50 protein-coding genes, 1 pseudogene and 1 riboswitch are annotated in these 56433 nt (G+C 72.9%); of the genes and pseudogenes, 19 read left to right on the top strand and 32 right to left on the bottom strand.

Going from position 1 to position 56433, the window contains the following annotated elements:
* Positions 1-109: 109 nt before the first annotated feature.
* Complete coding sequence (locus tag BG452_RS19175; protein WP_188305558.1) at positions 110-613, top strand: hypothetical protein; 504 nt, start codon at positions 110-112, stop codon at positions 611-613.
* Here the strand turns inward: BG452_RS19175 and BG452_RS19170 are convergent.
* From BG452_RS19170 to tsaD, 5 genes are all read right to left on the bottom strand, one after another.
* Complete coding sequence (locus BG452_RS19170; protein WP_188305557.1) at positions 602-1612, bottom strand: JmjC domain-containing protein; 1011 nt, start codon at positions 1610-1612, stop codon at positions 602-604. The two genes, BG452_RS19175 and BG452_RS19170, sit on opposite strands and share 12 nt — an antisense overlap.
* 32 nt (positions 1613-1644) lie before the next feature.
* Complete coding sequence (locus BG452_RS19165) at positions 1645-2688, bottom strand: cytochrome P450 (RefSeq protein WP_188305556.1); 1044 nt, start codon at positions 2686-2688, stop codon at positions 1645-1647.
* 94 nt (positions 2689-2782) lie between these two features.
* Positions 2783-3052 carry a hypothetical protein gene (locus BG452_RS19160; RefSeq protein ID WP_188305555.1) on the bottom strand — a complete coding sequence of 90 codons (270 nt, stop codon included), beginning with the start codon at positions 3050-3052 and terminating at the stop codon, positions 2783-2785.
* Positions 3053-3272: 220 nt separating this feature from the next.
* A complete protein-coding gene (locus tag BG452_RS19155; RefSeq protein WP_317621127.1) occupies positions 3273-5360 on the bottom strand; it encodes a M9 family metallopeptidase in 2088 nt (695 codons plus the stop codon).
* A 363-nt stretch (positions 5361-5723) separates the two neighbouring features.
* Positions 5724-6779: a tRNA (adenosine(37)-N6)-threonylcarbamoyltransferase complex transferase subunit TsaD gene (tsaD, locus tag BG452_RS19150; RefSeq protein ID WP_188305553.1), complete on the bottom strand. Its 1056-nt coding sequence runs from the start codon at positions 6777-6779 to the stop codon at positions 5724-5726.
* 163 nt (positions 6780-6942) lie between these two features.
* Here tsaD and BG452_RS19145 point away from each other — a divergent pair, with 163 nt between their 5' ends.
* The gene (locus BG452_RS19145) at positions 6943-7545 is read left to right on the top strand and encodes a superoxide dismutase (RefSeq protein WP_188305552.1); all 603 of its coding nucleotides are present in this window, start codon (positions 6943-6945) and stop codon (positions 7543-7545) included.
* 260 nt (positions 7546-7805) lie between these two features.
* The gene (locus BG452_RS19140; RefSeq protein WP_188305551.1) at positions 7806-8849 is read left to right on the top strand and encodes a glycosyltransferase family 2 protein; all 1044 of its coding nucleotides are present in this window, start codon (positions 7806-7808) and stop codon (positions 8847-8849) included.
* A 73-nt stretch (positions 8850-8922) separates the two neighbouring features.
* Here the strand turns inward: BG452_RS19140 and BG452_RS19135 are convergent, their stop codons facing one another.
* A complete protein-coding gene (locus tag BG452_RS19135) occupies positions 8923-9519 on the bottom strand; it encodes a TetR family transcriptional regulator (protein ID WP_188305550.1) in 597 nt (198 codons plus the stop codon).
* A gap of 122 nt (positions 9520-9641) precedes the next feature.
* On the opposite strand from BG452_RS19135, the gene BG452_RS19130 reads away from it, so the two are divergent.
* Entirely contained in the window at positions 9642-9899 is a 258-nt protein-coding gene (locus BG452_RS19130) for a hypothetical protein (protein ID WP_188305549.1), read from the top strand.
* A gap of 5 nt (positions 9900-9904) precedes the next feature.
* Here BG452_RS19130 and BG452_RS19125 read toward each other — a convergent pair whose 3' ends face one another.
* The 4 genes from BG452_RS19125 to BG452_RS47705 form a co-directional block, all read right to left on the bottom strand.
* Positions 9905-10765, bottom strand: coding sequence for a biotin-dependent carboxyltransferase family protein (locus BG452_RS19125; protein ID WP_188305548.1), 861 nt, complete (start codon positions 10763-10765; stop codon positions 9905-9907).
* Between the two features lie 107 nt (positions 10766-10872).
* A complete protein-coding gene (locus tag BG452_RS19120) occupies positions 10873-11496 on the bottom strand; it encodes a 5-oxoprolinase subunit B family protein (RefSeq protein ID WP_188305566.1) in 624 nt (207 codons plus the stop codon).
* Positions 11497-11558: 62 nt separating this feature from the next.
* The gene (locus tag BG452_RS19115) at positions 11559-12353 is read right to left on the bottom strand and encodes a LamB/YcsF family protein (protein ID WP_188305547.1); all 795 of its coding nucleotides are present in this window, start codon (positions 12351-12353) and stop codon (positions 11559-11561) included.
* Positions 12350-13159, bottom strand: coding sequence for a GntR family transcriptional regulator (locus BG452_RS47705; RefSeq protein WP_188305546.1), 810 nt, complete (start codon positions 13157-13159; stop codon positions 12350-12352). The genes BG452_RS19115 and BG452_RS47705 overlap by 4 nt, the downstream gene beginning before the upstream one ends.
* Before the next feature lie 159 nt (positions 13160-13318).
* Between BG452_RS47705 and BG452_RS19105 the strand changes: the two genes are divergently transcribed.
* Genes BG452_RS19105 through pcp form a run of 3 tightly spaced genes read left to right on the top strand, consistent with a single transcriptional unit; the run spans position 13319 to position 15683 of the window.
* Positions 13319-14038 carry a DUF969 domain-containing protein gene (locus tag BG452_RS19105; protein WP_188305545.1) on the top strand — a complete coding sequence of 240 codons (720 nt, stop codon included), beginning with the start codon at positions 13319-13321 and terminating at the stop codon, positions 14036-14038.
* A complete protein-coding gene (locus BG452_RS19100; RefSeq protein WP_188305544.1) occupies positions 14035-15003 on the top strand; it encodes a DUF979 domain-containing protein in 969 nt (322 codons plus the stop codon). The genes BG452_RS19105 and BG452_RS19100 overlap by 4 nt, the downstream gene beginning before the upstream one ends.
* 35 nt (positions 15004-15038) lie before the next feature.
* Positions 15039-15683, top strand: coding sequence for a pyroglutamyl-peptidase I (gene pcp, locus BG452_RS19095; protein WP_188305543.1), 645 nt, complete (start codon positions 15039-15041; stop codon positions 15681-15683).
* Positions 15684-15706: 23 nt separating this feature from the next.
* Here the strand turns inward: pcp and BG452_RS19090 are convergent, their stop codons facing one another.
* From BG452_RS19090 to BG452_RS19080, 3 genes are all read right to left on the bottom strand, one after another.
* Positions 15707-16204 (bottom strand): phosphoribosyltransferase, encoded by a 498-nt coding sequence (locus tag BG452_RS19090; protein ID WP_188305542.1) that lies wholly within the window; start codon positions 16202-16204, stop codon positions 15707-15709.
* A gap of 62 nt (positions 16205-16266) precedes the next feature.
* Positions 16267-17457, bottom strand: coding sequence for a methyltransferase domain-containing protein (locus BG452_RS19085; protein WP_188305541.1), 1191 nt, complete (start codon positions 17455-17457; stop codon positions 16267-16269).
* Entirely contained in the window at positions 17454-17633 is a 180-nt protein-coding gene (locus tag BG452_RS19080; RefSeq protein ID WP_188305540.1) for a hypothetical protein, read from the bottom strand. The genes BG452_RS19085 and BG452_RS19080 overlap by 4 nt, the downstream gene beginning before the upstream one ends.
* A 186-nt stretch (positions 17634-17819) precedes the next feature.
* Here BG452_RS19080 and BG452_RS19075 point away from each other — a divergent pair, with 186 nt between their 5' ends.
* Both BG452_RS19075 and BG452_RS19070 read left to right on the top strand, forming a co-directional pair.
* Positions 17820-18944 carry a helix-turn-helix domain-containing protein gene (locus tag BG452_RS19075; RefSeq protein ID WP_317621126.1) on the top strand — a complete coding sequence of 375 codons (1125 nt, stop codon included), beginning with the start codon at positions 17820-17822 and terminating at the stop codon, positions 18942-18944.
* 13 nt (positions 18945-18957) lie between these two features.
* Positions 18958-19539 (top strand): HD domain-containing protein, encoded by a 582-nt coding sequence (locus BG452_RS19070; RefSeq protein ID WP_188305538.1) that lies wholly within the window; start codon positions 18958-18960, stop codon positions 19537-19539.
* Positions 19540-19604: 65 nt separating this feature from the next.
* Here the strand turns inward: BG452_RS19070 and BG452_RS19065 are convergent, their stop codons facing one another.
* The 3 genes and pseudogenes from BG452_RS19065 to BG452_RS19055 form a co-directional block, all read right to left on the bottom strand.
* The gene (locus tag BG452_RS19065) at positions 19605-20072 is read right to left on the bottom strand and encodes a hypothetical protein (protein WP_188305565.1); all 468 of its coding nucleotides are present in this window, start codon (positions 20070-20072) and stop codon (positions 19605-19607) included.
* A 96-nt stretch (positions 20073-20168) separates the two neighbouring features.
* Positions 20169-20393: pseudogene (locus BG452_RS19060) on the bottom strand (putative quinol monooxygenase); the annotation flags it as partial.
* Positions 20394-20396: 3 nt separating this feature from the next.
* Positions 20397-21737 carry a hypothetical protein gene (locus tag BG452_RS19055; protein WP_188305537.1) on the bottom strand — a complete coding sequence of 447 codons (1341 nt, stop codon included), beginning with the start codon at positions 21735-21737 and terminating at the stop codon, positions 20397-20399.
* A 167-nt stretch (positions 21738-21904) separates the two neighbouring features.
* Here BG452_RS19055 and BG452_RS19050 point away from each other — a divergent pair, with 167 nt between their 5' ends.
* Positions 21905-22384 carry an ATP-binding protein gene (locus BG452_RS19050; RefSeq protein WP_317621125.1) on the top strand — a complete coding sequence of 160 codons (480 nt, stop codon included), beginning with the start codon at positions 21905-21907 and terminating at the stop codon, positions 22382-22384.
* Between the two features lie 150 nt (positions 22385-22534).
* On the opposite strand, the gene BG452_RS19045 is transcribed toward BG452_RS19050, so the two are convergent.
* The 6 genes from BG452_RS19045 to BG452_RS19020 all read right to left on the bottom strand — a co-directional run bounded on the left by BG452_RS19045 (position 22535) and on the right by BG452_RS19020 (position 32932).
* On the bottom strand, positions 22535-23674 hold the full coding sequence (locus BG452_RS19045) for a nucleotide disphospho-sugar-binding domain-containing protein (protein ID WP_188305536.1): 1140 nt from the start codon (positions 23672-23674) through the stop codon (positions 22535-22537).
* Between the two features lie 44 nt (positions 23675-23718).
* Positions 23719-25074 (bottom strand): acetyl-CoA carboxylase biotin carboxylase subunit family protein, encoded by a 1356-nt coding sequence (locus tag BG452_RS19040; protein WP_188305535.1) that lies wholly within the window; start codon positions 25072-25074, stop codon positions 23719-23721.
* 52 nt (positions 25075-25126) lie between these two features.
* The gene (locus BG452_RS19035) at positions 25127-27082 is read right to left on the bottom strand and encodes a PEP/pyruvate-binding domain-containing protein (protein WP_317621124.1); all 1956 of its coding nucleotides are present in this window, start codon (positions 27080-27082) and stop codon (positions 25127-25129) included.
* Between the two features lie 772 nt (positions 27083-27854).
* Positions 27855-28847, bottom strand: coding sequence for a methylmalonyl Co-A mutase-associated GTPase MeaB (gene meaB / locus BG452_RS19030; RefSeq protein ID WP_188305534.1), 993 nt, complete (start codon positions 28845-28847; stop codon positions 27855-27857).
* A gap of 12 nt (positions 28848-28859) precedes the next feature.
* Complete coding sequence (scpA, locus tag BG452_RS19025) at positions 28860-31067, bottom strand: methylmalonyl-CoA mutase (RefSeq protein WP_188305533.1); 2208 nt, start codon at positions 31065-31067, stop codon at positions 28860-28862.
* Positions 31064-32932, bottom strand: coding sequence for a methylmalonyl-CoA mutase family protein (locus BG452_RS19020; protein ID WP_188305532.1), 1869 nt, complete (start codon positions 32930-32932; stop codon positions 31064-31066). Before BG452_RS19020 ends, scpA begins: the two co-directional genes overlap by 4 nt.
* A 404-nt stretch (positions 32933-33336) precedes the next feature.
* On the opposite strand from BG452_RS19020, the gene BG452_RS19015 reads away from it, so the two are divergent.
* Positions 33337-34407 carry an NlpC/P60 family protein gene (locus BG452_RS19015; RefSeq protein ID WP_188305531.1) on the top strand — a complete coding sequence of 357 codons (1071 nt, stop codon included), beginning with the start codon at positions 33337-33339 and terminating at the stop codon, positions 34405-34407.
* A gap of 126 nt (positions 34408-34533) precedes the next feature.
* Here the strand turns inward: BG452_RS19015 and BG452_RS19010 are convergent, their stop codons facing one another.
* The 4 genes from BG452_RS19010 to BG452_RS18995 form a co-directional block, all read right to left on the bottom strand.
* The gene (locus BG452_RS19010) at positions 34534-35466 is read right to left on the bottom strand and encodes a M56 family metallopeptidase (RefSeq protein ID WP_188305530.1); all 933 of its coding nucleotides are present in this window, start codon (positions 35464-35466) and stop codon (positions 34534-34536) included.
* Positions 35463-35834, bottom strand: a complete 372-nt coding sequence (locus BG452_RS19005) for a BlaI/MecI/CopY family transcriptional regulator (RefSeq protein ID WP_188305529.1) — start codon at positions 35832-35834, stop codon at positions 35463-35465. Before BG452_RS19005 ends, BG452_RS19010 begins: the two co-directional genes overlap by 4 nt.
* Before the next feature lie 202 nt (positions 35835-36036).
* A complete protein-coding gene (locus BG452_RS19000) occupies positions 36037-38778 on the bottom strand; it encodes an FtsX-like permease family protein (protein ID WP_188305528.1) in 2742 nt (913 codons plus the stop codon).
* Positions 38775-39530 carry an ABC transporter ATP-binding protein gene (locus BG452_RS18995; protein ID WP_317621123.1) on the bottom strand — a complete coding sequence of 252 codons (756 nt, stop codon included), beginning with the start codon at positions 39528-39530 and terminating at the stop codon, positions 38775-38777. The genes BG452_RS19000 and BG452_RS18995 overlap by 4 nt, the downstream gene beginning before the upstream one ends.
* 168 nt (positions 39531-39698) lie before the next feature.
* Positions 39699-39875, top strand: a riboswitch (M-box (ykoK) riboswitch).
* Positions 39876-40244: 369 nt separating this feature from the next.
* Between BG452_RS18995 and BG452_RS18990 the strand changes: the two genes are divergently transcribed.
* From BG452_RS18990 to BG452_RS18980, 3 genes are all read left to right on the top strand, one after another.
* Positions 40245-41909: an NRAMP family divalent metal transporter gene (locus tag BG452_RS18990; RefSeq protein ID WP_223242427.1), complete on the top strand. Its 1665-nt coding sequence runs from the start codon at positions 40245-40247 to the stop codon at positions 41907-41909.
* Between the two features lie 104 nt (positions 41910-42013).
* Positions 42014-42748 carry an MgtC/SapB family protein gene (locus BG452_RS18985; RefSeq protein ID WP_188305525.1) on the top strand — a complete coding sequence of 245 codons (735 nt, stop codon included), beginning with the start codon at positions 42014-42016 and terminating at the stop codon, positions 42746-42748.
* 57 nt (positions 42749-42805) lie between these two features.
* On the top strand, positions 42806-43483 hold the full coding sequence (locus tag BG452_RS18980) for a YoaK family protein (RefSeq protein ID WP_188305524.1): 678 nt from the start codon (positions 42806-42808) through the stop codon (positions 43481-43483).
* 109 nt (positions 43484-43592) lie between these two features.
* Here the strand turns inward: BG452_RS18980 and BG452_RS18975 are convergent, their stop codons facing one another.
* On the bottom strand, positions 43593-44249 hold the full coding sequence (locus BG452_RS18975; RefSeq protein WP_188305523.1) for a DUF3592 domain-containing protein: 657 nt from the start codon (positions 44247-44249) through the stop codon (positions 43593-43595).
* 425 nt (positions 44250-44674) lie between these two features.
* Here BG452_RS18975 and BG452_RS18970 point away from each other — a divergent pair, with 425 nt between their 5' ends.
* Genes BG452_RS18970 through BG452_RS18960 form a run of 3 tightly spaced genes read left to right on the top strand, consistent with a single transcriptional unit; the run spans position 44675 to position 48113 of the window.
* Positions 44675-45199, top strand: a complete 525-nt coding sequence (locus BG452_RS18970) for a PadR family transcriptional regulator (RefSeq protein WP_188305522.1) — start codon at positions 44675-44677, stop codon at positions 45197-45199.
* Positions 45196-45882 carry an ABC transporter ATP-binding protein gene (locus BG452_RS18965; RefSeq protein WP_188305521.1) on the top strand — a complete coding sequence of 229 codons (687 nt, stop codon included), beginning with the start codon at positions 45196-45198 and terminating at the stop codon, positions 45880-45882. Before BG452_RS18970 ends, BG452_RS18965 begins: the two co-directional genes overlap by 4 nt.
* Complete coding sequence (locus BG452_RS18960) at positions 45879-48113, top strand: FtsX-like permease family protein (RefSeq protein WP_188305520.1); 2235 nt, start codon at positions 45879-45881, stop codon at positions 48111-48113. Before BG452_RS18965 ends, BG452_RS18960 begins: the two co-directional genes overlap by 4 nt.
* Before the next feature lie 54 nt (positions 48114-48167).
* Here BG452_RS18960 and BG452_RS18955 read toward each other — a convergent pair whose 3' ends face one another.
* Positions 48168-48620: a nucleotide triphosphate diphosphatase NUDT15 gene (locus BG452_RS18955; protein WP_188305519.1), complete on the bottom strand. Its 453-nt coding sequence runs from the start codon at positions 48618-48620 to the stop codon at positions 48168-48170.
* A 51-nt stretch (positions 48621-48671) separates the two neighbouring features.
* Entirely contained in the window at positions 48672-50165 is a 1494-nt protein-coding gene (locus BG452_RS18950) for an SDR family NAD(P)-dependent oxidoreductase (protein WP_411292972.1), read from the bottom strand.
* Positions 50166-50460: 295 nt separating this feature from the next.
* Between BG452_RS18950 and BG452_RS18945 the strand changes: the two genes are divergently transcribed.
* Positions 50461-51900 (top strand): GuaB1 family IMP dehydrogenase-related protein, encoded by a 1440-nt coding sequence (locus BG452_RS18945; protein ID WP_188305518.1) that lies wholly within the window; start codon positions 50461-50463, stop codon positions 51898-51900.
* Here BG452_RS18945 and BG452_RS18940 read toward each other — a convergent pair whose 3' ends face one another.
* The 3 genes from BG452_RS18940 to BG452_RS18930 form a co-directional block, all read right to left on the bottom strand.
* The gene (locus tag BG452_RS18940) at positions 51901-52839 is read right to left on the bottom strand and encodes a DUF5995 family protein (protein WP_317621121.1); all 939 of its coding nucleotides are present in this window, start codon (positions 52837-52839) and stop codon (positions 51901-51903) included.
* Positions 52840-53372: 533 nt separating this feature from the next.
* Positions 53373-53759, bottom strand: a complete 387-nt coding sequence (locus BG452_RS18935) for a DUF3224 domain-containing protein (protein ID WP_188305517.1) — start codon at positions 53757-53759, stop codon at positions 53373-53375.
* 227 nt (positions 53760-53986) lie between these two features.
* The gene (locus tag BG452_RS18930) at positions 53987-55075 is read right to left on the bottom strand and encodes a PP2C family protein-serine/threonine phosphatase (protein ID WP_188305516.1); all 1089 of its coding nucleotides are present in this window, start codon (positions 55073-55075) and stop codon (positions 53987-53989) included.
* Positions 55076-55458: 383 nt separating this feature from the next.
* Here BG452_RS18930 and BG452_RS18925 point away from each other — a divergent pair, with 383 nt between their 5' ends.
* On the top strand, positions 55459-56406 hold the full coding sequence (locus tag BG452_RS18925) for a pseudouridine synthase (protein ID WP_188305515.1): 948 nt from the start codon (positions 55459-55461) through the stop codon (positions 56404-56406).
* Positions 56407-56433: the final 27 nt, after the last annotated feature.

Genomic DNA, 56433 nt, shown 5'->3' with positions numbered 1-56433 from the left:
GACGCTCGCCGCGCCGATCACCCGCCCGGGTGCGGACCCCCCGTAGCCGCGGGCCGCCGCACCGGGGAGCCCGGGGGCGCGCGGAAAACGAGAGGAGACACCGGGCCGGATGAAGGACGATGACCTGATGGGTGTCGACGGGGAGCCCGACGAGGGCGGGGAAGAGGGCCGGCTGCTGCAAAGCCTGGTCGGCGAAGTGTGGGTCGGCGTCTACCGGTTCGGGGGCATGGGGGTGGTCGACTTCGGTGCGACGGTCTCCTGGCCGCTGGGCGACTCCGGGGAGGTGTCGACGGGCAGCCGGTTCGCGGTGCACGCCCGGTGCCCGTTCCGGATCGTCCAGTGCGGGGAGGTCTACCTGGGTTCCGACGACCTGGTGCCGGCCGGGAACGGTGACCGCCTGGCGTACGACATCGGGGCCGACGCGTTGCGCGCGTTCCTGGCGCGGGAGTCGCCCCGGGTGCTGGCGGTGGAGCGGGTACCGGAGGGCGATCTGCGGATCACCCTGGAGCACGGGCTCAGGATCGATGTGCTGCCGACGAGTTCGAAGGTCGAGGAGTCCTGGCGGTGCTTCGAACGGCTCGGCGGGCAGGTGGTGTTCCCGTCAGTGGACTGACCGGTTGCGTCCGGCGGTGCGCAGCCGGCGCCAGGTGCGGCCGACGGTTCCCCGGGCGGGGGCGTCGGGCTCCCAGCTCAGGGCCGTGCCGGCGAAGGTCTCCGACGGCGTCGTGACCGCGGGCGTCGTGACCGCGGGCGTCGGCCGGTCGTCCCGGGCGGCGCGCAGCACGTCCTCGGGGGTGACGCTGGCGAGCCGCGCCCGGACGTGGTCGAGCAGGGTGGCGCAGGCGCCGGCGATCGCGGGCTCGCCGAGCGGGCGGGTCGGCAGGCCCAGTCCTTCGGCGAGCAGCTGTTCCAGGGCGGTCCGCAGGTCCGGGAGGGAGAGGTCGCGGATGGTCAGCGAGAGGTGGCCGGAGAGTCCGCCGGCGCCGACCGCGCGGTGGGCGAAGGCGCGGGGGACGTAGAGCACGTCGCCGGGTTCGAGGACGGTGTGCAGGCGCTGCGCCGAGTGTTCGTCCTCGGGGAGTTCGCCGAGCGACCACTCGGCCGCCGCGGGCGCGTCGTGGACGTACCAGGTCTTGCGTCCGGTGACCTGGAGGACGAACACGTCGGCGTCGTCGCGGTGTACGGCGAGGCCCTGGCCGCCGGCGGGGGTGAGGAAGAAGAAGGCCTCGACGCGTCGCTCGAGTTCCTCGGAGAGCCGGGCCACCAGCTCACCGGTGGGGCCGTGCCACTGGTCGACGCGGCGCAGCAGCAGGGTCGCCCCGGTGCGGAGCAGGGCGAGGACCTTGGCGCGGTCGGCGTAGCCGTGGTGGGTGGTGCCGTTGATCGTGCGGGGGGTGGTGAAGGCCTCGGCCGGGATGACCACCTTGTCGGAGCGGACCATCTCCAGGTAGGGGGTGCGCAGCAGCCCGCCGTCGAAGGCGGCGTCCAGCGCGTCGAGGTCGAACGGCGAGACCGGCCGCCCCGGGGTGTGGACGGCGGGTTCGCGCTGCCACCGGTGGGCCGCGAAGCCGTCGAGGTCGCCGACCCAGTCGGCGAGCGTGGGGGATTCCATGGGGTGTCCAGTGATGTCGGGAGGGCGGCCGTTCAGGCGCCGACGGAGGCCTCGAACCGCACCGAGAGCAGGGAGCGCAGCGGGACGGGCGCGTCCTGCCGGGGGCCGCGGATGGTGAGTCCGTGGTCGAGGGCGACGGTCAGCAGGCGTTCGGCCAGCGGGACGACCAGGTGTTTGGCCCAGCAGCGGGCACCGTCGAAGCCGAAGGGCATGAACCCGGGGGTCTTCTCCGGGTCGGCGACCTCGGCCCAGCGCTGGGGCCGGAAGTCCAGTGGGTCCGGCCAGTAGTCCGGGTGGCGGTGCATCAGCAGCGGGAGCAGCGCGATGTTGTCCTCGGGCCCGAGGTCCGGGTGTAGTCCGGCGTACGCCTCGCCGCCGTTGCGGTAGAGCATCCAGGCGGGCGGGAGCAGCCGGAGCGTCTCCCAGAGGGCGGCGGTGAGGTCGCCCCGGGGGGTGTCGGTCGCCCGCATGAGCCACAGGGCGTTGCCGGCCAGGGCGGCCACGCCGTCGCAGAGGGTGGCGGAGGCCCGTCGGTACATGGCGATGGCCTGCTTGCGCTCCAGGGGGTCGGCGGCCCCGTGGATCAGCCCGGCCATGGCCGTCGTGGACCGGCCGTCCGCGGCCTCGGTGTTCGGCCAGACGGTGACGGTGCGGTCGACCAGGCGGGAGAGCGTGTCGGAGCGGGTGATGCCGCGCTTCGCCAGCAGGGAGAGCGGCAGCGGGTCGGAACCGAAGAGCCATCGGCGCAGGTAGGAGGTGGGTGCGTAGGGCCAGGCGCCGGCCAGTGCGCGGGCCGGGGGTGGCGGCGTCCGGATGCCCGCCATGACGTCCTGGCCGAGCGCGCGGATCGTCCGGGTCGCGCTGTCGTGGGGGATGTCGGCTCCGGCGGCGGGCTTGTAGACCGAGCGTTCCGTCTGGAGCACCGGGCGGGCCGCGACGATTTCCGCCGTCAGGGCGGCGTCGGAAACGCCGACCGTGCGGGCGTCGGCGCGGAACACCTTGGTGTCCCGGGCGAGCAGGTCCTGAATTCGCGGGGCGAAGACGACGGAATGTCCGCGGACGGTGTCCGGCGCCATTTCTTGCACGAGAATCCCGCCTCCGTGGGAATAGCGATGAAATGCGGCGCTGGTGGGGCGGAGGCAGGGCCCCCGCCCCACCGGCCGTGGTGCATCAGATGACGTGCAGGATCCACGCGTGGTTGGCGAGGTCCTCGTCACGCTTGAACTTCTTCACGATCGCCTTGATCATCTTCATGGCTTTCCCCTTTCCGGGATTTCGGGTACGGCGAATGGGTGTCGGCCGCACCGTCGGGTGGGGTTCGGCTTTCCGGTCCGGAAGGCCGAACGGCTTCAACTGAGGCAGGACCTTAACCGAAGGATCGCGTTCCTGATACCCCTTCGGCAACCGGAGTTCGATTTCTACGCGTTGTTGACGGCCCATTCTAATGGCGAATCGTTATAACCTTTTCCGGTGGGGGCTTTCCGATGGGTCATTACCAGCGCATTTTCCGAAGTCTTTACCGGGGTTCCCGGGGCGCCCGCCCGGCCCGAGGTGAGGGCCTGAACGCGCGGTGAACGGCCTGGACGCGCGGTGGACGGCCTCTGGACGCGCGAGGAGGGCCCCGCGTGGACGCGGGACCCTCCGGTGGGTGCGGGAGCGGTCAGCTGTAGGTGGTGGTGACGGTCACGCCGCCGAAGCCCTGCTGGGCGTGGAGGCTGAAGTAGACCCAGCCGGACGGCGGGTTGCTGATGGTCAGGGTCTCGCCGTTGCCGGGGTTGGTGGACTTCGCCTGGTAGGACGACGTGGTGGCCCAGGTCGGCCCGTTGTAGTACAGGTCGGCGTTGCCGGTGCCGCCGCTGGTGGTGATGGTCAGCTGCCGCACGCCGGCCGGCAGGTACAGGAAGCTGTAGCCGTAGTCGCCGGTGGTGGCGGCGACGCCGTCGCGGCGGCAGTTCTTGTCGTACTGCCGGGTGTCGGCGGCGGTGCACAGCGGGGCCTGGTCGGTGGGCGGGGTGCCGCAGTTGTCGGCGGCGCAGGCCTTGAGCCAGGTCGCGAAGTCGGCGTCGTAGCGGGTGCCGATGGTGGTCTTGAGCAGGGTGCGGGCGCCGTTCCAGTCGCCGGCGCGGTACTCGGCGAGCAGCGCGTCGACGTCCTGGGGGTGCGACTGGAGCATGTAACGCACCGCCAGGTAGCCCCAGTTGTAGACCCGGGTGGAGTCGGCGTTGTCGTAGGTGGAGTCGAAGAGGGCGCTCAGCGGGTAGGTGCCCTTGCCGGCCTGGGTGACGGCGTCGTCGTAGTGGACGCCCCGGTAGCCGTAGGAGACGTACTCGGCCAGGCCTTCGACCCACCAGATGGTCGGGGTGGTCATGCCCGCCTCGAAGTCGCCGTACATGTCGTAGCGGCCGTCGAGGTAGTGGGTGTACTCGTGGTTGAGGTTCCAGATCTGGAAGCCGGGGCGCAGCCAGTCGGCCTGGTGGGCGATGAAGCGGGCCTGGTTGCCGGGTGCGGCCGGGTTGCCCTCCTCGTACATGCCGCCGTTGTCGACGGCGATGTGGTACATCTCCCAGGCGTAGAGGCTGTAGTTGTAGTAGTCGTCGAAGACGACCACCTCCAGGGCGGTGTTGCGGTCGTCGGCGACCGGGCCGTTGTCCTTGACCACCCGGTGGAAGAACGCGTCCTGGTTGACCAGGCTGGTGCAGGTGTCGGTGTTCTGCCGGGCGGTCATGCTCTGTGAGCGGATGCGCAGGTTCGGGTTGCAGGTGTGGTCGCTCGTGAGCACCAGCGGGACGAGCTTGGCGGGTACGTCGCAGGTCCCGTAGTAGGAGCAGTTGCCGGCGTCCTTGTTCTCCGCGAACCAGAGCAGGTTCATGGTGAGCGGACCGGTGGCGCCGACCAGCGGGTAGCGGTTGACCAGGTCCTTGACGATCGGCCGGCCCTGCGCCCGGAGCCCGTCGGAGGCGACCAGGTTGCCGATCTGGATGCCGATCCTGGTCACCGGGTCGGAGCCGGTGAGCTGGGCGCTGTTGCGGGTGACGAAGGAGGCCATGGTGGTGGCGAAGGACGGGTCGGCCTGGAGGGCGGCGGTGAACTCGGGGAGCTCGAAGCCGCGTTCGATGACGGTCGCGGTGTTGCCGACGGCCGCGGCCATCGATCCGGTCCACCCGCCGGTGTAGTCGCCGAGCAGGCGCTTGACCACGCCGGTGTAGCGGGCGTTCTCCCGGGCGCTGTCGATCAGCGTGACGGCCTCGGCGAGAGTGGCGCCGTTGGCCTCGGTGACGTCCTTGCTGTGCGGGGCGGCGAAGAAGGCGTCCAGCGCGCCGCGGATCGCGCTTCGCAGGCCGGTGCCGTACGGGCCGACGGCGTCGGCGTTGTTCCACTGGACGTAGTAGCCGGCGCGCAGGAACAGCACCAACTGCCCGGCGGAGGTGGAGTTGTCGCCGGGGTAGCCGGCGGCGGTGTCGCGCAGGGCGTTGGCGACGGTGACCATCTGGGCCTCGTCGAAGGCGCCCTTGGCATCGTTGCCGGTGAGCGTGAAGAGGGTGTTGACGCAGTCGAGGCCGGCCGACTCGACCTGCTGGACCAGTGCGGCGCCGGACTTGCCGGTGAACCCGGTGGTGTCGCAGGCGGTCAGCTGCCGCGCCGTCCGGGCGGTGCCGAGGGTGCTGCCCGCCGCCGGGGCGGTGGGCTTGCCCTGGCTCTCGGCGGCGAGCGGGCGGGGGTCCCGGGGGGTGTCGGGCGACTTCGGCACCGGGATCGCGTGCGGGGCCACCGGCCTGCCCGCATGCGGTGTCGGCGTCGACGGGCGGTCGGCCGCGTGCGCCTGTGGGGTGAACAGTCCGACTGAGAGGAACAGGGCGGCGCCGAGCGCAGGGAGTCTGCGCGCGTTCGCCTTCGCTATCCGGAAGGGACGCATGGGGTGGGGGCCTCCGGGACCGTGAGGGGGCCGTGCGGTTGGGGCGCACGGACGGAGCCTGATGTGTGACATGTAAAATGGCACACTCATTCAGGTAAAGGGAAGACCCGGAGCCGGGCTTCCGGCCGACGAGACCGAACCGTGCCTTTCCCGTTCCTTTTGTCAGTCGGCCGGGTGGTGCGCCGCCTTGGCGGTCCGTCAGGCGGCGCGCCTCGCCCGGGGCGCGAGCGCCGCGAACTCCAGCGGCGCCGACGGGTCCACCGACACGTCCGCCGGCGCCGGTTCGGCCCCCGCCCGGACCAGCAGGTCGCCGATGGCCGCGACCATCGCCCCGTTGTCCGTGCACAGCCGCAGTGGCGGCACCCGCAGGGTGACGCCGGCCGCGGCGCAGCGCTGCTCGGCGAGCGCCCGGACCCGGGAGTTGGCGGCGACCCCGCCGACCACCACCAGGGTGCCGATCCCGTGGTCGGTGCAGGCCCGCACCGCCTTCTGGGTGAGCACGTCCGCGATCGCCTCCTGGAGGGCGGCGGCCGCGTCGGGGACGTGCGGCTCCGCCTGGGCCTCGACCCAGCGGGCGGCGGCGGTCTTGAGGCCGGAGAAGGAGAAGGCGTACGGGTCGTCCCGCGGCCCGGTCAGCGGGCGCGGCAGTCGGACGGCCGTCGGGTCGCCGGCCCGGGCGGCGCGGTCGACGGCGGGTCCGCCGGGGTAGGGCAGCCCGAGGATCCGGGCGACCTTGTCGAAGCACTCGCCGGCCGCGTCGTCCAGGGTGTCGCCGAGGTGGACGATCGGGTCCCGGGCGAGGTCGCGGACCAGCAGCAGCGAGGTGTGCCCGCCGGAGACGATCAGTACGACGCACGGGTCCGGCAGCGGCCCGCCGTCGAGGGTCGCGGCGGCGACGTGCCCGGCGAGGTGGTGCACCCCGTACAGCGGGACGCCGAGCGAGAAGGAGTACGCCTTGGCGGCGGCCACCCCGATCTGGAGGGCGCCGGCCAGCCCCGGGCCGGTGGTGACGGCGACGGCCCCGATGTCACCGAGGGTCAGTCCGGCCCGGTCCAGGGCCTCCCGCACCACCGGGGCCATCGCGTGGACGTGCGCCCGGGCGGCGATCTCCGGCACCACCCCGCCGTAGCGGGCGTGTTCGTCCATCGAGGAGGCCACCGCCTGCCCGAGCAGCACGCCGTCCCGGACCAGGCCCGCGCCGGTCTCGTCGCAGGAGGACTCGATGCCCAGCACCACCGGAGGCGCCCCTGTCATGGTCACTCACCCTCATCAGTCATTACATGTTCGGGTGGCCATTGTGCCCGACGGAGTGTGAGGAATAAGCAGGAGCCCATGCTTCGTTCCTGCAACTCATGCGCAATAGTGTTGTCCCGGCACGATCGTCAACGCTCAACCCGCCGAAAGGGGCCGTGTCCTGATGGGCACCTACAACCTTCCCGACCTGCCGTACGACTACTCCGCGCTCGAGCGGGCCATGTCCGCCGAGATCCTGGAGCTGCACCACTCCAAGCACCACGCCGCGTACGTCAAGGGCGCGAACGACACCCTGGAGCAGCTCGCCGAGGCGCGCGACAAGGAGCAGTTCGGCGGCCTGGTCGGCCTGCAGAAGACCTTCGCCTTCCACCTCTCCGGCCACGTGCTGCACTCGCTGTTCTGGCAGAACCTCTCCCCGGAGGGCGGCGACCGCCCCGAGGGCGAGCTGGCCGACGCCATCACCGAGCACTTCGGCAGCTTCGAGGCCTTCAAGAAGCAGCTCACCACCGCCACCACCGGTGTCCAGGGCTCCGGTTGGGGCATCCTCTCCTGGGAGCCGCTCGGGCAGCGCCTGATCGTCGAGCAGGTCTACGACCACCACGGCAACGTGGGGCAGAACACCACCCCGCTGCTGGCCTTCGACGCCTGGGAGCACGCGTACTACCTGCAGTACCGCAACGTCCGCCCGGACTACGTCACCCGTCTGTGGGACGTCGTCAACTGGCAGGACGTCTCCTCCCGCTTCGCCGCCGTGAAGAGCGTCTGAGTGTAGGCCGAGCGGGAAGGCCCCGGACCGGTCGGGCGGTCCGGGGCCATCCCCAGTGTTCCCCCGTGTTCCCGCCGCGTCTGCCCGTCACGGCCGTTGGCGCCGGGCGCACCTGCCACACCTGCCCCACCGAACCGAAGACTCGCCGCCACCCGTTGTTCGCCCGCGACGGGCGCGCGGTCGCTAGGCTCGGAGCTCCGCCGGCTACCGGCGGCCGACCGGCCGACCGGCCCGTCCGCTCCAGAGCGAAAGGTCGTTCGATGGCTCCGCGCCTGTCCGTGGTGGTCCCGATCTACAACGTCGAGCGCTACCTCGGGGAGTGCCTGGACTCGATCGCGGCCCAGACCTTCGAGGACTTCGAGTGCGTCATGGTCGACGACGGCTCGACCGACGACGGCCCCGTCCTCGCCAAGGCGTACGCCGCCCGGGACCAGCGCTTCCGGCTGGTCCAGCAGGAGAACAAGGGCCTCGGCGCCGCCCGCAACACCGGCTGGCGCCACCTCGCCCCCGGCACCGAGTACCTGACCTTCGTCGACAGCGACGACACCCTGCCGCCGCACGCCTACCAGCTGATGATCAGCACGCTCGACCAGACCGGTTCCGACTTCGCGGCCGGCAACGCGATGCGCCTGCGCACCACCGGCCTCACCCCCTCGCACGCCCACCGCCGCCCCTTCCGCGAGACCCGGCTGCGCACCCACGTCAGCGAACTGCCCGCCCTGGTCACCGACCGCACCGCCTGGAACAAGGTCTACCGGCGCTCCTTCTTCGACGCCGCCGGCATCCGCTACCCCGAGGGCCTGCTCTACGAGGACGCCCCGGTCAGCATCCCCCACCACTTCCTCGCCACCCGGGTCGACGTCCTCGCGGAACCCATCTACCACTGGCGGGTCCGCGAGGACGGCAACCTGTCCATCACCCAGAAGAAGACCGACCCGCGCGGCCTGATCGACCGGGTCCGCTCGATGGAACTCGTCCGCGAGTGGCTGCTCGCCCGCCCCGAGCCGCTCTTCACCGAGCAGTACCTGCGCGCCTACGACCGCAACTGCCTGACCGAAGAGATCCCGATGTTCTTCTGGTCCATCCCGGACGGCGACCGCAACTACTGGGAGGTCTACCAGCGGCACGTCAGCCGCCTCCTCCACGCCATCGGCCCCGAGCACGTCGCCGACCTCAACGCCCAGCTGCGGCTCAAGTACCGGCTCACCCTGACCGACGCGATGAACCGCTTCATCGCCGTCCAGCGCGTCCACCGCGCCGTCCGCCGCACCCGCCAGGCCGCCCAGGCGGCCCGCCGCCGCTGAATCCGGCCGCGTCGGCGGGCCGTGCGCGGCTGCTCAGTTGCTCAGCTGCTCAGCCGTTCAGGCGCGCAGTCGCTCAGCCGCTCGCGGGCCTCGTCAGGCGACGGACGAAGGTGACCACGGCCGCCCGGTCCGTCGCGTGGTCCGCCGTGCCGGAGAGCAGCAGGCGGACCATCTGCGGCAGCGTGAACCAGGCGTTCACCAGGCCGATCACCGCGAACATCAGCCGTGCCGGATCCACCTCACCGGCCACCTCACCGCTGCGCTGGGCGGCGGCGACGGCCGCGACCTTCTCGCGGTAGTGCGCGGTGCGCTCCGGCCCGGCCGCCAACTCCTCGGCCGCCGTGCCGCGTTGCAGGCCCTCCCAGGCCAGTAGCCGGGAGAAGTGCGGATTGGCCGAGTGGTAGTCGAAGACCCGCCCGGCGTAGTCGCCGAGGTCCAGCCCCGCCGTCGGCGCGAGCGGCACCGCCTCCGCCAGCTTGCCGAGTTCGGACGTCAGCACGGCGGAGAACAGCTGCTCCTTGTTGCCGAAGTACTGGTAGATCCGCTCCTTGTTCACCCCCGCCCGGGTCGCCACCCGGGCGATCCGGGCCCCGTCCGGGCCGAACTCGGCGAACTCCTCGACCGCGGCGTCGAGGAGGAGCTGCTGCGTGCGTGCGGTGTCCCAGGCCATGGACCCACGATATCCCAAAACTCCAACCCTACGGTTGGACATTCGCCCCCGCGCGTGCCAAACTCCAACCGAAGGGTTGGAGATTTGGACTCCGGCCACTCGCCAAGGGGAGGACCCGCGCCATGACCACCGACACCATCGCCCCAGCCGCACCCGCCGTGACGCCCGCCGCCCCGTCGGTCCACCGCCGTGCCCTGCTCACCTGGCTCGCCGTCTACCCGACCATCACCACCGCCTTCCTCCTCCTCGGCCCCTACCTCGGCAACCTGCCGCTGGCCCTGCGCACGCTGGTCATGACCGCCCTCGTCGTCCCCGTCGTCGTCTACGCCCTGATGCCGCTGCTCCTCAAGGCGGAGACCAGGCTCACCCGCCGGAAGTAGCGGACTCAGCGCCGTCGCATCGGGGTGAAGCGGACCGGGGTGCCCGGGGCGGCCTGGGCGACGGCGGGGAGGGCGGTGACGGGGACGACGCCGATGACGGGGTAGCCGCCGGTGGTGGGGTGGTCGGCGAGGAAGACCACCGGGCGGCCGTCGGGCGGGACCTGGACCGCGCCCAGGACCATGCCCTCGCTGGGGAGTTCGCCCTCGCGGGCGCGCTCCAGGGGCGGGCCGTCCAGGCGCAGGCCGATCCGGTTGCTGGTGGGGGAGACGCGGTAGCCGGAGCCGGTGAGGACGGCGAGCGAGCGGGTGGTGAACCAGTCGTCGCGCGGGCCGAACAGCACCGGCAGGAGCAGCGGGTCCGGCGGCGCGGGCGTCGGCACCACGTCCGCCCCGGCGGCCGGGCCGACCGGATCGCCGAGCGGCAGCGCGTCCCCGGGGGCCACGGGAGCGGGGCCCAGCCCCGAGAGCAGATCGGTCGAGCGGCTGCCGAGGACGGGTGCGGCGGCGATCCCACCCGCGAAGGCGACGTAGCTGCGCACACCCCGCGTCGCGGGGCCCACCTCCAACAGCGCCCCGGCGGGCAGCCGCACCGGGGCGGACCAGGCGGCGGGCCGCCCGTCGACCCGTACGGCGCAGGGTGCGCCGGTCACGGCCACCGTCACCGCGCGGTCCACGCGCACCGAGCAGCCGAGCACGGTGGTCTCCAGGGTGGCCGCCGTCGAGGGGTTGCCGACCAGGTGGTTGGCGAGCCGGTGGGCGGGCTGGTCGAGCGCGCCGGAGCGTGGCACGCCCAGGTGCGCGTGCCCGGGCCGGCCGAGGTCCTGGACGGTCGTCAGCAGGCCGGAACTGGTGATGGTGACGGTCATGTTCCCTCGATCACGCTTCCTCGGTCGGGCTCTTCGCGTCGGGTTTTCCCGGTCGGGCTTCCTCGTTCGGGCTTGGGCGGTCGGGCTTGGGCGGTCGGGCTCAGCGGTCAGGCTTCCTCGATCACGAACCGGACCCGGGTCCCCGGGCTGAACAGGGCCGCGGGTTCCCGGGACGGGTCCCACAGCACGGCGTCGGTGCGCCCGATCAGCTGCCACCCGCCCGGGGACGAGCGCGGGTAGACGCCGGTGTACGGCCCGGCGAGGGCGATCGCCCCGGCCGGGACGGCGGGGCGGGGGACGGCCCGGCGGGGCACCCGGTAGTGCTCGGGCAGGCCGGTCAGATAGCCGAAGCCGGGGGCGAAGCCGCTGAAGGCGACGCGGAACTCGGTCCCGGAGTGGATGCGCGCGACCTCGTCCTCGGCGACACCCCACAGTGCGGCGACCTCCGCCACGTCGGCACCGTCGTAGCGCACCGGGATGGTCACGGTCTGGTCGGCGCCCGCCCGTAGCGGCGGGATGCGCCAGCCGGCCAGTTCGGCGGCCAGGGCGTCGGGATCGGCCACGCCGTCGAGCAGCACGCTCCGTTCGGCGGGTACCACCTCGGTGACGGCCGGGAGTTCGGACGCCGCGCGTCGGCGCCGGAGTTCGGCGTGGAAGGCGGTCGTCTCGTCGGCGCCGTCCAGCTCGACCAGGAGCGCGTCCAGGCCGACCCGCAGGACGCGCAGGCTCATCCCGTCGGTCCTGTTCGTCCCGGCCCGCGCGATCTGCGCCGTCCGCGCCGTCCGTTCGGCGCTCACGCGAACGCCTCGACGCGGACTCCGGCCGTCCACAGGGCCGTTCGCACCCGTCGGGCCAGGTCCGCGGCCCCCGGGGTGTCGCCGTGCACACACAGGGAACGGGCCCGCAGCCGGATCCGGTCGCCGGTGCGCGCGGTGACCTCGCCGTCCCGGGCGATGGCGACCGAGCGGTGGACGACCGCGTCCGGGTCGTGGACGACGGCGTCGGGTTCGCGGCGGGGGACGAGCGTGCCGTGCGGGGTGTACGCGCGGTCGGCGAAGGCCTCGGCGACCACCGGCAGCCCGGCCCGCCCGGCCGCCTCGTGCAGCCGTGAACCGGGCAGCCCGAGGACGGGCAGGGCCCGCTCCTGCGCCCCCATGGCCAGTCGGACGCCGCGGACCACCGCCTCCGCCTGCTCCTCGTCGTGCACCGCCCGGTTGTACAGCGCGCCGTGCGGTTTGACGTACGCCACGTGTGCTCCGGCTGCCCGCGCGAACACCTGCAACGCCCCGATCTGATAGGCGACTTCGTCCGCCAGCTCGTCCGGCGGGACGTCCATCGCCCGCCGCCCGAACCCGGTGAGGTCCCGGTAGGAGACGTGCGCGCCGATCCGCACGCCCCGCTCCGCGGCCGCCTCGCACACCCGTCGCATGGTGGTCGGGTCCCCGGCGTGGAAGCCGCAGGCGACGTTGGCGCTGGTGACCACCGACAGCAGGGCGTCGTCGTCGGTGAGCGTCCAGCGGCCGAATCCCTCGCCGAGGTCGGCGTTGAGGTCGACCACCGGTACGGGAGCGCCCCCGGGCGGGGTCATCTCGCGCTGCCCGTCATCGGGCCGCCCGGCGTGGCACCGCCCGCCATCGGGCCGTTCGTCATCGGGCCGCCCGGCATCGGACCGTCCGGCGTGGCACCGCCCGCCATCGGGCCGGCCGACATCGGACCGTCCGTCATCGCACGGACGATCACGGCGCGCGCGTCGTCCAGGTACCTCGTCAGCTCCACCACGGCGTCGTCGATCTCGCCCGTCTCCAGCAGTCCGGTGAGCGTCTGGTTGCGGCGCAGGAACGGTGCGTGGAGCCCGCGCGCCGACGGGACGGCGGCGAAGGCCAGGCGCAGTTCGGCCATCAGGCGGGCCATGCACTCGTCTATCCGCCGGCTGCCGGCGATCCCCGCGACGGCCTGGTGGAAGTGCAGGTCGGCGGTGCCGACGGTGACCCAGTCGCCGACCGCCTCGGCGGCCTCCGCGCAGTTCAGGGCGGTGCGCACCGCGGCCAGGCGCTCGGGTGCGGCGCTGTGCAGGGCGCGTACGCCGGCGGTCTCCAGGGCGAGGCGCAGCGTGTAGATGTCGGCGACGTCGTCCGGTTCGAGAATCCGGACGAAGACGCCCCGGTTCAGCTCGTGTACGACCAGCCGCTGGTCGGCCAGCAGTCGGAACGCCTCGCGGAGTGTGTTGCGCGAGACGGTGAGCGCTTCTCCGAGGGCCTCCTCCGACAGCCGGGTGCCGGGGGCGAGTAGGCCCTCGGTGATGTGGTCGCGCAGCACCTCGGCCACGCGTTGGGCGGCGCTGGCGCGGTCGAGCCGGCCCCGGTCGGCCGCGAGCGCGTCGAAAACTCCGGTCACGTTCCACCTCCTGAACTCTTGTCGGATTGTTCCACAATCCCCTAGCCTCGCGGCAACCCCCGCACGGTCGTGGCCCACCCGGGCTCCGACCTCCTCCGCCCGTGGCGCCCCAGACGGTCACCCACACGGCGGAGGCCCGTCCGAAAGGCGGCCAGGAACATGATCGTTCTTGTCGGCATCCTCGTCGTGGTGGCCGGGTTCGCCACCCGGCGAAATCCGCTCCTCGTCGTCGGCGCCGCCGGCGTCCTCACCGGACTGCTGGGCGGGATGAGCCCGTTGAAGGTCCTGGAGGCCTTCGGCACGGGCTTCGCCTCCAGCCGCTCGGTGACCCTCTTCGCGATCACCCTGCCGGTGATCGGCCTGCTGGAGCGCCACGGCCTGCAGGAGCAGGCCCGCACCCTGATGAACAGGCTCGCCAAGGCCAGTGCCGGACGCGTGCTCGCGGTCTACCTGGTGGTCCGCCAGCTCACCGCCGCCTTCGGCCTCACCAGCCTCGGCGGACCGGCCCAGGCGGTGCGCCCGATGGTCGCGCCGATGGCCGAGGCCGCCGCCGAACGCCACCACGGCACCCTGACCGACAAGGCCCGGGAACGCGTGCGGTCCTTCGCCGCGAGCGCCGACAACGTCGGCCTGTTCTTCGGCGAGGACTGCTTCCTCGCCGTCGGCTCGATCCTCCTGATCACCGGCTTCGTCGACGCGACCTACCACACCGACCTGGAGCCGGTGCAACTCGCGCTGTGGGCCATCCCCACCGCCGTCTGCGCCACCCTCATCCACGGCGCCCGCCTGCTGCGCCTGGACCGCGCCCTGGCCCGCGACCTGCCCACGACAGCCGACCGGGCGACCACCGCCGACCGCATCGAGGAGACGAGCAAGTGATCAAGGTCGAGTGGCTGTACTGGCTGGTCGGAGCCGTCTTCCTCGCGATGGCAGCGCAGATGGCCGTGGACCGCGGCAACCCCAGGCGCTACGGCAGCGCCGCCTTCTGGGGCCTGCTCGGTGCCAGCTTCTGCTACGGCACGTGGGTCGCCGACAAGAGCGCGCCCGCCGCGCCGCTGGGCGTCGCCGTCCTGGCGATGATCTGTCTGGCCGGCTTCGGCTTCACCGGCCGCGGCACCTCGACCACCGCCGCCCCCGAGCGCCGGGCCGCCTCCGCCGCGCGCCTCGGTAGCCGGCTGTTCATCCCGGCACTGGCGCTGCCGCTGGTCGCGCTGGCCTGCGGAACGCTCCTCAAGGGCGTGCACCTGGGCGGCGGCCTGCTGCTGCAGACCGGCAGCGAGACGCTCCTCGGGCTCGGCATCGGCTCACTCGTCGCCCTGGGCCTGGCGCTGCTGCTCACCCGCGAGCGCAACCCCGCCGTCGCCCTCCACTCCGGCCGCGGACTGCTGGAGTCCATGGGCTGGGCACTGCTGCTGCCCCAACTCCTCGCCGTACTGGGCTCGATCTTCCAGAGCGCCGGGGTCGGCGCCCAAGTCGGCAGGATCACCACCCACTTCCTGCCGGACGGCAGCAAGTACGCGGCGGTGGCGCTCTACTGCGTGGGCATGGCCCTGTTCACGATCATCATGGGCAACGCCTTCGCGGCCTTCCCGGTGATGACCGCCGCGATCGGCTGGCCGGTCCTGATCACCCAACTGCACGGCAGCCCGGGCGTGGTCCTGGCCGTGGGCATGCTGGCCGGCTTCTGCGGCACGCTGGTCACGCCGATGGCGGCCAACTTCAACCTCGTCCCGGCGGCGCTGCTCGAACTCAAGGACCAGTACGGGCCGATCAAGGCCCAACTCCCCACCGCCGGCGCGCTGCTGGTCTGCAACATCGCCATCATGTCGCTCTTCGCGTTCTGACCAGCCTTCTTCCCTTCCGCCAGAAAGGCCGTCCCATGACCAGGGTCCTGCTCACCGGCTTCGAACCGTTCGACGGCGCCGACGTCAACCCGTCCTGGGAGGTCGCCCGCCTGGTGGCCGACAACCCGCCCGAGGGACTCCTGGTCACCGCCACCCGGCTGAGCTGCGTCTTCGGGCAGGCGGCCGAGGAACTGCGCACGGCGATCGAGGCGTGCGCCCCGGACCTGGTCGTCTGCCTCGGCCAGGCAGCCGGCCGGCCGGACGTCACCGTCGAGCGCGTCGCCGTCAACGTCGACGACGCCCGCATCCCCGACAACGCGGGCCGGCGACCGGTCGACCGGCCCGTCGTCCCCGGCGGCCCCGCGGCCTACTTCGCCACCCTGCCCGTCAAGGCCTGCGTGGCCGCCGTCCGGGAAGCCGGCGTGCCCGCCTCCCTGTCGCAGACCGCCGGGACGTTCGTCTGCAACCACGTCTTCTACGCCCTGATGCACCTGCTCGCCACCGAACGCCCCACCGTCCGCGGCGGGTTCGTCCACATACCCGCCCTGCCCGAACAGGTCCTCGACGGCTCTGGGCCCTCGCTGCCGGCCGCCTCCGTCGCCCACGGCCTGCGCGCCCTCCTCACCGCCGCCGCGACCCGCACCGCCGACCTCCGCGTCCCGGAGGGGGCGACCCACTGAGGCCGCCCCACCGGACCAGCGGATCAGGCGTCGAGCACCTGGCCGGGGCGCTTGACGACCGGATCCTGCGCCGACCACGGGAACTCGATCCAGTCGTCGGTCCGCTTCCACACGTACTCGCACTTCACCAGGGAGTGCGACTTCTCGTAGATGACGGCGGACCGGACCTCGGCGACATGGCTGAGGCAGAAGTCGTGCACCAGCTTCAGCGTCTTGCCCGTGTCGGCGACGTCGTCGGCGATCAGGACCTTCTTGTCGGTGAAGTCGATCGCCGCGGGGACGGGCGCCAGCATGACGGGCATGTCGAGAGTGGTGCCCACGCCCGTGTAGAACTCGACGTTCACCAGGTGGATGTTCTTGCAGTCCAGCGCATACGCCAGACCGCCCGCCACGAACACGCCGCCGCGGGCGATGCTCAGGACGAGGTCGGGTTCGAAGCCGTCGTCGGCGATCGTCTGCGCCAGTTCGCGCACCGCTCGGCCGAAGGTCTGGTAGTCCAGGATCTCTCGCACATCAGTCACGGTGTTCAGTGTCCTAGAGAGCCGCCCGCCCGGCGAATCCGGCATGCTCGGGGGCCACCGTGCTATCCCAGGGGCCAGGCATCGACCGGGTCGTCGAGCCACGCCCACTGGCCGTCGGGTGTGACGGTGAGCCCGAGGCGGTCGGGCCCCGGGCGGCCGTTGTCCAGCCACCACCGGTGCGCGGCCTCGACCTCGCCCCAGAGCCGGCGGGGCCCGTGCTGCCACACGGTGTAGCGCCCGGGGGCGCGAGTGCCGTCCCAGTCGACGGCGGCCCAGGAGTCGCCGTCGGCCGTGGCGACCCAGAGCCGGGTTTCCACGCCGTCGACGTCGGGGTCGTGATGCCAGGCGTACCAGAGGTCGCCGAGGCGGAGGCCGAGCGCGAACTGCGTCTCGAAGGAGGAGTCGGCGACGGCCCAGGGGGAGAGGCCGGTCGCGGACTCGACCGGGACGTGGTCGTCCATGACCACGTCCCGGAACAGCCGGAGGTCCCGGCGCTGGGTCCGCATCAGCATGAAGGCGCTGTCGGCGGAGAAGCGGCCGGTGGCGGTTCCGTCGTCGCCGACGGTGAGGCGGAGCAGCCCGCCGTGGCTCCAGTCGTCGCACCAGGGGGTGAGGATGACACCGCCCGGCCGGGTCTGTTCGACCCAGGCATAGGGAATGCGCCGGACCGAGCAGGTCGCCACCACCCGGTCGTACGGCGCCCGGGTGCTCCACCCGAGACCTCCGTCGCCGCCGACGAGGGTGGGGGAGAAGCCGGCGGCCTTGAGATTGGACCGGGCGACCCCGGCCACGGCGGGGTCGATCTCGATCGTGGTCACGTTGGCATCGCCCAGCCGGTGGGAGAGGAGCGCGGCGTTGTACCCGGTGCCTGCACCGATCTCCAGGACACGCATTCCCGGTGCGAGTTCCAGGAGTTCGAGCATCCGGAAGACGATCGACGGCGCCGAGGCAGAGGACGACGGCGAGGCGTCGGCCGGATCCTCCGGCTCCCGCCCGTCGTCGACCTGTGTCACCACGGGTACGTCCCCGTAGGCCGCAGCGAGCCATCGATCGGGCTCGCGCACACGATCACAGGGCGTCAGCGCCTCGTCATCCCCGGAGAGCCAGACCCGGTCAGGCAGGAACCGGTGGCGCGGGGCCGCTTCGGCGGCCCCGCGCCACTCGGGGGCCAGGTCATGGCCGAGGTGCTGGGACACCGCGTGGAGCAGGCCGCCTACGGAGGCCTGCTCCACGCGGGGCTGGTGTGCGGTCATTTGCTCTCGTCGCCGTCCTTCCGGTGCTTGCCCTCGGACTTGCCGGACTGGTGATCCTGGTTCTGCGGGGACGTGCCGAAGTCCTTCTTGTTCTTGTCCGCGTGCTTGCCCTGGCCCCCGTCATTGGGCCCGCTGCCGCCGCCGGAGCTCCCGCCCTTGCCGGTACCCCATCCCATGGGATTCTCCTACTCGGTCGTCGTGGAACAGCTGATCGCGCTTCTCGGTACGAGGTCGACGAGTACCGTTGCCCACCGGCCAGGGCATCCGAGTGGCCTCGGCCAGGGTTCTCTACGAAGGTAGGGGTCCGAGATCACGACCTGAAGTGACCACGAGTACTGGTGTGTTGGCGCGAACTCCCGAAAGTGGGGGCTCTCATGCGGTCTGGTTCAGCGAATTCCCTGACTGGCAGTCAGGGTCGGTCGTCACGCCCTCGCTCGGGCACGATCTCGGGGTACCTCTTTCGGGTGATACGCGAGCAGCACGGCTGCACGCAGGACGAGTACGCCGAGCGGCTGGCGGTATCGCCGGACACCATTGCCGGCTGGGAGAGCGGGCGTCGACCCTTGACGGCGATCCCCGTGGGACAGATGCTCGTCCACCGCCATCGGCTCATGCAGATGGGCACTGCTCCCGCACTGCTCCAGGAACTGGAACGGGCTTTCGAAGCGGACATCCTACTTGCCGGCGTCCTCGAAGATCGCACCTCGGCACACAACAGCCCGCTGGGATCGATGGTGATGCAGCGGGATCTCGTAGAGATCCTGATGTGGTCGGTTGGCGGTGTGATGCCGAAGTCTGTGCGCGACCTTCCGACCCCGCCGCGCCCACGAAGGGGGCCCGTGCCGACCGGGCCGGAGCTCGGCGTCGCCGATCGCGCTCGGTTCTTCACCTGTATGCGACAGACGGCCGAGGAAGCGCGTGGGGAGGGTCACTTTCTCGTGCGCCGCCAGGCGCTGTACCTCGCCGGGTACGACGCCCACGGCGACACCCGGGAGTGGCTCGCCGAGCAGCAGCGAACCCGGCTGTCGAACGATTGGCTGACCTGCTGGCTCAACTCCCGCTCTCTCGCGATGATCTCCGCACGCCACGGCGACCGGGACCGCATGAACCACTTCATCGATGCGGACCTCGCTGACGAGCGCGGGGCCGTCGCGAACCTCAACTACTGGTCCTACTGGATCGGTGACGTGCCGAACCTCGAATTCTCCGATGACTTCATAGCGTCCGGGGCACCAGGTCCATGGCCGGGGGACAAGCTTCTCGCCCACCTCGCCGGCGGCCTCGCCCCTGAACACGGGTATGCCGAGCTCAACATCCACACCGTGTGGTCACTGCTCCAGGCGCGGCCGAACCTGCTGCGTTCCGGAGCGGCAACCCGCGCTCTACGCTCCCGACTTCCAGTGATGTTGGATAGTCGGGAGCTCTCGCCGCGCGGGCGGCGCGAACTCGACAGCATCCGCTACGCGATCCGCCTTGCCGAGGCGTGAGAGGAGCCAGACAGTGGCAGAGGACCTGACCTCGGTGGCGAGGTTCCTGTTCGAAGCCGGGACGCTCAAGCAGGCCAAGCGCACGGGCTGGTGGATGGCGGGCGTCCGCGACCCCGAGTCGGTCGCCGAGCACTCCTGGCGGACTGCGTTGATCGCCTCCATCATCGCGAAGCTCGAAGGCGCCGATCCGGCGCAGGCTGCCTTCCTCGCCGTGTGGCACGACTCCCAGGAGACACGCACCGGGGACGTCAACCACCTGGGCAAGAAGTACGCGCCGAGCGCCGATCCGGCGGCGGTGACGGCAGACCAGGTCGCCGGGATGCCGGATGTCCTGGCCTCGACCATCCGGGATCTCGTAGCGGAGTACGAGACGAAGGAGTCCTTGGAGGCGGTGTGTGCCCGGGACGCCGACAAGCTGGAGTGCCTGGTCCAGGGTGTGGAATACAAGGCCCATGGCTACGCGAACGCTCAGCGGTGGATCGACAACAGCCGTAGGCGGCTCACCACGAAGACCGCCACCGCTCTCGCCGATGCCGTTCTGGCAAGCGACTCCCTCGACTGGCTTCGTGCTGCGATGGGCGAGAAGCAGGTCTGACACACGGGGTTCTGCGGTCGCCGTACTCGCGCGTCGCCGCCCTCCTGGGGAGGGCGGCGACGGGCCTATCGGTGTGCTCCTTGTGGCCACAGCACTTCGACCGGTACGCCGTGCTGCTGGGCGTACGCGACCACGTCCGCCGTGCCGCCGTAGCCCCGGGCCGGCAGGCCGTCCCAGACGGCGAGGAGCTTGTCGACCTGCTGGACGAGGAGCTCGCCGCCTGCCATGTGGGCGGCCTCGTCGGATTCCACGTGCCCGGTCCGGTGAATCGCGGAGGCGGATTCCAGGAGCCGGTCGTAGGTGGGGTGATGCCACTCTGGCAACCCGTCGCGGTAGTGATCGGCAGGAGTGACGACCTCCAGCAGCGCACCCCGCTCAAGCGCGACGTCCGCCAGCCACGAATCCGGCCCGTCCGCGATGCAGGACACGATGGTGAGGCTGCTCGAATCCTCGCTCGCGAGCGAGGATTCGAGCAGCCGGCGGACCTGTCCCTCCACCTCGGCCGACAGCCCCCGGTGCCCCGTGATCCCGATCCGAACCCCGTCACCTGTCGGCCTCTTGCCGGAGATCTCGTCCAGGAACGTCACCTCGAACGATTCGAGGTGCTGGTCCCGTTCTGCCAGGAACCGGCGAACATGAGGCTGTTGTTCGTGTTCCTCGAAGGCTGTGCGATCCGCGTACAGCTCGTAGAAGACCCGGACGTTCGGCTCGCCCGGCACAGTGTGGCTGACGTAGACGAGGGTGCCGGGTTCCTTGGTGCGGATGTCCTTGAGGGTGGTATCCGCGAGCTGGTCGAACGCACGGGCGGCTGCCGCGTCACGGGCGACGAAGCGTACGACGAGACCGAAGCCCACCGCTTACGCGGCCTTCTGGCGGACTACGTCGCGGGTGCGCTGATGGAGTTGGCGGACCGTGCGGCTGGCGGCGTGGGCCGGGAGGGCTTTGTTCAAGGCCTGGAAGTGCTCGTCGCCGCGGACGGAGCTGATCGTGACGTAGTCGTCCAGGAACGCGTCCCAGGTGGCGCAGGCCGCGTCGACGTGTCCGAGTTCCATCTGCCGGCGGGCGAGCAGGCCGTTGCCGTGGACCCGGCCCTGCTTCTCGTTCGTCGGTCGGACCCGGTTGGAGAGCTGGAGTTCCTTGATCGCCCCCGGGAGGTCGCCGAGTTCGTAGAGCACGTGGGAGACGTGGAAGTGGTATGCGGCCTGGTCATAGCCGCCGACGGAGTCGTTGCGGCCCTCAGCTTGGGCGAGGGCGGTTTCGGTCTCGCTGAGGCGTGCGAAGGCCTGGCGCCGGTCCTTCACCATGGCGGCACCGTGCGCCTGTTGGCCGGTGAGGAAGGCGCGCAGTCGCGGACCGGAGGCCGGGGCGGCTTCGGCGGCCGAGTCGGCCAGTTCCAGGGCCTTCGGGCCGTAGCCGAGGTTGGATGCCTGGAGCGCCATGCCGCGCAGGGTGCGGCAGTAGGTCACGTGGTCCTGGGCCTCGCGGGCGAGTTTGAGGGCCTGGACGTAGTACTTCTGGCCGAGGCCGTGGGCGGTCTCGTACATCGCCATCCAGCCGGTGAGGTAGGTGAGGTCGGCGGCGGCCGACAGCAGGTCGGCCTTGACTTTCGTGGTGCCGGAGGCCTGGAGCCAGGGGCCGACGGAGTTGACGAGGAACGCCGCGGCCATCGGCCGGGCGTGGGCTGCGCCGAGTTCGTCGAGGATGTCGGCGATCCGATCCGTCATCGTTCGGACGGTCTCGACCTCGCCCTGGCCGACGCGCACGGTGCGTCCGGCTGCGGCGTGGGTGATCCGGTCAGCGTCGTCGTCGAACAGTGGCACTGTCAGGGCTAGCGAGTAGAGCCCGGCGGCGAGCACGCCACGGCGGGACGGGTCCATATCGCCCTTTCCGATCGACATCAGGTCGGGCAGGACACCCCGGTCTGCCGTCGCTCCTGTGTCCGGCTCGAAACCGGTGTCCTCGGGCGTGACCGGGCGGCCGAGTCGACGGGAGAAGGCCTCCCGGATGACCTCCCGGACCCCGGGCCGGGGCCGGGTGCCGGAGAGCCAGTGCGAGATGGCCGACTTGTCGTAGGCCAGCCGGAGCCCGGCCTCGGTGCCGACGCGATTCACGGCCCGGGCGAGCTGGTCGTTGCCCCACTGTGCCTGCTGCATGAGCGCCGCGAGCTCGGTGTTCGGTGTGCGCGGTCGGTGCGTCATCGCGATCCCGTCCTCTGTTCAACCGGTTCAACGCCTGGACCAGCTTCGCCGGTTCTCTCTTCGTGCGTACCCGCGTTGACTTGATGTCAGCCATTCGGACGGTGGGTGTGGGCCCGAACGATCCGGCATGGCGTTGCACCGTCGCTTCGTGACCAGATGGAGCCCTCGTGATCGTCAGTCCACTGAGCAATGCTCGATTCCCGGTTCCGCTGGAGTGGGGGGTGCCGCCGTGCGGCGATGCCGTGCCGGCGGCTCGGCGGCTGGTGGTGGCGATCCTGCGGGAGTGGGAGGTGCCGCTGACGGAAGACGCGCTTCAGGACGTGGAGTTGTGCGCGAGCGAGGTGATCGCGAATGCGCTGGTGCACACCCGGGAGCGGTGTGTCGTGTCCGTTCGCTGGTGTAGCGGCCGGGTGCGGGTGGAGGTTGCCGATCGGTGTCCGGAGCTTCCGCTTCGGGAGCGGGATCCCGAAGCGACGGGTGGGCGTGGGTTGTTGCTGGTGGAGGCGCTGGCTCACGCGTGGGGGTGGCGCCCGGCAGGCGTGGGCAAGGCGGTCTGGTTCGAGTGCCTGGAAACCGGCGAAGCGCCGTGCCCCACGCATGGGTGGGGCACGGCGCGCGGCCTCGATCCGCTCTACGAGGTGGCGTAGTGGCGACCACGGCGCGCCTTGTGTGGTGGGTGCTGTTCTCGGCTGCCGTGGGGGCGGGGTTCGTCTCCGGGTGTGGCCGTTGGACGGCTTCCAGGGTCTTCGTTCATGACCTGGGCACCCGTGCTGACCCGCGGGCCGGGCGCCCGGGCGTCAGCCGGCGGTGCGGGTGAGGCCGGTGAGGTGTTCCGCCACCGCCGTCGGGCTCGGCATCGTCGCGATCTCGGCGCTGACCTCGCGGGCGGCGCGGATCAGCGCCTCGTCGTCGAACAGCCGGTTCAGCAGTGCCGGGCCGATGTCCTCGGCGCGCGCCCGGAGGCCGGCGCCGCGTGCGTGGACGGCGTCCGCGGTGATGAAGCGGTCGGAGCCGTCGGGCAGGACGAGTTGCGGCACGCCCGCGTCCAGCGCGCCGAGCGCGCTGCTGCTGCCGCCGTGGTGGATCGCGGCCGCGCAGGTGTCGAGCAACGCACGCCACGGCACCCAGCCGTACGCTCGGACGTTGTCCGGCAGGGTGCCGAGCGTGTCGAGGTCGAAGTCGCCGGTGGCCAGCACGAACTCCGCGTCGACCTCGGCCGCGGCGGCTATCACCCGTTCGAGCCTGGTCAGGCCGTCGGTCTTGGGCGGCACCGTGCCCAGCGTCACCGCCACCCGCGGGCGGCGGCCGGGCGCGGCCAGCTCGTCGGGGACGCCGCCCTCGCCGTTGTAGGCGACGGGCCGCAGCGAGCAGCCGTAGCGTTCGCCCCCGGCGGTGCTCGGCGGGGCGAGGTCGACGGTCTCCGCCGGCTCGGGCAGCCGGTCGATCCCGTGCCGGGCGAAGGTGTCCGCCATCTCGGCGAGCATCAGCGCGCGCAGGTTCGGGGTGCGGACGAACCCCAGGTCGTGCTGGACGGCGGGTACGCCGAGGCGCTCCGCCGCGAGCAGTGCCACCGGGAACAGGTACTCGTACACCACCAGGTCCGGCCGCCACTGCTCCGTGAGCCCGGTCATCGCGTCGGCCACCCCGCTGTTGACGTGGGCGGCCAGCGGGACGAACGCCTCGCGGTCGGCCGAGTTGCTCTCGACCACCCGGTGCATCAGGTCGGGCCGCCGGGTGCGGCCGGCCTCCCTGATCTCCTTGCGCCAGTCGACGCCCGGGGCGAGCGGCAGGTACGGCAGCCCGGACGCGGCGACCGGCTCGCCGCCGTCCATCGAGACCACCGCGACCTCGTGGCCGAGCCCGCGCATCGCCCGGGCCAGCGGGACCAGCGGGAAGAGGTGGCCGAGGCCGGGGGCGCCGGCGAACAGTACACGCATGGAAGGAACCTCGGTGGTCGGAGTCGGTGCGAACGGGAGGGCGATCAGGAGGCGGCCCGGTTGAGGGCTGCCTCCAGGCCGTTCAGCACGGCGGTGCAGTCCCGGTGCAGGGTGGCGGCGTCGGTGGCGGTCAGCAGGTAGACCCCGAGCCAGTTGCGCGACCCCGCGGCGGGGTCGAAGGCCGGGACGGGCCGGCCCGTCGGCATGGCGAAGGCGGGCACGGCCTCGATGGTGCTGCCCGGGGACAGCAGGCCCTGCCAGTCGACGGCCTCCGGGTTCCAGACCGGGCTGGTCCGCCAGGGCACCCCGGCGGCGTCGGCCGGGACGACGGCCACCGACGCGGCGGCCCTGACCCCGTCGGTGAGCATGGCCGCCGGGTAGTCGACGTGCTCGCCGAGCAGTTGTCGCACCAGCATGCCGATCGGGTCGAGTCCGAAGACCTCGTGGACCTGCCTGGTCGTCAGGAGGCCGCCGAACCTGGCGGCCGTCTCGATGACTACCAGCCCGCCGTCCCGCATCAGCTTCAGCTCGGTGTGGGTGCCGCAGTTCTCCAGCCCGAGCGCGTCGACGGCCTGCCGCGTCACCTCCTCGATCCGGCGCTGCAACGGCACCGGCAGGACGGCGGGCGAGGTGCTGGCCACCTCGACGAAGGACGGCAGGGTCGGCAGCTTGGCGGTGATGGCCAGCGCGTGGTGGACGCCGTCCGCGACGATCCCCTCCACGCTCACGTAGTCGCCGTAGCCGGGCTCGTCGTACCAGCCTTCGGTGGAGCCCTCGGCGATCTCCTCGACCAGGCGGTCCCGGTCGGTGTCCGCCGCGTAGAGCTCGTTCATGCCGACCCGGCTGCCGGCCTGCAGCCCGGCCTCGATGTCAGCCCAGGCGGGGGCGGCGTCCTCGGGCCCGTGCAGCACGATCTGGGCGACGGACCCGGCGCCCCAGGCCGGCTTGAGCAGCAGCGGCGGGGTGAACGCGGCCAGCGCGGCGTCCAGGTCCGCGAGGCTGTCGACCCGGCGGAACCCGGGTACGGGCACACCGGCGGCGGCCCACGCCTCCCGCATCAGCCGCTTGTCCCGGGCGCGGACGATCCCCGGGCCGGCCCCGGCCAGGCCGAGCCGCTCTGCGGCGCGCGCGACGGCCAGCACCGCGAACTCCGAGAGCGTCAGCATCGCGTCGGCTCCGATGGCCTTCGCGTGCTCGACGATCAGCTCGACCAGGTCGTCCCCGCGCGGCGCGTCGGGCACCAGCTCGATGCCGGTACAACTGGGTCGCCACACGTCCTCCGCGGTCGCCGGCAGCGGCGCCAGCGCGAGGACGTGCAGTTCCCCGCAGGCGGCGATGCGCGGGAAGGCGTATTCGAGCGGGGCCCCGCCCTTGACGTAGACGTACAGGATCTTGTTCAACGTGTTTTCTTCCGAGAGGAGTTCACTGCGAGAAGGTGTCCGTGCGCCGGCCTCAGCCAGTGGTCCGGAAGGGGCGCACCTGGAGCAGGTCGACCCGGTCGCCCGCGATCGCCCACTCGATGTCGACCGGTGCGCCGTACGTCTCGTCGGGCGCGAAGTGCGCCTGCACCAGGCGGCTGATCAGGGCGAGCCGGCGCAGGAGTTCCTTGGTCCCGGCGTCCAGGTCGGTGCCGGTGGTGCCCAGCGAGACCGTGCGGCTGCCGCCCTCCAGGGTGTTGCACAGGTACTGGATCGGGGCGCCCCGGCCGGTGACGACGTCGGTCACCGAGCGCGGCGAGATGTTGAGGTAGACGTTGCGGAAGTCCTGCGGGCTCAGCGGGTTGCAGCTGACCAGGACACCGCCCACGGTGGCGCCGACCTGCTCCTGGACGATCACCCCCATGCGGCAGTGCTCCAGCGGGATGCCCGCCTGGCTCCGCAGCAGCACCGCCCGAGGCGAGAACAGCGAGGCCCAGACCTCCCGGACGGCGTCCAGGACGGCTTCGGTGCCGCTGACGTCCGCCACCGACTCGTAGAGCCCCGCGGCGGAGAAGCCGGGCAGGTCCTCGGCGTTGGAGGAACTGCGGACGACCTGGGCGGGGGAGCCGTACAGGTGCCGGTCGACCGCTCGCTCGATCTCGGTGCGGACCGGAGCGGGCACCGGGGTGGTGCGGACCAGCCGCTGGACGTCGAGGCAGTGTTCCCGGATCCGGTCCGCCTCGGAGGTGCCGTCCGCAGTGGCGTCCGCAGAGCCGTCCGCAGCGCCGTCCGCAGAGCCGTCCCGGAGCGTGCGGTCGAGCCGGGCGAGGGCGTCCCGGAGCCTGGGCGAGGAGTCGAGGAAGCGCTGCTGGAGGGAGAACGGCAGCACGATCCCGCGCGGCACCTGGACGTGTTCCTTGACCAGGCGCTGTGCGGCGGAGCCCAGTTCGGTCTCGTCCGCGTCCTCGGGGAGGTCGAGCTGCCGGGCCAGGTAGCGCAGCAGGTTCTCCCGGGGCGGCCGGGGCACGCGGTAGAAGCCGAGCCAACGGGGCGAGCCGTGCTCCAGCAGGTGGGTGAGTTCGCCGAGACCGGCCGCCTTGGTGCCGAACCGGGCGCCGTCGCCCGTGCGCAGCTCCGACAGCGGGGTGATCGGGGTGGGCGCGAGGTCGGGCAGTTCCACGGCGACGCGCTCGTCCGGGGTGGCCGGCCGGGTGCTCTCGCGGCCGCCGGTGCCCGGCTCGGCGGCTTCGAGGACGAGGTCCTCGCCGTCGGCGTCGACGCGGTAGCGCACCCACCGGCCGGCCAGTCCGGCGCGCTCGATCCGGTCGAGGGCCCCGATGCCGACGGCGTTGGGGATCCGCCACCCTGTGGCCATCACGTTGATGTGGGAGAGCGGTGTGGTGTGCTCGGCGTGGATGATGCCGGACACCCGGGGGATGTCCTCGGGCACCCGGGGCATCACCACGATGTCCTGCCACTCCAGCGGCTCGGGGTCGGCCCGGTACTCCTCCTCGGACCGGAACACCCGCAGCCGCCCGCGCGCCTCCCCGGCCGCCAGCGGCACGAACGCGGCCGTGGAGTACAGCTCGTGGGACAGGACGCGCGGGATCTCCGCCTCGGGTATGCGGGCGATGTAGCCCTCCTGCCGGTGGTTGGCCGGCTTGAGGACCAGTGGCACGGCCGGGTCTATGTGCGCGCGGACCCGGTGGTAGAAGAACCGCAGCATGTCCTGCGACATGGTGTCGACGTCGACCGTCTCCAGGGACAGGAAGTCCCCGCCGGCCTCCCGGCCGTGCCGGGCGAGCGTGCCGAGGTAGAAGCGGCGCTCCGGATTCCGGTAGACGTCGTCGTTGAACGCGTCGAGCCCACGGGCCAGTTCGTCGAGCGGCAGGCCGAGGATCTGACCGGCGATGTACCGCACGTGCAGGGTGCCGTCGGCACTGTCGATGAAGTGGAGCACCGACTCCTCGCGGTCGAACACGACCTTCACGTAGGGATACCCCCCGACGGCCCCGGCCAGCCGGGAGAACTCCCGGAGGTCGAGCCTTCCGTCGGCGAGACGGGGTCGGGTGGTTGCGGCAATGCGATCCGAAGGGATGGTGCGCACAGTTCAGCCATTCGTCAGCGTGTACACGATCATGTGAACCTGGTGCAGAAGGGTGGTACGGCTACGCACACACTGCCACCGGATATGAATGTTTGACGAATGGTCATGCAATATCTGGCCATGGCGGAACGTTTCGGCCATGCAGTCGGTCGACGGCGAACGAAGCCGTCCGCACAACTGTGGCAGGGGTCACATGGCGGGCGTCCGGGGCGTGCGGCAGGAAGGGCGACGTGCCGACGGTCCCTTGGGTCGTATGAATATCAATAATTCTGAAGCGCGACTCGAAGGCGTGCTCAGCGGCTCGGGCCGCTCCATGGGCGGCTCCGGGAATGCGGAATGCGAAATGCGGAATTCGGCAATCCGGTGGCGGGCGTCAGGCAGCCCGGTCGACCGGTGGGTGGCGCCCTTCGGCGCGTCGCCCCACTCGGGTCGCTCGGGGGCTTCCAGGGTTTCCTTGCATGACCTGGGCGCGCCCGCTGACCCGCAGGCGGACCTGGTCCGGCGGACGTCGCCGTCGATGCGGGTGCCGAGGACGTACCCCGGGACGCGGGCGCCGGTGCACGGCGCCCACATCCCGTACGGCGGCCCGGACGGACTGCGCGCCGGCCCCGGTCAGAACGGCTTCGACGATGGTGGCGATGGTCCCCGGCTCCGCTCAGGAGTGACCGAAGAAGCCGTCCAGGATCTGCTGGGCGGCCAGCCCCGCCGGCAGCGTACCGGCCCGCACCCGGGCCTCCAGCTCCGGGGCGAGCCGCCGCACCTCCGAGTGTTCGTGCAGCCGCGCGTACAGCTGGTCGTGGACCATCGACCAGGTCCACTCGACCTGCTGCTCCCGCCGCTTCGCCGCCAGCGCGCCGGTCGCGTCCAGCACCTTGCGGTGCTGCTGCAGCCGCTCCCACAGCACGTCGAGCCCGGCCCCGTCGAGCCCGCTACAGGTCAGCACCGGCGGCGTCCACGCCGCGTCCGGCGGCTGCAACAGCCTCAGCGCGCCGGCGAGTTCACGCGCGGCAGCCTTCGCGTCCCGCTCGTGCGGTCCGTCCGCCTTGTTGACGGCGATGACGTCCGCGAGCTCCAGCACGCCCTTCTTGATGCCCTGCAACTGGTCACCGGTCCGCGCCAGGCTGAGCAGCAGGAAGGTGTCGACCATCCCCGCCACCGTCGTCTCCGACTGCCCGACGCCCACCGTCTCGATCAGCACCACGTCGTACCCGGCGGCCTCCATGACCACCATCGACTCCCGGGTGGCCTTGGCGACGCCGCCCAGCGTCCCGGAGGTGGGCGAAGGCCGGACGAACGCGGCGGGATCCACCGCCAGGCGTTCCATCCGGGTCTTGTCGCCCAGGATGGAGCCGCCCGTCCGGCTGGAGGTGGGGTCGACGGCCAGGACCGCGACCCGGTGGCCCAGCCCGGTCAGCATCGTCCCGAAGGAGTCGATGAAGGTCGACTTGCCGACACCGGGTACGCCGGTGATGCCCACCCGGACCGCCCCGCCGGCGTGCGGCAGCAGCCGCTGGAGCAGCTGCTGCGCGAGCGCGCGGTGGTCGGGCCGGGTGGACTCGACGAGGGTGACGGCGCGCGCGATCCAGGCGCGCGAGCCGTCGAGGACACCCGTCGTGTAGCTGTCGAGGTCGATCGTCCGCGGAGGCATGCGATCAGGCGGTCACAGCTCGTGGCCGAGGTCGGCCGCCAGTGCCGTCAGCAGGTCGAAGGCGGCGTCCGGGATCACCGTGCCCGGGCCGAACACGGCTGCCGCGCCCGCCTCGTACAGCGCGTCGAAGTCCTGCGGCGGGATCACTCCGCCGACCACGATGGTGATGTCCTCCCGGCCCGCCGCGGCGAGTTCGGCGCGCAGCGCGGGCACCAGGGTGAGGTGGCCGGCGGCGAGCGACGACACGCCCACGATGTGGACGTCCGCCTCGACGGCCTGGCGGGCGACCTCGGCCGGGGTCTGGAACAGCGGGCCGACGTCGACGGTGAAGCCCAGGTCCGCGAAGGCGGTGGCGATCACCTTCTGGCCGCGGTCGTGGCCGTCCTGGCCCATCTTGGCGACCAGGATGCGCGGCCGCCGGCCCTCGGCCCGCTCGAACCGCTCGACCAGGTCACGGGTGCGCTGGAGGGGGGCGGAGGGGCCCGCTTCGTCTCGGTACACACCGGAGATGGTACGGATCTGGCCGGAGTGGCGGCCGTACACCTTCTCCAGGGCGTCCGAGATCTCGCCGACGGTGGCCTTGGCCCGGGCCGCGTTGACGGCCAGGTGCAGCAGGTTGCCGTCCAGCGAGCCGCCGCGCTGGGCACCGGCCTCCGCGGAGCGGGTGAGCGCGTTCAGCGCGTCCTGGCAGGCGGCCTCGTCGCGCTCCTCGCGCAGCCGCCGCAGCTTCTCGATCTGCCGGGCCCGCACCGCCGAGTTGTCGACCTTGAGCACGTCGATCTGCTCGTCGTTCTCCACCCGGTACTTGTTGACGCCGATCACCGGCTGGCGGCCGGAGTCGATGCGCGCCTGGGTCCGGGCGGCGGCCTCCTCCACGCGCATCTTGGGGATGCCCGCGTCGATGGCCTTGGCCATGCCGCCGGCCGCCTCGACCTCCTGGATGTGCTGCCAGGCCCGGGAGGCGAGGTCGTGGGTGAGCTTCTCGACGTACGCCGAGCCGCCCCACGGGTCGATCACCCGGCAGGTGCCCGACTCCTGCTGCAGCAGCAGCTGGGTGTTGCGGGCGATGCGGGCGGAGAAGTCGGTGGGCAGGGCCAGCGCCTCGTCGAGGGCGTTGGTGTGCAGCGACTGGGTGTGGCCCTGGGTGGCGGCCATCGCCTCGACGCAGGTGCGCGTCACGTTGTTGAACACGTCCTGGGCGGTGAGCGACCAGCCCGAGGTCTGCGAATGGGTGCGCAGCGAGAGGGACTTGGCGTTCTTCGGGTCGAACTGCTTGACCAGCTTGGCCCACAGCAGCCGGGCTGCGCGCAGCTTGGCGACCTCCATGAAGAAGTTCATGCCGATCGCCCAGAAGAACGACAGCCGCGGCGCGAAGGCGTCCACGTCCAGGCCCACGTCCAGGCCCGCGCGCAGGTACTCGACCCCGTCGGCCAGGGTGTAGGCCAGCTCCAGGTCGGCGGTGGCTCCGGCCTCCTGGATGTGGTAGCCGGAGATGGAGATCGAGTTGTACCGGGGCATCTTCTGCGAGGTGTACGCGAAGATGTCCGAGATGATCCGCATCGACGGCTGCGGCGGGTAGATGTAGGTGTTGCGGACCATGAACTCCTTGAGGATGTCGTTCTGGATGGTCCCGGCGAGCTTCTCCGGCGGTACGCCCTGCTCCTCGGCCGCGACGATGTACAGCGCGAGCACCGGGAGCACCGCGCCGTTCATGGTCATCGACACCGACATCTTGTCCAGCGGGATGCCGTCGAAGAGCTGGCGCATGTCGTAGATGGAGTCGATGGCGACGCCCGCCATGCCGACGTCGCCGGTGACGCGCGGGTGGTCGCTGTCGTAGCCGCGGTGGGTCGGCAGGTCGAAGGCGACCGAGAGGCCCTTCTGGCCGGCGGCGAGGTTGCGGCGGTAGAAGGCGTTGGACTCCTCGGCGGTGGAGAAGCCCGCGTACTGGCGGACGGTCCACGGCTGGTTGACGTACATGGTCGGGTACGGCCCGCGCAGGTACGGGGCGATGCCGGGGTACGTCTCCAGGAAGTCCACGTCGGCCAGGTCGGCCGCGGTGTACAGCGGCTTGACGCCGATGCCCTCGGGGGTGTCCCAGAGCAGCTCGTCGGCGGTCTTGCCGGTGGACCGGCGCCAGGCGGCCTGCCACTGGTCGTCGGTGACGTCCGGGCGGGCGCCGTCGCCGGTCAGCCCGATTCCGGTGAAGTCGGGGATCATCGCGCCACTCCAATGAGGTCCAGCAGGGAGGTGAGGACGGCGATCGCGTCCCCGCCCGCGTAGATGAACTCGTCCACTCCGGCGGGCGCTTCGGCCGGACGCCCGGCCAGCAGCACCCGCTGGGCGCCGGCCGCCTTCAGAGCCTCGGCGACGGACGGGGCGTGCTCGCCGTACAGGGCGTCGCTGGAGCACAGGCAGGCGACGGTCGCCCCCGAGGACCGGAACGCGTCGGCGAAGGCGGCCGGGTCGACGCCCTCGACGGCGGTCGTCGCGATGCCGCCGGCCTGGAACAGGTTGGCCGCGAAGGTGGTGCGCCCGGTGTGCGCGGCGGCGGTGCCGATCGAGGCCAGGAACAGCGTCGGACGGGCGCCGGTGGCGGCGAGGTGGGCGTCCGAGCGGTCCCGCAGCGCCTCGTACGCCTCGGCGCGGCGCACCCGCGGCAGCCCGCCCTCATGACGCGCCGGGGCCGGCTCGCGGACCAGCGGCTGCTCGTCCAGGTGCGGGAACTCGCTGACGCCGGTGACGGGTTCGCGCCGCTTGGCGAGCTTCCCGGACCGCTCCGCCCAGGTCGCGGCGATCCGCTCGCCGACCAGGCCGGAGCTCAGGGCGGCGAACTGGCCGCCGGCCCGCTCGATCTCCTGGAACCAGGCCCAGGCGGCCTGCGCCAGCTCCTCGCCCAGCTGCTCGACGTACCAGGAGCCGCCGGCCGGGTCGATCACCCGGGCCAGGTGGGACTCCTCCAGCAGGATCGACTGGGTGTTGCGGGCGATCCGGCGGGCGAAGGCGTCGGGCCGGCCGAGCGCGCTGTCGAAGGGCAGCACGGTGACGGCGTCGGCGCCGCCGACCCCGGCGGCCAGGCAGGCCACGGTGGTGCGCAGCATGTTCACCCACGGGTCGCGGGCGGTCATCATCACCTGGGAGGTGACGGCGTGCTGACGCTGCGCCGAGGCCTCGGCCGAGGCGCCGGACACCTCCGCGACGCGGGCCCAGAGGCGGCGCGCGGCACGGAACTTGGCGATGGTCAGGAACTGGTCGGCGTCCGCGGCGAAGCGGAACTCCAGCTGGCCGAGCGCGGTGTCGACGGGCAGGCCGGCGGCGGTCAGCGCGCGCAGGTAGGCAACGCCGGTGGCCAGCGCGCAGCCCAGCTCCTGGGCGGGGGAGGCGCCGGCCTCGTGGTACGGCAGGGCGTCGACGGTGAGCGCCCGGACGTTCGGGTACGCGGTGGCGCAGCGGGCGGCCAGCGCGGCGGCCTCGGTGAGCAGGACGTCGGTCTCGGCGGCGGAGCCGGTGCGGGCCTGGAGGCCGAGTGGGTCGGCGCCGAGGTTGCCGGCGGCGGCGTCGGGGGAGACCGCGCGCTCCGCGTACAGCGTGAACAACTGCTCGGCGGCGGCGGTGAATTCGGGTCCCGCGTCGAGTGCCACGGAGGCGAGGTCCAGGTACACCCCGGCGAGCGCCTCGGGCAGGGCGGTGACCGGCAGGCCCTCGCCGCCCAGTTCCAGCCAGAGCGAGGTCACGCCGTGCTCCAGGTCGGCGAGTACGGCCTCGTTGGCGCGCCGCCGGTCCGGGTCGGCGTGCCGCTGGCGGACGTCCCAGCCGGCGACGGCGGAGCCCTGCGGCCGGCCGCCGCGGACGAACGGCGGGAAGCCGGGGTAGCCGGGCTCGGCGGAGGTGTTCTCGGCGGTGTACAGCGGGCGGGCGCGCAGCCCGTCCGGGAGCGCGGTGGTGAGCGCCTGCTCGGCGGCGGCGCCGTCCTCGGGCTGGGCACCGGACTTGCGCAGCACACCCTCGACGAGCTGCTGCCACTGCTCACGGTGCGCGGCCGGGAACTCGGCGGCGAGGGGGAGCCTTTCGGGCGGGACCTTCATGTGCGCAGGTTAGCGCCCGTTAGCGGACCGGAAGGAGGGGCGTCGCGTGTGACCTTGTTCTCGATTTAGGCAACCTTTCGGGCGCCGCCTGGGCTCCATGGATCGAAGAGCGCCGCGACGCCCGTGTCGTGGCGCGCGATCGTTCGCCCGGAAGTGTCCCGACCAAGGGGATTGCGGAACCTCACCACTCATCTATTAAGTTACTTCGAAGAAGGTGGGCGGGGACGGCATCCCCCGTACGCCCCCGCCCGCCTTCGCCGTCTCCGGCACGTCTCCCGACTGCCCGTCCCCCCTGACCGCCTGCCCCCGACCGCCTGTCCCCGACGGACGTCTCCCGACTGTCCGTCCCCCCGACAGTGCGTCCCCCGACCGTGTGTCCGTCCCCCGAAGGAGAGCCCACCGCGATGGGAAAGCGCCGCAAGCCCAGCCCCCCGAGCCGGGCCCGCATGGCGGTCCTCACCACGGCGATGGCCGGCGGCGCGGTGCTCGCCGCCGGCACCGCCCACGCCGAGCCGGCCCCGAGCCTCGCCTCCGTCAAGGAGCAGGTGGACAAGCTCAACGAGGAGGCCGAGCAGTCCATCGAGCAGTACAACGGCTTCCAGGCCAAGCAGCAGAAGCTGCAGGGCGACGCCAACAAGCTCCAGGAGAAGGTCGCCCGCGGCCAGGAGTCGATGAACGAGCTGCGCACCAGGCTCGGCGCGGTCGCCGCCGACCAGTACCGCACCGGAGGCATCGACCCGTCCGTCCAGCTGATGCTCGACTCCGACCCGGCCGGCTTCCTGGAGCGCGCCTCGGCGCAGAACCAGGTCGCCGACACCCAGACCGCCCTGCTCAAGCAGGCCCAGGACGAGCAGCGCAAGCTCGACCAGGACCGCACCGAGGCCACCGCCACGCTCGCCCAGCTCGACTCGGTCGGCACCGAGCTGGCCGCCAAGAAGCAGCAGATCCAGACCAAGCTCGCCGAGGCCCAGGCCACGCTCAACAAGCTGAGCGCCGAGGACCGTGCCAAGGTCAACGCCCAGCAGGCCGCCGACAAGGCCAAGGCCGAGGCCCAGCAGGCCGCGGCCGCCGACCGCGCCTCCCGCTCCGCCGCGCGCCCGGACATGAACGCCCCGGCCCCGCCGGCCGGCGGCCGCGCCGCCGCCATCGTCCAGTTCGCCTACGCCCAACTCGGCAAGCCCTACCAGTGGAGTTCCACCGGTCCCAACAGCTTCGACTGCTCCGGGCTCACCGGCGCCGCCTACCGCGCGGCGAACGTCAAGCTCTCCCGGATCTCCCAGGACCAGTGGAACGACGGCCCGCACGTCGCCCGCGACGCCCTGCAGCCCGGCGACCTGGTCTTCTTCTACGACGACATCCACCACGTCGGCATCTACATCGGCGACGGCAAGATGATCCACGCCCCGCGCACCGGCAAGAACGTCGAGGTCCTGCCGATCTCCGCGATGCCCTACAAGGGCGCCGTCCGCCCGTAACGGCGTCGCGCGGCACACCTCCGGACGGGTCCTCGGCGACCCGTCCGGTCGCGTTTCCGGTCGCGTCCGCGAGGGCGGACCGCCGGGTGGGGCGGTGTACCCGCGGCACCGCCGGCTGCGGCCGGGCTACGGATGCGGCGCGCAGGCCAGCAGGTACGGGAGTGCCGGCAGCGTCAACACCGCGAGCCGCCAGGCCAGTTGGCGCCGCCCGCCGCCGTCCGGCCGGGCCAGCCGGCGGACCCTGGCCAGCACCCCGGTGGAGGCGACTGCGAGCGCGTCGCCCGGAGTCGCCCCGGAGGTGGCCAACGCGCAGAGCGCCGAGGCCAGTTCACCCCGGGAGACCTTCGCCAGCGCCGCGTCGTCCGCCGCCATCTCCAGCAGCAGCGCCACCTCCGAGCGCCCCAGCCGGGCCAGCGGCAGCGGCCCCAGCAGCAGCGCGAAGGTGTCGGCGGGCAGCCGGAACAGATGGTGGCGGCCGCGGATGTGCCCGTGCTCGTGGGCGACGGCCGCGGTCAGCTGCCGTTCGTCCAGCAGCCGCAGCGCCCCGCGCGACAGCACGACCCGGGAGCGCCGCCCGGGCAGGCAGTAGACGGTCGGGTGGGCGTGCTCCAGCACCAGGGCGCCCCAGCGCCGGTCCCGGACGGCGACCACGTCCAGCACCGCCCGGTGCCGCCGCCGGGCCCGTGCGGCCCGGGCGCCGACGGCGGCCAGCAGCACGGTGAGCACCGCCCCGGCCCCGGCCGGCAGCCACCAGCCGTGGGTGTGCGGCAGCACCGGCCCGCTCGGTTCGAGGGGGGGAAGCAGCGTGCCGTGGGGGAGCAGCCCGAGGTGGGGGAGCAGGCCGATCAGCCCGGCCGGCTCGCGTGCGGCGGGCTCCAGGGCGTGGTGCGCCGCGAGCACCAGGGCGACGGTGAAGGAGGCCATCAGCGCCAGCCACAGCGCCGCGCCGAGGAGCGGCCTGGCCTGGAGCCGGGCTTGCAGCCGGGGTGAGCCGGCCAGGCGGCGGGGCAGCAGTACGCCGGTCACGGCCAGGTGGAGGCCGAGCAGGGCGAGCGTCACTCGGAGTCCCGGGTCTTCACCTGTTCGAGGGCGGCGATCAGCGCGGAGGCCTCGTCCCCGCTGATCCGGTCGACGAACTGCAACAGCGCCCCGGCCCGGTCGGGGGTGGTCTCCAGCGCCTGGTGCATCAGCTGGGCGGTGTACGCCTCGCGGGTGCAGGTCGGCTCGTACACCCAGGCGCGGCCGACCTTGTCGCGGCGCAGCCAGCCCTTGGTGTGCAGGATGTCGGCGACGGTGGTCACGGTGGTGTAGGCGACGGGCCGTTGCCGCTGGAGGTCGTCCACCACCTCGCGCACCGTGGCCGGCCGGCCCCAGGACCACAGCCGGTCCATGATCTCGGCCTCGAGATCGCCGAAACCCCGTAGCACCGCCCTCGTCTCCCTCGCCGAACCGACCGCCGGCGCCCGTCGCCCGCTGGAACGCGGCCCATCGTACGGCGAGCGCCGGGCGCCCGCCCCCTGGTCGAAGGGACGGGCGCCCACGGAGTCCGGGCGCTGCCCGGGCGGTGTTCGGGTGGTGCTCAGTCGGTGGCCGTGGAGTGTTCGGCGTGCTCGAACCGGAGCGGAGGACTCAGGACAGCCGCCGCCCCAGCGGCACCTTGGAGCGGGTGAACAGCGCCGCGAGCAGCCCTGCCACCACCGGCAGCACCAGCACCACCAGCAGCAGTTCCGCCCAGGGTGCGGCGAGCAGCATCGGCTTCGAACCGAAGCCGCTGGCCCGGGACTTGAGCAGTCCCACCGCCGGGACGAAGCCGTTGGCCGCCCCGAGCAGCGCCCCGAGCAGGGCGATCAGCGCGCACTGCAGGCCCGCCATGGTCCGGCGGATCCGCGGCGGGGCGCCGACGGCGGCCAGGGTGGCCTGGTCCTGCCGGGAGTCGGCGGCGGCGAGTCCGGTGGCGATCCCGGCGGCGCCGAGCACCACCAGTCCGGCGAAGCCGGTGAGCGCCAGGGTGAGGGCGTCGCTCTTCGGCTGGTAGCCGCGTTCGACGTCCAGCTGGGCGTAGTGGTTCAGCCGGGCGGCGGCGGCCGCGGCCCGCTGCTGGGCCTTGCGGTCGGGCGGGGTGGCCGGGCGCCAGACCGCACCCTGGGACGCCGAGGAGAGGCCGAGCTTGGCCAGCGCGGTGGTCGGCATCAGTCCCTGGGCGTAGCGGGCGGCGTCCGGGTTGTCGACCAGCACCGCGTCCACCGGGATCTCCTGGAGGTCGGGCTTGGGGATCTGCCCCGGCTGCACCGGGCCGCCGCCGCCTCCGCGCAGCTGCAGCACGGCCTTGCCGTCGGCGCCGATCAGCGTCGGGTCGAAGACCAGCAGCTTCCCGGCGGCCAGGGCCTGTTCGGCCGTCTGGTCCCGCACGTCGAAGAGGTTGTGCAGCAGGGTGGCATCACCGGTGGCCAGGTGCGGCGGGGCGCTGAGCGTGCGCCAGTTCGGCGTGCCCTTGAGCTGGACGGTGCTGGAGCAGTTGTCGCAGAAGCGGTAGACCACCTGGCCGACGTCGGCGCGCGGTCCGAGCCCGGTCAGCTGCTTCTCCACCTCGGCCGGGGTCTGGGCGCTCTGCGGCCCGTCGCTGTAGCTGATCAGCTGGACGGCGCCGTACGGGGCCTGCGGCCGGTAGTCGCGCTGGTTCTCGGCGTCGGTGCTGGTGCTGTACACCCCGATGGCGACGGCTCCGGCGACGGCGGCCATCACCGCTGCGACGGCCGGTGCGGTGCGGGAGCGGTTGCGGGCGGAGTCCCGCAGGGCCAGTCGGGGGCCGAGCGGGAGGCGTCCGGCGAACCGGCCGAACAGGGCGATCAGTACCGGGGTGCAGGCGAGCAGGCCGAGTTCGGCGGTGACCGAGCCGCCCAGCACGGTGAGGGTGCGGAGGTCGTAGGTGCTCACCACCGCCCGGCCGCGCTGCACCGCGCCCGCGCCGTACATCGCGATCGCGCCGCCGCCGAGGATCAGCACCACGCCGAGCACGGTGACCAGGCGGTTGGGCGCCCGGACGGTGTCCCGACCGGTGAGGCCGGCGGTGACGCTGCGCCGGGCGGCCTGCCAGGCCGGCAGCGCGGCCGCGAGCAGCGCGGTGACCAGGCCGATCCCGGCGATGGCCAGCAGGTCCAGCGGGGGCAGGGCGAAGTGCCCGAAGCGCGTGCCGCCGACCTCCTCGATCACCGGCCGCAGCCAGGCGACCAGCGCGGTGCCGACGGCCACCCCGACCGCCGCTCCGGCCAGGCCGAGCACCACGGCGCCGCCGAGCACCACCGCGCCGATGTGGGTGCGCCGGCCGCCGGCGGCGCCGAGCAGGGCGAGCTGGCGGCGGGAGCGGCGGGCGCCGACCGCGAAGGCGGGCCCGGCGAGCAGGGCGACCTCCAGCAGCGCCATCCCGGTCACGGTGGCGATCACGACCTTGGTGCTGTTGCCGCCGGCGAGGTCGTGGGAGGTGATGGAGTCCCGGTAGTAGGGGACGGACCCGTACGGCGGCGGGTCGAGCGCGACGGAGCGCGCGGTGAGGGTGTAGCCGTGGGCGTTGAACTTCTGGACCGTGGCCCAGTCGAGGGTGGCCCCGCCCGGGAGGTGCACCAGCCAGGCACTGCGCCCGTTCTGCGGCCGTTCGGCGCCGGGGCGCGCGGGGTCCGTCGCGTTGGCCAGCGGGTCGATCAACTCGCCCGGCCTGGCGACGAGTTCGACCCGGCCGAGCTCGTCCGGGTGTTCCACCACACCGGTGATGGTGAAGGTGGTCCCCTCCAGCCCCTGGATGGTGGTGGTGCCGCCGAGCGGGAGTCCGGAGTTGTCCAGGAAGGCCTGGGTGGCGGCCAGTTCGTGCGGCGCGCCGGGGGTGCGGCCCTTGACCAGGTCGAGCCGGCCGCGCCAGACAGGGTCGCCCAGGTCGGCCTCGGTGGTGAGGGTGCGGACCAGGCCCTCGGGCGAGGTGGCGCCGGTCTCCGGGCCCGGCCGGGCCGGGGTGAGCGCGCTGCCGGGCGGCAGCAGTGAGCTGACCAGGGTCGCCGGATCGGTGCTCGCGGCCTTCAGCTGTTCGGGTGTCGGCTGCTGCCCCGGGCGGGGCTGGACGGCGAAGGCGCCGTCCTCGGCGACCGGGGCCTGTTCGACGGCCTGGCCCGGGTTGAGCGCGGTGACCAGCGCGTCCGCGCCGCCCACCACCCGCTCGACCCGTTCGGCCGGGGACAGCCGGCCGCTGCGGTGGACCACGTCGGCGCCGGTGACGCCGAGGACGGGCAGCGCGATCATCGCCAGGATCAGGGCGCTGCGCCCCTTGGCCCGCAGGGCGTCGCGCCGGGCGATCCGCAGGGCGACCTTCCATGCTCCGAGCTTCATCGCGCCACCTCGCGGTGGATGGCCGCCTGGCAGCCGCCGGAGCGGCGTCCGGTGCTCTCGGAGGCGACCGCGCCGTCCCGCAGGTGGACCACCCGGTCCGCCCAACTGGCGTGGGAGGCCTCGTGGGTGACCATCATGGCGGCGGCGCCGGCGTCGCAGCGGGCACGCAGGACGGCGAGCACGGCGTCGCCGGTGGCGGAGTCCAGCGCCCCGGTGGGTTCGTCGGCGAGGACGAGCCGTCGCTCGCCGATCAGGGCGCGGGCGATGGCGACGCGCTGCTGCTGGCCGCCGGACATGTCGTCGGGGAAGCGGTCGGCGAGTTCGCCGATGCCCAGTTCCTCCAGGGCGGCCAGGGCCTCCCGGCGGGCGGTGCGGCCGGAGACGCCGTCGAGTTCGCGCGGCAGGGCGATGTTCTCGGCGGCGGTGAGCGCCGGGATCAGGTTGTAGTCCTGGAAGACGTACCCGACGGAGCGCCGCCGCAGGTCGGCGAGCTTGCCCCGGCTGAGGCCGCCGAGGGTCACGCCCTCGACCAGTACCTGGCCCTCGCTGGGCAGGTCCAGCCCTCCGGCCAGGGTGAGCAGGGTCGACTTCCCGGAGCCGGAGGGCCCCATCACGGCGACGAACTCGCCCGCGTGGACGGTCAGGTCGATCGCGCGCAGGGCGTGGACCTCGGCGTTGCCGCGCCCGTGCACCCGGGAGACCCCGGCCAACTGCAGGACGGGCGCGGGCCGGCTCGGATCGGTGTGGGACACAGTTCCCCCTCGTGAGCTGTTCAGCTGCATATGTCGGTGAACTATATATGCCGAGCGGAGATGCACAAGCCGTCACGGGTTTGGTCAAGGTTCTACAAAGCTGTCGAAGGTCGGCCGAAAAGGTGACACCGGGCAACCGGGCCGGGTCTATGCTTTGGGAGGTTTGAAAAGGCACCTCGTTCGGTGAGGCGTCTTCACGGACACAGGCCACTGACCCGACGACGTCGAGAGACGCCCAGGTTCAGGACAGGTCTTCCCGAGTTAAGGGTTGACCCCAAGTGGCTTCCGGCCGATCCGGCTGGACACGCCGTGGAGTGCCAAAGCTCTGACGAGTTGGGGTGTACCGGTCCTCGAAGGCCGGTGTGCTCCTTGCCGTGTCGTGATGCGGCGCACAGACGGTGCGCCCCCGACCGGGAGGAGGCGAGAGACATGGACTGCGATAGTCCGGGCCACAGTAGCCCCTACCCCCGCATGCTCTCGAACACCTCCGGCACGCGGTAACCACCTTCCCTGCGCGTTCATCCGGCACTTCGTCGTGCGCTCGACCATGCCTCGACGCAAGCCGCCTGACGCATCGTCATGCCCGCACGGCCGCCGCCGCTCAGCGTCGCCGTACGGAGCGAATGTCGTGCGCCCGCAGGGAGGATCGCTGCTGTGTGCCCCCTGACACCCCCTCAAGGTAGGGGGGAGGGAGGCCCCGCCATGACCAACGTGATGCTGGACCCGAAGGTTTCCACGGTCCCCACCGCTCCCACCGCTCCCGCCGCCGCCCGGTCCGCCGTCCTGGACGACGCCCACGTCGGCGACATCAAGGGCGCGCTCGGCACCATCCGGCTCGACGACACCACCCCCCGCCACGGGCTCTCCGCCCGTCTCAAGACCCTGCTGGCGATCGTCGGCCCCGGCCTGATCGTGATGGTCGGCGACAACGACGCCGGCGCCTTCTCCACCTACGGCCAGGCCGGGCAGAACTACGGCACCCAGCTGCTGTGGACGCTGCTGCTGCTCGTCCCGGTGCTGTACGTCAACCAGGAGATGGTGCTGCGCCTGGGCGCCGTCACCGGCGTGGGCCACGCCCGGCTGATCCTGGAGCGGTTCGGCAGGTTCTGGGGCGCGTTCAGCGTCATCGACCTGTTCCTGCTCAACGCCCTCACCCTGGTCACCGAGTTCATCGGCGTCACGATGGCCGCCGGCTACCTGGGCCTGCCCAAGGTCGCCTCGGTGGTGCTGGCGGCGGCGATCATCATCGCCTCGGCCTTCACCGGCTCCTTCCAGCGCTTCGAGCGGGTCGCCATCACGCTGTGCGTCGGCTCGTTGCTGCTGGTCCCGGTCTACTTCCTGGTCCACCCCAAGACCTCGCAGATGGCCCACGACTTCGTGACCCCGAGCATGCCCGGCGGCGCCGGCCAGCTCGCGGCCGTCATGATGGTCATCATCTCGATCGTCGGCACCACCGTCGCCCCCTGGCAGCTGTTCTTCCAGCAGTCGTACGTCATCGACAAGCGGATCACCCCGCGTTTCATGAAGTACGAGAAGGTCGACCTGTGGATCGGCATCGCGATCGTGATCATCGGCGCGGCCGCGCTGATCGGCCTCACGGCGGCGGCCTTCGCCGGCACCGACGGCTTCGGCCAGTTCTCCGACACGGCCGCCGTCGCCAAGGGCATCGAGGCCAAGGCCGGCCACCTGGCGGGCGTGCTGTTCGCCATCGCGCTGCTGGACGCCTCGATCATCGGCGCCTTCGCGGTCTCCCTCTCCACGGCCTACGCGATCGGCGACGTCTTCGGCATCAAGCACTCGCTGCACCGGGGCGTCAAGGGCGCCAAGGGCTTCTACGCCGTCTACGCCGGCCTGGTGGCGGTCGCGGCGACGATCACCCTGCTCTCCAACGGCTACACCCAGGGGCTGATCACCCAGTTCGTCCAGGTGCTGGCCGGGGTGCTGCTGCCCTCCGCCACCGTCTTCCTGCTGCTGCTCTGCAACGACAAGGCCGTGCTCGGCCCCTGGGCCAACGGGCCGAGGACCAACGCCTTCACCTCGACGGTGGTCGGCGTGCTGGTGATGCTCTCGCTGATCCTGACCGCCTCGGTGGTCTGGCCGGACATCAGCTCCGGCGCGATCCTGTGGATCATGGCGGGCTGCGGCGTGCTGGGGGTGCTGGTCGCCGGATACTTCTTCCTCGCCGGCCGCCAGGGCACCAAGGAGGACCCCGTCGACCGCACCGGCCGGGAGAACTGGCGGATGCCCCCGCTGGAGACCCTGGGCCGACCGGTCATGTCCACCGCCCGCAAGGCCGGCATGGGGGCCCTGCGCGCCTACCTGCTGATCGCGATGGTCATGGTCATCATCAAGGTCGTCCAGACCGCGCTGAACCACTGAGCCGCCGAGCGGAGCCCGTACGGACGGGTGGCGGGCAGCGGCTCGCCACCCGTCCGTTCCTTTGGCCCGCGTTCCCCCCCTGAACCTCTGGAGGAGGTGCCGTCGTGCACACCCTGACCACCGTCGAGTTCCTGGTCCGGCTCGCCACCGGCGTCGCCTGCGGCGCGCTGATCGGCGTCGAGCGCCAGTGGCGGGCCCGGATGGCGGGCCTGCGCACCAACGCCCTGGTCGCCGCCGGCGCCACCCTGTTCGTCCTGTACAGCGAGGCGGTCGGAGACACCGGCAGCCCCACCCGGGTCGCCTCCTACGTCGTCTCCGGCATCGGCTTCCTCGGCGGTGGCGTGATCCTGCGCGACGGCGCCGGCGTACGCGGCCTCAACACCGCCGCCACACTGTGGTGTTCGGCCGCCGTCGGAGTGCTGGCCGCCTCCGGCAAGCTGGAACTGGCCGCCCTCGGCACCCTCGCCGTGCTCGCCGTCCACCTGGTGCTGCGCCCGGCCGGCCGACTGCTCGACCGCTCCCCGCGGTCCGGCAGCGACCCGGACTCCACCATCCGGGCGACCATCCACCTGGAGTGCGACCGCAAGTCCGAGACCCACATCCGGGCCCTGCTGCTGCAGGCCCTGAGCGCCTCCGGCCTCGCCCCGACCGGCCTGCGGGCCCGTCGCACCGAACAGGGCGACGCCACCAGCCTGCGGGCCACCGTGGCGGTCACCGGCCAGGTGGCCACCGCGCTGGAGCAGGTCGTCACCCGGCTCTCGCTGGAGCCGGGCGTACGGGACCTGCACTGGCACCTGGACGACGAGTCGGACGACCCGGGCAGCCCGGCGCTCGCCTGAGCCCACCGGGGGAGTAGAACGGAAGGACCGTCAGACGAACCCTCCGGAGGCCGCCCGATGCTGAAAGCCGACCCCGAGCACGGGCCGCTGGTGCCGATGCTGCTGGTGCTGACCCTGGTCACGGGCGTGGTGGACGCGGTCAGCTACCTGGAGCTCGGGCACGTCTTCGTCGCCAATATGACCGGCAACGTCGTCTTCCTCGGCTTCGCCCTGGCCGGCGCGCCCGGGCTGTCCGCCACCGCCTCGCTGGCCGCCCTCGCCGCCTTCCTGCTCGGCGCCCTGGCCGGCGGCCACCTGGCCCGGCACCTGCCCGGCCACCGGGGCCGGCTGCTGACCGTCGCCGTCGCCGCCCAGGCGGGGCTCCTCGCGGTGAGCACCGTCCTGGCGGCGGCGGCCGGCCACAGCTCCGATCCCGCCCGCTACACCCTGATCGGCCTGCTCGCCCTCGCCATGGGCGGCCAGAACGCGGTGGTCCGCTCGCTGAAGGTCCCCGACCTCACCACCACCGTGCTCACCATGACCCTCACCGCGCTCGCCGCCGACCGCACCGGGACCCGCCGACTCGCCTCGGCGGTCTGGATGTTCGCGGGCGCCCTCCTCGGTGCCGTGCTGGTCCTCCACACCGCCGTCCCGGTCGCGCTGGCCGTGGCCCTCGCGCTGGTGGCCGCCGTCGCGGCCCTCACCCACCACGCCGCCAAGCCCGTTCCGGCCCCGGCCTGGACGGAACGCCGCTGAGGCCGGGGCCGGGGCCGGGGGACGGGGGACGGCGGCGCGGCCCTGGCCCTGGTGCGTTCGCCGTGCGCGTGGCGCGTTCGCTCTGTGCGTGGGGCGTTCGCCGTGCGCGTCACTCCTCCCGGCGGTGCCCGGCGCGGCCGCTCCAGAGCGGCTCCAGACGGGCCCAGCCGGCGGTCCAGTCGGCCTCGGCCCGGCGGTCGAGGGCCTGGAGGCGCAGCCGCAGGGCGAGGGTGAGCAGGGCGGACAGGGTGAGCAGGGCGCCGGCGCCGGTGCAGGCGGCGGAGACGGCGAGGGCGGCGCGGTTGACCGGGGGAGCGGTGGCGTTGCCGGCGGGGTCGACCCAGACCGGGACGACGGTGCCGGCGACGGCCGAGCGCGGGGCTTCGACGGTGCCGGCGTGCGGGGTGTCGCCGGGGTAGCTCCAGGTGGCCCGGACGTCGACCCGGCTGCCGTAGCCGCCGGAGAACCGGCTGCCGGAGGAACTGCCGTGATCGGCGCCGGCGGTCACCACGGCGTCGACCTGGTGCAGCCGCGCGTGGTCGGTGTCGGCCTGCGGTGCGGTGGCGCGGAAGAGCAGCAGCGCGCCGCCGGCGGAGAGGGCGGCGGCCAGCAGTCCGCCGACGACGGTGAGCAGCCAGGCGCGGGCGCGGGAGCGGTCGAGGGGGCGGGCCAACGGTTCGTGCCGGGCACCGAAGGCCCGCCGCAGCTGACGGCCGGTTCGCCGCGGGTGCGACGCGGGCCGGGCCGGGCGGGGTGTGCTGGACACGCGGGGGCCTCCTCAAGGACGCGGACGCGTACGGGGTTTCGTCACCCAATTTCCACCCGACCGCCCCCCTCGCACAAGAGTGGGTCACACCTGCGGTGCCGCCGGCACTGACCGCCGGTCCCGCCGACCGGTCCTGCCCGCCGGTTCTGACGACCGTTTCTGACGACCGGTCCTGACCACCCGGGACGTTCGGCCCTCGGCAGCGGAGCCCGGGCCGGGCAGGCTGGAGTCCGGCCGCGCCCTCCGTGCCTGGGCGCGGCCCCGAGCCGGCGACCGTGGGGGTGCCGGCCCGGGGTGCGGAGCAGGGGGCGGTCGTGTGGCCGTCTCCTGCCCGCCCCTGTCGGCGAGTTGACGTTTCACCAGGTCAGCGGCGTATTCTCGCCAGCTATACACTCGGTGTATATCCCTGGTGTATGGTCCTGCCCATGAGTGTTCCTTTGACCCTTCTCGGGCTGCTGGAGCGGGAGCCGAGTCACGGCTACGACCTCAAGCGCGACTACGACTCCTTCTTCGGCCGGGGCAAGCCCCTTCCGTACGGCCAGGTCTACGCGACCCTCGGCCGACTGGCCCGCGACGGCAAGGTGATGGCCGGTGAAGCCGAGCCCGGCGACGGGCCCGAGCGCAAGCGCTACGTCATCACCGAGACCGGGGCGACCGAGTTCGAGACCTGGCTCCAGGAGCCGGTCGCGCCCGAACCCACCCTGCAGTCCGTCCTGTTCACCAAGGTGGTGCTGGCCCTGCTGCTGGGCCGCGACGCGGAGCTGTACCTGGACACCCAGCGCTCCGCCCACCTGCGCCGGATGCGCGAACTCACCGAACTGCGCCGCAGCGGCCCCCTGGTGGACGCCCTGCTCGCCGACCACGGCCTGTTCCACCTGGAGGCCGACCTGCGCTGGATCGACCTGACCGTCGCCCGGCTCGACGCACTCGCCGCGGAGGTGCGCGCATGACCGCCGTGATCGAGGCCCGGGACGTCGCGCTCGCCTTCGGTGAGACGCCCGCGCTGCGCGGGGCCAACCTGTCCGTCCAGGCCGGCGAGGTGCTCGCCGTCATGGGCCCCAGCGGCTCGGGCAAGTCGACGTTACTGCACTGCCTGGCAGGCATCCTGGTGCCCGACGCGGGCGAGGTGCTGTTCGACGGGCAGCGCCTGGACCGGATGAGCGAGTCCCAGCGCAGCGCGCTGCGCCGCGACAAGTTCGGCTTCGTCTTCCAGTTCGGCCAGCTGGTGCCGGAGTTGACGGCCGAGGAGAACGTGGCCCTGCCGCTGCTGCTGAACGGCGTCCGCCGGGGCGCCGCGCTGGCCCAGGCCCGTCCCTGGTTCGCCCGACTCGGCCTGGAGGGCCTGGAGCAGCGCCGCTCCGGCGAGTTGTCCGGCGGCCAGGCGCAACGCGTGGCGCTGGCCCGTGGGTTGGTGGCCCGTCCGCAGGTGCTGTTCGCCGACGAGCCGACCGGTGCGCTGGACTCGCTGACCGGCGAGCAGGTGATGGAGCTGATGGTCAGCTCGGCGAAGGAGCAGGGCACCACCGTCATCCTGGTCACCCACGAGCCGAGGGTCGCCGCCTACGCCGACCGCGAGGCGATCGTCCGCGACGGCCGGGCCCGTACCCTCCCCGCCGGATCGGTGGCCCCGTGATCCCCTTCTCGCTCCGACTGGCCGTCAGCGGCGGCCGGGAGGCCGTGGCCCGGCTGCTGATGATCGCGGCGGCGGTCGCGATCGGGGTCGGGCTGCTGCTGTCCACCCTCTCCAGCATGAACGCGATCGACCGCGCCAACGAGCGGCAGCTCTGGATGAACACCGGCGCCAAGGGCGCCACGGCCGCCACCTCGGCGGACCCGCTCTGGTGGGGCGCCCGGGGCGACTACTACCGGGGCAAGCGGGTCTTCCGGGTCGACCTCGCCCCGACCGGGCCCACCTCGCCCGTCGTACCCGGGCTGAGCCGACTGCCCGCGCCCGGCGAGTACTACGCCTCGCCCGCGCTGGAGAAGCTGCTGCGCGACACCCCGGCCGTCGAACTGGGCGACCGCTTCCCCGGCCGGCTGGTCGGCACCCTCGGCGAGGACGCGCTGCCCTCCCCGGACACCCTCGCGCTGGTCGTCGGACGCACCGCGGACGAGGTCAAGGCGCTACCGAGGGCCCACACCGTCACCGGCATCGCCACCGCGCTGCCCGACAACTGCGAGTACGACTGCTACGGCGCGGGCGTGCACGGGGACGCCCTGGTCCTGGTGCTCACCGTGGTGGCCGCCGCGCTGATCTTCCCGGTGCTGATCTTCATCGGCACCGCGACCCGGCTGTCCGCCGCCACCCGGGAGCAGCGCTACGCCGCGATGCGGCTGGTCGGTGCCACGCCCGGCCAGGTGTCGGTGATGTCGGCGGTGGAGTCCACCGTGGCCGCGGTGGTCGGCACGGTCGTCGGCTTCGGTCTGTACGTCGCGCTGAAGCCGCTGGTGGCCGACGTGCCGTTCACCGGCGACCGGTTCTTCGCCGGCGACCTCAGCCTGACCCTGCCGCAGGTGGCCGGGGTGGCGCTGGGCGTGCCGGTGGCGGCCGCGCTCGCCGCCCGGTTCGCGCTGCGCCGGGTCACCATCTCGCCGCTCGGGGTCTCCCGCCGGGTCACCCCGAAGCCGCCGAGCCCCTGGCGGCTGGCGCCGCTGGTGGCCGGGCTGGCCGAGCTCGGCTACTTCGTCGGCAACCACCCGAAGACCACCGACGGGCAGTCCGCGGGGTACCTGAGCGGCTTCGTGCTGGTGATGCTCGGCCTGGTGATCGCCGGTCCCTGGCTCACCCTGGCGACCGCCCGGGTGGTGGCCCGGCGGACCAGCCGGCCGGCCTCGCTGATCGCGATGCGCCGCCTCGCGGACGATCCCCGGGCGGGCTTCCGCTCGGTCGCCGGACTGGTGCTGGCGCTGTTCGTGACCACCGGCACCCTGGGCATCATGAGCACCATCAACGCCAACCAGGGGTTGGTGAACGGCGCCCCCGAGGTTCGCAAGGCAATCGTGGCCACTCCGTTCGGCAACAAGCCGGACGCGACCGCACTGCCTTCGGTGCCCGACCGCGTGCTGGCGCAGGCCCGAGCCGTCCCCGGGTTCCGGGGGATCGCCCTGGTGCACGACAACCCGGCCGGGATCGGCGCGTACCAGCTGGGCGAGCGACGGGTGGTGCCCAGCCTGGTGAGCTGCGCGGAACTCGCGCAGATCCCTGTGGTCGGCCACTGCGCGCCCGGCGCCGCCGTCGCGGCGGTCGATCCGTACCAGCTGCTCGACCTGACGGACGGCTCAGGGCACGAGTGGCCCGCCGCACAGATCTCCGCGGAGGCAGCGGTCGAGCTCCCGGTGCGGATGCTCTACGCGACCACCGACGGCTCCGAGGCGGCCAAGGAGCAGCTGCGGACCCTGTTCACGAAGGAGTTCCCGACCTACGAGCCGAGGCTGGCCGAGGACTGGTCCTCCGAGGGGCAGAAGAAGCTCCAGGGCTGGCGGCAGCTGGCGAACGTCGTGCTGCTGACCACCCTGCCGATCGCCGGGTGCAGCCTCGCGGTGAGCGTGGTGGCCGGACTCTCCGACCGCCGACGGCCGTTCGCGATGCTGCGGCTGACCGGAGCGCCGCTGCGGCTGCTGCACCGGGTGGTCGGACTGGAGAGCGCGTTGCCGCTGCTGGTGGTCTCGGCGCTCGCGATCGGGACGGGCTTCGCCGCGGCGGCGATGTTCCTCACGTCGCAGATGGGCTACGACCTGGTCTCGCCCGACCTCACCTACTACGGGCTGACCGGTTTCGGGCTGGCCGCCTCGCTCGGCATCATCGCCTCCACCCTGCCGCTGCTGCGGCGGATCACCGGACCGGAGGCCGCCCGCAACGGCTGAGCGCGGTACGTGAGTCGACGGCCCCGCCGCTCGTTGATCCGTTGGGTGAGCGGATCAGCGGGCGACGGGGTAGCCGTGCGTCCCGGCCCGCCGGACGTCGGCCAGGCCGGGCAGCCAGCTGCCGAGCACCAGCGCGGACGGGTAGAACATCGGCTCCGGCAGCGCGTCCACCGGGAAGCGCTCCCAGCCGGCGCAGGCGTGCGGCTCGGTGACCAGCGCCTCGGCCAGGCTCGGCGGTGCCAGCACGGCGGCGGTCAGCCGGGGCCGGCCGAGCTCGTGGTCCAGGTGCAGGGCGAGCACCCGCATCCGCTCGGCCGGCAGCACGATCCCGGTCTCCTCGGCGAGTTCGCGGGCCGCGGTCTGCTCGAAGGACTCGCCGAGGTCGACCTTGCCGCCGGGCAGGCTCCAGGTCGGCGGCTCGCCGGCCGTGATGCGGCGGCCGAGCAGCACCCGGCCGTCCCCGGTGGGCACGACGATCCCGGCGCCGAGCAGCGGTGCGGTGGTCAACTCGGGTTCTCCTTCGGGCTGGTGTGGCCGTGGCCGACTGCTGTTCGCCGCTTACCAGTTGGCGCGCTCGTAGTCCTTGAGGAAGCAGCCGAAGAGGTCCTCGCCGGCCTCGCCGCGCACGATCGGGTCGTACACCCGGGCCGCGCCGTCGACCAGGTCGAGCGGGGCGTGGAAGCCCTCGTCGGCGAGCCGCATCTTGTCCGGGTGCGGCCGCTCGTCGGTGATCCAGCCGGTGTCGACGGCGGTCATCAGGATGCCGTCGGACTCGAACATCTCCTGCGCGCTGGTGCGGGTGAGCATGTTCAGCGCGGCCTTGGCCATGTTGGTGTGCGGGTGGCCGGCGCCCTTGTAGCCGCGCTGGAACACGCCCTCCATGGCGGAGACGTTGACCACGTACTTGCGGCGGGAGGCGGACGCGGCCATCGCCGGGCGCAGTCGGCTGATCAGGATGAACGGCGCGGTGGAGTTGCAGAGCTGGACCTCCAGCAGCTCCACCGGGCCGACCTCGCTGACGGTCTGCACCCAGCTGTTGGTGGGCGCGAGGTCGGGCACCAGGCCGCCGGCGTCGATCGCGGTGCCGGCCTCGATCCGGGCCGGGGTGGCCGAGCCGGTGACCAGGGCGAGCGAGGTGACGTCCTCGGCGGCGAGCCGCTGCCCGCTGTCGCTCGCCTGGTGGGGGAGGGCGGGCAGGTCGACGCTGCCGCTGTTGAACCGGCCGATGGTGGTGGCCTGGGGCAGTTCGCCGGCCGGCAGCGGGGCGGACTCGGCGTTGACCAGCTCGCGGTAGGACTCCGCCGGGCGGCGGACGGTCTGCGCGGCGTTGTTGATCAGGATGTCCAGCGGGCCGTCGGCGGCGACCTCGTCCGCGAGGGCCATCACCTGGGCCGGGTCGCGCAGGTCGATGCCGATGATCTTGAGGCGGTGGATCCACTGGGCGCTGTCCGGCATCGCGGTGAAGCGGCGGATCGCGTCGTTGGGGAAGCGGGTGGTGATGGTGGTGTGGGCGCCGTCGCGCAGCAGCATCAGCGCGATGTACATCCCGATCTTGGCCCGGCCGCCGGTCAGCAGCGCGCGCTTGCCGGTGAGGTCGGCCCGGGCGTCCCGGCGGGACCGGTTCAGGACGGCGCACTTCTGGCACAGGTTGTGGTAGAAGGCGTCGACCTCGATGTACCGGGTCTTGCAGGTGTAGCAGGAGCGCGGCCGCTCCAGGATCCCGGCGATCTCGGTGGTGGTGACGGTGGTCAGGCCGAAGGCGCCGGCCGTCTCGTCGTCGATCCGGGTCGGGGCGCCGGTGGCCGTGCGGGCGGTGACCTCGCGGTCGTTGGCCGTCTTGCGGGCCCGGGTCTCCTGGCGGCGACGCTGCTTGAGGGTCCGGAATATGCCGCCGACGGCCTGGCGGACGGTGATCGCGTCCGGATGGTCGACGTGCAGCTCGTCCAACTCGGCGAGCACCTCCAGGCAGAGCCTCAGCCGCTCGGGGTCGAGACCCGGACCGTAGTCGATCTCCTCCTCGCCCTGGTCCTGCCCGATGTCCGTCTGCTCGATGCTCACGCCCGCTGCCGCTTTCCCACTCGCCTCGCCGTTACCGCGTGAATGCTACGGGAGTGGCCCCGGCCGTAGCGAAAGCCGGAGCTGAGGGCAGCCCTTGGAGGATCGTCCATGTCTACGCGCGGAGCATTGATCATGGTTTGTGCACACGCCCAGCAAAGCCGCTCGAACTGGCATTTGCCTCGGCTCTCACGGAGAATCGAATGCTGGGTGCCGGGCGCCCGAGTGCGCCCCGGCGGCATCGCCGCAACCGCACCCGAGGTGTAATTTCTCCCAGCCAGAGAGCCCATTCATGCGTTTCCTGAACGACCTCAAGCCCTCGTACGACCTGACGTACGACGACGTCTTCATGGTCCCCAGCCGTTCCGCCGTGGGCTCCCGGCAGGGTGTCGACCTCTCCTCGAACGACGGCACCGGCACCACCATCCCGCTGGTCGTCGCCAACATGACCGCCATCGCCGGCCGCCGGATGGCCGAGACCGTCGCCCGCCGCGGCGGCCTGGTCGCCATCCCCCAGGACATCCCCACCGAGGTCATCACCGACGTCATCTCCTGGGTCAAGCAGCGCCACCTGGTGGTCGACACCGCGATCACCCTGGACCCCGGCGCCACCGTCGCCGAGGCCCTCTCGCTGCTGCCCAAGCGCGCCCACGGCGCCCTCGTGGTGGTCGAGGACGGCAAGCCCGTCGGCGTCGTCACCGAGTCCGACTGCCAGAGCGTGGACCGCTTCACCAGCCTCGCCGACGTCATGTCCCGCGACCTGCTGCTGCTGGACGAGGGCACCGACCCGCGCACCGCCTTCGACAAGCTCACCGAGGCCCACCGCAAGCTCGCCCCGGTCGTCGACCGCGAGGGCAGGCTCGTCGGCCTGCTCACCCGCAAGAACGCGCTGCGCGCCACCCTGTACACCCCGGCCGTGGACGCCGACGGCAAGCTGCGGATCGCCGCCACCGTCGGCATCAACGGCGACGTCGCGGGCAAGGCCGAGGCGCTGATCAAGGCCGGCGCCGACGTGCTCGTCGTCGACACCGCGCACGGCCACCAGGAGAGCATGATCAGCGCGCTGCGCGCGGTGCGCGGCCTGGACCCGCGGATCCCGATCGTGGCCGGCAACGTGGTCTCCGCCGCCGGCGTGCGCGACCTGGTCGAGGCGGGCGCGGACATCCTCAAGGTCGGCGTCGGCCCCGGCGCCATGTGCACCACCCGGATGATGACCGGCGTCGGCCGCCCCCAGTTCTCCGCCGTCCTGGAGTGCGCCGCCGAGGCCCGCCGGCTCGGCAAGCACGTCTGGGCCGACGGCGGCGTGCGCCACCCGCGCGACGTCGCCATGGCGCTGGCCGCCGGCGCCTCCAACGTGATGATCGGCTCCTGGTTCGCCGGCACCTACGAGTCCCCGGGCGACCTCCAGACCGCTGCCGACGGCCGCCAGTACAAGGAGAGCTTCGGCATGGCCTCGGCCCGGGCCGTGAGCAACCGCACCGCCCAGGACTCCTCCTACGACCGGGCCCGCAAGGCGCTGTTCGAGGAGGGCATCTCGCACTCCCGGATGTTCCTCGACCCGGCCCGCCCGGGCGTCGAGGACCTGATCGACTCGATCGTGGCCGGCGTGCGCAGCTCCTGCACCTACGCGGGCGCCAACACCCTGGAGGAGTTCCACGAGAAGGCGATCGTGGGCATCCAGAGCGCGGCCGGCTACGCCGAGGGCAAGCCGCTGCACTCCAGCTGGGCCTGATCAGGTCCTGTTCCGGCTCGTGCCGTCGGCCGTCCGGTTCCCCGTCGCGGGGGGCCGGGCGGCCGCGGCCGTGTCGGGAGCCGTGGCGGGGGCGGTGACGGGGGCGGTTCGCGGGGCGGCGCCGTGGGTCCCGCCGCAGCCACCGTGGTTCCCACCGCAGCCGCTGTGGTGGCCCTCGTACGGCACCAGCGGGAGCAGCAGGGCGTGGCCGAGCAGCCCGACCGAGCCGTCCAGCGCCGCGCCGAAGGCCCGGGCGGCGGACGGGAGCGCGCGCAGCTCCCAGAGCGCCTGGACGGCGGACCAGGCCCCCTCCCGGGCGGCCTCGACCGACCAGGTGCCGAGCAGGTGGGTGAGCGGGCCGGCGTGGGCGGGTGACCCGGCGTGAGCGAGCGGCCCGGCGTGAGTGAGCGGCCCCGCGCACTCCGGCAGCTCGGCCCCGGGCAGCAGCTGCTCCCGGGCGACCGCCTCGACCTCGGCCAGCACCCCGTTGATCCGGTGGTAGTCCCGCTCGACCTCGGCGGGCACGCAGCCCCGGCGACGGCAGAGGTCCACCACCGCCAGCGGCAGGTCGTGCTGGATGTGGGCGTTCATCCCGGCCAGCGCGAACTGCAACGGGTGCACGCCCGGGTGGGCGCGCAGCGCGAACAGCGGCCGCCAGCAGGCGGGCGGCTCCTGCCCCGCGGCGTCGCTGTCCACGGCCAGCAGGTACCGCCCGGCGAACACCGCGTCCAGCTCGGCCATCGCCGACGGGTCGGCGAAGTACCCGTCCGCGAGCCGATCGCGGACCGCCTCGGTGACGGTGAGGTAGAGCCGGTTGAAGACCGCCACCCCGTCGGCCAGGGGAAGGGCCGTCGCGATCTCCCGCAGTCGGCCGACCACCTCCTCGACCGTCGCCGGCGTACGGGCCGCAACCGTAGGGGCAGTTGCTGTTCCGGGCATGCGCCACCCTCCGATGCCGATCGTGCACTGATCGCATCATCGTGGCAGTGTGGAGGGCTGCCCGGTGCTCACGGCGCGCGCCCGTCGGGCCGGTGTCACACGATCAGGCCGACCCCGTCGCATCCGGCGCGGACTTGGCCGTGACTCTGGCGCTCCTTTACCTTCCCGCACCTCCTGCCATGATCCCGATCATGATCAACCGTCGTACCCTGATCGCCGCCTTCGCCGCGGCCCCGGCCCTCGGCACCCCCGCGAGCGCCGCGACAGCTACCCCTCCACCACGGCGCTCCACGCCGACCCGGCCCTGACCGAGGGCGTGGCCTACGGCCGCCGCCACCGCCGCCGCCACCTGATCGACGACCAGAGCCCGCAGGGCCGTACGGCATCCGGATTACCGTCATCGCGCCGCACGGCGGTGGCATCGAGGGCGGCGCCTCCGAACCGTGCCTGGCCGTCGCCGGCTACCACCCGGCCGGCCTCGCTCCGACCCCGGCCGCCGGGCCAGGCCCGCGTACCGGTGGGAGCGGCGGGCGTCAGCCCAGCTCGTACGCCAGCACGTAGGTGTGGGTGCCGGACTCGTCGACGGCCAGCCGGAACTCGCCGGTGATCCCGGCCAGTTCGCCCGACCCGGTGCCCGGCACCACGCGTATCGTCACCCCGGTGGTGTCCCAGGCGGCGTGCTGGAGCACGAACGAGCCCGCGCGCCCGTCCAGTTCGCCCGTCACGTGCTCCACCGCGACGTAGGAGGCCGGCCCGCCCGCCGCGTCGCCGACGGACAGCATCCGCACCTCGCCGCGCCCGCTCAGCCCGCCGGTGAAGGTCTTGGCGATCCGCGCCCGGCCGAGGACGGAGCCCTCCTGCTGCTCCGTCTCCACCGGCTCGAACGCCGTCACCACGAACGACCCGCTCGCCTCCGCCATGGCACGCTCCCCTCGTCGGTCCCGCCGGCGCTCGAGCCGAACGCCCGGCCGACACGCCCGGCCGATGCCTGATCGACCGTGTGGGGAGCCTCGCACACGCCAGTGACAATCGCGCCCGCGCTCCCGGCCGGATCCGAAGGAGCGGACCGCGCGCCGCAGCGGTCTCCTCGGCGGCCCCTCTACGGCCGCTTCCACGACCCCCTTGAGCGCCCCCCTCAACAGCCTCCTCAGTGGTCCCAGCGCAGCGCCAGCAGCGCCGCGTCGTCGGCCAGCCCCGGGTCCCCGACCCAGCCCCGGACGTCCGCCAGCACGGCGTCCAGCAGGTCCGCCGGGCTGCTGCCGTGCAGTCCGGGCAGCCGCTCCGCCAGCGGGTAGAACCGGCCGTCGGCGTCCCGGGCCTCGGACACGCCGTCGGTGTGGAGCAGCAGCAGGTCCCCCGGGCTCGGGTCGAAGCGGCTCGCCGAGTAGTCCTGCCCGGTCAGCTCACGCAGACCCAGCGGCGGCGCCGGCACGGCCGGCGCCAGCTCGCCCACCCCACCCGCGCGGCGCAGCAGCGGGGGCGGATGGCCGCAGTTCACCACCCGCACCGGCTCCCGCCCGGCCGGGACGTCCAGCAGCAGCGCGGTGGCGAAGCGCCCGTCGCCGGGCCGGGCCGTGAGCGCCGCGTCCAGCCGCTCCGCCAGCCGCCCGGGATCGGGCTCGGTCCGCGCCGCCTCCCGGAACACCCCCAGGACGTCCGCCGCCGTCTCCACGGCCGGAAGCCCGTGCCCCTGCACGTCCCCCAGCAGGATCCGCACCCCGAAGCGGGTCTCCACCACGGCGTACAGGTCCCCGCCGATCCGCGCCTCGGCGGCCGCCGCGACGTACCGCACGGCCAGGCGCAGCGGCCCGATCCGCTCGGCGGGCGGTCGCAGCAGGGCCCGCTGGGCCGCCTCCGCCACCGTCCGGACCTGGTACAGCTCCCGCTCCCGGGCCGCCACCAGCACCACGCTGGCCGCGCTGGCCAGGGTCGCGGCCAGCACGGTGACCGGCACGCTGATCCGCACCGAGAGCGGCAGCACGGTGTTCGTCGACTCCAGCACACCGACCGCCAGCAGCGCCGCCGCGCCGACCAGCAGCGGCACCCGGGCCTTGCGGGTGGTGGCCCCGGCGAGCACCGGGGCCACCGCGAGCAGCGGCGACAGGGTCGCCCCCGGGCCGATCGCCAGGGCGGACACCACGGCGGCGACCAGCAGCACGAGAGCGCCGTACAGCAGCAGCCGGGTCCGCCGTGGCAGGTGCAGCGGCGGAAGCCCGTCCGGGCCGTCGGCTCTCACGCGAACTCCTCCAGGGGTCGAAGTGCTCCGGGCCCGAAGGCCTTCGACCCACTTTCCCCGCCCCGCCCCGGGTCAGCACCTCGGCGCGGGCCCGCCGGGGCCGCGCACCGGCGCCTGCCTTCGAACTCCCGCCGCGGGGCGACGCTCCCCCAGCCTCCGGCCGGGAGGTCCCCTCAGTGCACGCACCTCGCCGCGTTGTCGTCGGTCGCCGACGGCCCCCGGCCCGGCGGCCGGGAGGCGCCCCACCGCATGGACTCCGCCCCCGGCCTCCGGCCGGGAGGTGCCTCCACCTCCGCCGTGCGATGCACGCCCCCGACGCCGCCCTGCCCGCTCTCCGGGCGGACGACGGGGGTGTGAAGGCAGGCCGTAGGCTGGGCCGGGAGATGAGACGCAAGAGCCACCGCCCGACCTCCCCCCTCCCGCAGCGCCGCGGCGTGGACCCGGTGCACCTGCGGCTGCCGCCGGAGGGCGACTGGCCGACGGTGCGGGACCACCTGGTCGAGCGGCTGCCCGTGGTGGCCGCGGCGCGGATCGAGGCGGCGCTGCGCGACGGCGAGATCGTCGGCGAGCAGGGCCCGATCGCCTTCGACGAACCGTTTCGCCCCGGCGCGCACCTGTGGTTCCACCGGGACCACCCGGCGGAGGTGCCGGTCCCGTTCGAACTGGTGGTGCTGCACCGCGACGAGCACCTGGTGGTCGTCGACAAGCCGCACTTCCTGGCCACCACCCCGCGCGGCCGGCACGTCGTGGAGACGGCGCTCTCCCGGCTGCGGCACGACCTCGACCTGCCCGCGCTCAGCCCCGCGCACCGGCTCGACCGGCTCACCGCGGGCCTGGCCATGTTCGTGGTCCGGCCCGAGGAGCGCGGTGCCTACCAGACGCTGTTCCGGGACCGCCAGGTCCGCAAGGAGTACCGGGCGGTCGCCCCGTACGACCCGGAGCTGAGCCTGCCGCGCACGGTGCGCAGCCACATCGTCAAGGAACGCGGGGTGATCGCCGCCCGGGAGCTGGACGCGCCGCCGAACAGCGAGAGCCGGATCGACCTGCTGGAGCACCGGGACGGCCTCGCCCGCTACCGGCTGCGGCCGCTCAGCGGGCGCACCCATCAGCTGCGGCTGCACATGAGCGGCCTCGGGCTGCCGATCCTCGGCGACCCGGTGTACCCGGTGGTCCTGCCCGAACCGGCCCTGGACGACTTCCGCCGGCCGCTGCAACTGCTCGCCTCGGCGATCGGGTTCACCGACCCGCTGACCGGCCGGGAGCGCCGCTTCGAGAGCCGCCGCGCGCTCGCCGCCTGGAGCGACCCGGCCGGCTGGGAGTCCGGGGCCTGACCTGGGTCCCGGGCCGCCTCCCGCCGC

The organism is Streptomyces sp. CBMA123 (assembly GCF_014596465.1).
GTDB lineage: Bacteria > Actinomycetota > Actinomycetes > Streptomycetales > Streptomycetaceae > Kitasatospora.
The sequence above is the reverse complement of the archived record's forward strand: the minus strand, read 5'-3'. Positions and strand labels throughout refer to the sequence as shown.

What these genes read in the sequence shown, in the direction of transcription:
- BG452_RS19130 (WP_188305549.1), top strand. Translation starts at nt 9,642, where the DNA reads ATGACCACCGACACCATCGCCCCAGCCGCACCCGCCGTGACGCCCGCC.
- BG452_RS19135 (WP_188305550.1), bottom strand. Translation starts at nt 9,519, where the DNA reads ATGGCCTGGGACACCGCACGCACGCAGCAGCTCCTCCTCGACGCCGCG.
- BG452_RS18990 (WP_223242427.1), top strand. Translation starts at nt 40,245, where the DNA reads ATGCTGGACCCGAAGGTTTCCACGGTCCCCACCGCTCCCACCGCTCCC.
- BG452_RS19165 (WP_188305556.1), bottom strand. Translation starts at nt 2,688, where the DNA reads ATGGCGCCGGACACCGTCCGCGGACATTCCGTCGTCTTCGCCCCGCGA.
- BG452_RS19125 (WP_188305548.1), bottom strand. Translation starts at nt 10,765, where the DNA reads ATGACCGTCACCATCACCAGTTCCGGCCTGCTGACGACCGTCCAGGAC.
- BG452_RS18970 (WP_188305522.1), top strand. Translation starts at nt 44,675, where the DNA reads ATGAGTGTTCCTTTGACCCTTCTCGGGCTGCTGGAGCGGGAGCCGAGT.
- BG452_RS19085 (WP_188305541.1), bottom strand. Translation starts at nt 17,457, where the DNA reads ATGACCGCACACCAGCCCCGCGTGGAGCAGGCCTCCGTAGGCGGCCTG.
- BG452_RS18980 (WP_188305524.1), top strand. Translation starts at nt 42,806, where the DNA reads ATGCTGAAAGCCGACCCCGAGCACGGGCCGCTGGTGCCGATGCTGCTG.
- BG452_RS19145 (WP_188305552.1), top strand. Translation starts at nt 6,943, where the DNA reads ATGGGCACCTACAACCTTCCCGACCTGCCGTACGACTACTCCGCGCTC.
- BG452_RS19115 (WP_188305547.1), bottom strand. Translation starts at nt 12,353, where the DNA reads ATGACCCCGCCCGGGGGCGCTCCCGTACCGGTGGTCGACCTCAACGCC.
- BG452_RS18935 (WP_188305517.1), bottom strand. Translation starts at nt 53,759, where the DNA reads ATGGCGGAGGCGAGCGGGTCGTTCGTGGTGACGGCGTTCGAGCCGGTG.
- BG452_RS19055 (WP_188305537.1), bottom strand. Translation starts at nt 21,737, where the DNA reads ATGACGCACCGACCGCGCACACCGAACACCGAGCTCGCGGCGCTCATG.
- pcp (WP_188305543.1), top strand. Translation starts at nt 15,039, where the DNA reads ATGACCAGGGTCCTGCTCACCGGCTTCGAACCGTTCGACGGCGCCGAC.
- tsaD (WP_188305553.1), bottom strand. Translation starts at nt 6,779, where the DNA reads ATGACAGGGGCGCCTCCGGTGGTGCTGGGCATCGAGTCCTCCTGCGAC.
- BG452_RS18945 (WP_188305518.1), top strand. Translation starts at nt 50,461, where the DNA reads ATGCGTTTCCTGAACGACCTCAAGCCCTCGTACGACCTGACGTACGAC.
- meaB (WP_188305534.1), bottom strand. Translation starts at nt 28,847, where the DNA reads ATGCCTCCGCGGACGATCGACCTCGACAGCTACACGACGGGTGTCCTC.
- BG452_RS19000 (WP_188305528.1), bottom strand. Translation starts at nt 38,778, where the DNA reads ATGAAGCTCGGAGCATGGAAGGTCGCCCTGCGGATCGCCCGGCGCGAC.
- BG452_RS19080 (WP_188305540.1), bottom strand. Translation starts at nt 17,633, where the DNA reads ATGGGATGGGGTACCGGCAAGGGCGGGAGCTCCGGCGGCGGCAGCGGG.
- BG452_RS19170 (WP_188305557.1), bottom strand. Translation starts at nt 1,612, where the DNA reads ATGGAATCCCCCACGCTCGCCGACTGGGTCGGCGACCTCGACGGCTTC.
- BG452_RS18925 (WP_188305515.1), top strand. Translation starts at nt 55,459, where the DNA reads ATGAGACGCAAGAGCCACCGCCCGACCTCCCCCCTCCCGCAGCGCCGC.
- BG452_RS19160 (WP_188305555.1), bottom strand. Translation starts at nt 3,052, where the DNA reads ATGGGCCGTCAACAACGCGTAGAAATCGAACTCCGGTTGCCGAAGGGG.
- BG452_RS19105 (WP_188305545.1), top strand. Translation starts at nt 13,319, where the DNA reads ATGATCGTTCTTGTCGGCATCCTCGTCGTGGTGGCCGGGTTCGCCACC.
- BG452_RS19015 (WP_188305531.1), top strand. Translation starts at nt 33,337, where the DNA reads ATGGGAAAGCGCCGCAAGCCCAGCCCCCCGAGCCGGGCCCGCATGGCG.
- BG452_RS18965 (WP_188305521.1), top strand. Translation starts at nt 45,196, where the DNA reads ATGACCGCCGTGATCGAGGCCCGGGACGTCGCGCTCGCCTTCGGTGAG.
- BG452_RS19140 (WP_188305551.1), top strand. Translation starts at nt 7,806, where the DNA reads ATGGCTCCGCGCCTGTCCGTGGTGGTCCCGATCTACAACGTCGAGCGC.
- scpA (WP_188305533.1), bottom strand. Translation starts at nt 31,067, where the DNA reads ATGATCCCCGACTTCACCGGAATCGGGCTGACCGGCGACGGCGCCCGC.
- BG452_RS19120 (WP_188305566.1), bottom strand. Translation starts at nt 11,496, where the DNA reads ATGAGCCTGCGCGTCCTGCGGGTCGGCCTGGACGCGCTCCTGGTCGAG.
- BG452_RS18940 (WP_317621121.1), bottom strand. Translation starts at nt 52,839, where the DNA reads ATGCCCGGAACAGCAACTGCCCCTACGGTTGCGGCCCGTACGCCGGCG.
- BG452_RS19020 (WP_188305532.1), bottom strand. Translation starts at nt 32,932, where the DNA reads ATGAAGGTCCCGCCCGAAAGGCTCCCCCTCGCCGCCGAGTTCCCGGCC.
- BG452_RS19045 (WP_188305536.1), bottom strand. Translation starts at nt 23,674, where the DNA reads ATGCGTGTACTGTTCGCCGGCGCCCCCGGCCTCGGCCACCTCTTCCCG.
- BG452_RS19175 (WP_188305558.1), top strand. Translation starts at nt 110, where the DNA reads ATGAAGGACGATGACCTGATGGGTGTCGACGGGGAGCCCGACGAGGGC.